The organism is Hydrogenimonas cancrithermarum (assembly GCF_030296055.1).
GTDB lineage: Bacteria > Campylobacterota > Campylobacteria > Campylobacterales > Hydrogenimonadaceae > Hydrogenimonas > Hydrogenimonas cancrithermarum.
Window position 1 is genome coordinate 1921990 of sequence record NZ_AP027370.1, and the last position, 56839, is coordinate 1978828.

The 56839-nt window shown below is 49.4% G+C and carries 58 protein-coding genes (2 of these 58 running past the window's edge); 35 read left to right on the forward strand and 23 right to left on the reverse strand.

Features of this window, described 5'->3' with window-relative positions; all coding sequences use genetic code 11:
* The 3 genes from QUD54_RS09915 to QUD54_RS09925 all read left to right on the forward strand — a co-directional run.
* Positions 1–597, forward strand: partial view of an NAD(P)-binding domain-containing protein gene (locus QUD54_RS09915; protein ID WP_286336574.1) — the 3' portion only. Its footprint begins 390 nt before the window's first position; the window shows 597 of its 987 coding nt (coding positions 391–987); the start codon falls outside the window, past its left edge; the stop codon is at positions 595–597.
* A 187-nt stretch (positions 598–784) separates the two neighbouring features.
* Positions 785–2977 (forward strand): putative bifunctional diguanylate cyclase/phosphodiesterase, encoded by a 2193-nt coding sequence (locus tag QUD54_RS09920; RefSeq protein WP_286336575.1) that lies wholly within the window; start codon positions 785–787, stop codon positions 2975–2977.
* On the forward strand, positions 2974–3528 hold the full coding sequence (locus QUD54_RS09925) for a chalcone isomerase family protein (protein ID WP_286336576.1): 555 nt from the start codon (positions 2974–2976) through the stop codon (positions 3526–3528). Before QUD54_RS09920 ends, QUD54_RS09925 begins: the two co-directional genes overlap by 4 nt.
* A gap of 2 nt (positions 3529–3530) precedes the next feature.
* Here QUD54_RS09925 and QUD54_RS09930 read toward each other — a convergent pair whose 3' ends face one another.
* The 8 genes from QUD54_RS09930 to QUD54_RS09965 all read right to left on the reverse strand — a co-directional run bounded on the left by QUD54_RS09930 (position 3531) and on the right by QUD54_RS09965 (position 11396).
* Entirely contained in the window at positions 3531–3884 is a 354-nt protein-coding gene (locus QUD54_RS09930; RefSeq protein WP_286336577.1) for a chaperone NapD, read from the reverse strand.
* Positions 3881–4837: a WD40 repeat domain-containing protein gene (locus tag QUD54_RS09935; RefSeq protein ID WP_286336578.1), complete on the reverse strand. Its 957-nt coding sequence runs from the start codon at positions 4835–4837 to the stop codon at positions 3881–3883. The genes QUD54_RS09930 and QUD54_RS09935 overlap by 4 nt, the downstream gene beginning before the upstream one ends.
* Positions 4838–4843: 6 nt before the next feature.
* Complete coding sequence (locus QUD54_RS09940) at positions 4844–5353, reverse strand: ferredoxin-type protein NapF (RefSeq protein ID WP_286336579.1); 510 nt, start codon at positions 5351–5353, stop codon at positions 4844–4846.
* A 1-nt stretch (position 5354) separates the two neighbouring features.
* Entirely contained in the window at positions 5355–5921 is a 567-nt protein-coding gene (locus QUD54_RS09945; protein WP_286336580.1) for a nitrate reductase cytochrome c-type subunit, read from the reverse strand.
* Positions 5918–6748, reverse strand: coding sequence for a quinol dehydrogenase ferredoxin subunit NapH (gene napH, locus QUD54_RS09950; protein WP_286336581.1), 831 nt, complete (start codon positions 6746–6748; stop codon positions 5918–5920). Before napH ends, QUD54_RS09945 begins: the two co-directional genes overlap by 4 nt.
* The gene (napG, locus tag QUD54_RS09955; RefSeq protein ID WP_406600564.1) at positions 6741–7583 is read right to left on the reverse strand and encodes a ferredoxin-type protein NapG; all 843 of its coding nucleotides are present in this window, start codon (positions 7581–7583) and stop codon (positions 6741–6743) included. Before napG ends, napH begins: the two co-directional genes overlap by 8 nt.
* A gap of 17 nt (positions 7584–7600) precedes the next feature.
* Complete coding sequence (gene napA, locus QUD54_RS09960; RefSeq protein WP_286336582.1) at positions 7601–10405, reverse strand: nitrate reductase catalytic subunit NapA; 2805 nt, start codon at positions 10403–10405, stop codon at positions 7601–7603.
* Between the two features lie 343 nt (positions 10406–10748).
* Complete coding sequence (locus QUD54_RS09965) at positions 10749–11396, reverse strand: Crp/Fnr family transcriptional regulator (RefSeq protein WP_286336583.1); 648 nt, start codon at positions 11394–11396, stop codon at positions 10749–10751.
* A gap of 327 nt (positions 11397–11723) precedes the next feature.
* On the opposite strand from QUD54_RS09965, the gene QUD54_RS09970 reads away from it, so the two are divergent.
* The 13 genes from QUD54_RS09970 to QUD54_RS10030 all read left to right on the forward strand — a co-directional run bounded on the left by QUD54_RS09970 (position 11724) and on the right by QUD54_RS10030 (position 22807).
* Complete coding sequence (locus tag QUD54_RS09970; RefSeq protein ID WP_286336584.1) at positions 11724–12122, forward strand: hypothetical protein; 399 nt, start codon at positions 11724–11726, stop codon at positions 12120–12122.
* A gap of 165 nt (positions 12123–12287) precedes the next feature.
* Positions 12288–12629, forward strand: a complete 342-nt coding sequence (locus tag QUD54_RS09975) for a hypothetical protein (protein ID WP_286336585.1) — start codon at positions 12288–12290, stop codon at positions 12627–12629.
* A 16-nt stretch (positions 12630–12645) separates the two neighbouring features.
* Positions 12646–13311, forward strand: a complete 666-nt coding sequence (locus QUD54_RS09980; RefSeq protein WP_286336586.1) for a c-type cytochrome — start codon at positions 12646–12648, stop codon at positions 13309–13311.
* Positions 13301–14755, forward strand: coding sequence for a cbb3-type cytochrome c oxidase subunit I (locus QUD54_RS09985; RefSeq protein ID WP_286336587.1), 1455 nt, complete (start codon positions 13301–13303; stop codon positions 14753–14755). Before QUD54_RS09980 ends, QUD54_RS09985 begins: the two co-directional genes overlap by 11 nt.
* Before the next feature lie 64 nt (positions 14756–14819).
* Positions 14820–14975 (forward strand): hypothetical protein, encoded by a 156-nt coding sequence (locus QUD54_RS09990; RefSeq protein ID WP_286336588.1) that lies wholly within the window; start codon positions 14820–14822, stop codon positions 14973–14975.
* Positions 14976–15024: 49 nt separating this feature from the next.
* Positions 15025–16734, forward strand: coding sequence for a nitrite reductase (locus tag QUD54_RS09995; protein WP_286336589.1), 1710 nt, complete (start codon positions 15025–15027; stop codon positions 16732–16734).
* Positions 16735–16802: 68 nt separating this feature from the next.
* Complete coding sequence (locus QUD54_RS10000; protein ID WP_286336590.1) at positions 16803–17912, forward strand: multiheme c-type cytochrome; 1110 nt, start codon at positions 16803–16805, stop codon at positions 17910–17912.
* A 7-nt stretch (positions 17913–17919) separates the two neighbouring features.
* Positions 17920–18231, forward strand: a complete 312-nt coding sequence (locus tag QUD54_RS10005) for a c-type cytochrome (RefSeq protein WP_286336591.1) — start codon at positions 17920–17922, stop codon at positions 18229–18231.
* Positions 18228–19382: a cytochrome D1 domain-containing protein gene (locus QUD54_RS10010; protein WP_286336592.1), complete on the forward strand. Its 1155-nt coding sequence runs from the start codon at positions 18228–18230 to the stop codon at positions 19380–19382. The genes QUD54_RS10005 and QUD54_RS10010 overlap by 4 nt, the downstream gene beginning before the upstream one ends.
* Complete coding sequence (locus tag QUD54_RS10015; RefSeq protein WP_286336593.1) at positions 19382–20506, forward strand: radical SAM/SPASM domain-containing protein; 1125 nt, start codon at positions 19382–19384, stop codon at positions 20504–20506. The genes QUD54_RS10010 and QUD54_RS10015 overlap by 1 nt, the downstream gene beginning before the upstream one ends.
* 3 nt (positions 20507–20509) lie before the next feature.
* A complete protein-coding gene (cobA, locus tag QUD54_RS10020; RefSeq protein WP_286336594.1) occupies positions 20510–21256 on the forward strand; it encodes a uroporphyrinogen-III C-methyltransferase in 747 nt (248 codons plus the stop codon).
* Between the two features lie 43 nt (positions 21257–21299).
* Entirely contained in the window at positions 21300–22424 is a 1125-nt protein-coding gene (locus tag QUD54_RS10025) for a cytochrome-c peroxidase (protein ID WP_286336595.1), read from the forward strand.
* A complete protein-coding gene (locus QUD54_RS10030) occupies positions 22421–22807 on the forward strand; it encodes a thioredoxin family protein (RefSeq protein WP_286336596.1) in 387 nt (128 codons plus the stop codon). Before QUD54_RS10025 ends, QUD54_RS10030 begins: the two co-directional genes overlap by 4 nt.
* Here QUD54_RS10030 and QUD54_RS10035 read toward each other — a convergent pair.
* The gene (locus QUD54_RS10035; RefSeq protein WP_286336597.1) at positions 22775–23149 is read right to left on the reverse strand and encodes a hypothetical protein; all 375 of its coding nucleotides are present in this window, start codon (positions 23147–23149) and stop codon (positions 22775–22777) included. The genes QUD54_RS10030 and QUD54_RS10035 overlap by 33 nt on opposite strands.
* 2 nt (positions 23150–23151) lie before the next feature.
* Positions 23152–23727, reverse strand: a complete 576-nt coding sequence (locus tag QUD54_RS10040; RefSeq protein ID WP_286336598.1) for a precorrin-2 dehydrogenase/sirohydrochlorin ferrochelatase family protein — start codon at positions 23725–23727, stop codon at positions 23152–23154.
* A gap of 125 nt (positions 23728–23852) precedes the next feature.
* Between QUD54_RS10040 and ahbA the strand changes: the two genes are divergently transcribed.
* Genes ahbA through QUD54_RS10055 form a run of 3 tightly spaced genes read left to right on the forward strand, consistent with a single transcriptional unit; the run spans position 23853 to position 26760 of the window.
* Positions 23853–24842, forward strand: a complete 990-nt coding sequence (gene ahbA / locus QUD54_RS10045; protein WP_286336599.1) for a siroheme decarboxylase subunit alpha — start codon at positions 23853–23855, stop codon at positions 24840–24842.
* Positions 24843–24844: 2 nt separating this feature from the next.
* Positions 24845–26071: a PAS domain-containing sensor histidine kinase gene (locus QUD54_RS10050; RefSeq protein WP_286338042.1), complete on the forward strand. Its 1227-nt coding sequence runs from the start codon at positions 24845–24847 to the stop codon at positions 26069–26071.
* On the forward strand, positions 26071–26760 hold the full coding sequence (locus QUD54_RS10055; RefSeq protein ID WP_286336600.1) for a response regulator transcription factor: 690 nt from the start codon (positions 26071–26073) through the stop codon (positions 26758–26760). Before QUD54_RS10050 ends, QUD54_RS10055 begins: the two co-directional genes overlap by 1 nt.
* 17 nt (positions 26761–26777) lie before the next feature.
* Here the strand turns inward: QUD54_RS10055 and QUD54_RS10060 are convergent, their stop codons facing one another.
* From QUD54_RS10060 to QUD54_RS10070, 3 genes are read right to left on the reverse strand one after another with little or no spacing between them, the layout of a single operon-like run.
* Positions 26778–27452 (reverse strand): anaerobic ribonucleoside-triphosphate reductase activating protein, encoded by a 675-nt coding sequence (locus QUD54_RS10060; RefSeq protein WP_286336601.1) that lies wholly within the window; start codon positions 27450–27452, stop codon positions 26778–26780.
* Entirely contained in the window at positions 27442–27594 is a 153-nt protein-coding gene (nrdD, locus tag QUD54_RS10065) for an anaerobic ribonucleoside-triphosphate reductase (RefSeq protein WP_286336602.1), read from the reverse strand. Before nrdD ends, QUD54_RS10060 begins: the two co-directional genes overlap by 11 nt.
* A 23-nt stretch (positions 27595–27617) precedes the next feature.
* Entirely contained in the window at positions 27618–29756 is a 2139-nt protein-coding gene (locus QUD54_RS10070; protein ID WP_286338043.1) for a ribonucleoside triphosphate reductase, read from the reverse strand.
* Between the two features lie 527 nt (positions 29757–30283).
* Here QUD54_RS10070 and QUD54_RS10075 point away from each other — a divergent pair.
* From QUD54_RS10075 to QUD54_RS10090, 4 genes are read left to right on the forward strand one after another with little or no spacing between them, the layout of a single operon-like run.
* Complete coding sequence (locus tag QUD54_RS10075; RefSeq protein ID WP_286336603.1) at positions 30284–30715, forward strand: hemerythrin domain-containing protein; 432 nt, start codon at positions 30284–30286, stop codon at positions 30713–30715.
* Complete coding sequence (locus tag QUD54_RS10080) at positions 30715–30981, forward strand: DUF2249 domain-containing protein (protein WP_286336604.1); 267 nt, start codon at positions 30715–30717, stop codon at positions 30979–30981. The genes QUD54_RS10075 and QUD54_RS10080 overlap by 1 nt, the downstream gene beginning before the upstream one ends.
* Positions 30974–32236, forward strand: coding sequence for a hypothetical protein (locus QUD54_RS10085; RefSeq protein WP_286336605.1), 1263 nt, complete (start codon positions 30974–30976; stop codon positions 32234–32236). Before QUD54_RS10080 ends, QUD54_RS10085 begins: the two co-directional genes overlap by 8 nt.
* Positions 32233–32835 carry an FmdE family protein gene (locus QUD54_RS10090; protein WP_286336606.1) on the forward strand — a complete coding sequence of 201 codons (603 nt, stop codon included), beginning with the start codon at positions 32233–32235 and terminating at the stop codon, positions 32833–32835. The genes QUD54_RS10085 and QUD54_RS10090 overlap by 4 nt, the downstream gene beginning before the upstream one ends.
* Here QUD54_RS10090 and QUD54_RS10095 read toward each other — a convergent pair.
* The 7 genes from QUD54_RS10095 to QUD54_RS10125 all read right to left on the reverse strand — a co-directional run bounded on the left by QUD54_RS10095 (position 32832) and on the right by QUD54_RS10125 (position 40452).
* On the reverse strand, positions 32832–35624 hold the full coding sequence (locus tag QUD54_RS10095; RefSeq protein WP_286336607.1) for an EAL domain-containing protein: 2793 nt from the start codon (positions 35622–35624) through the stop codon (positions 32832–32834). The two genes, QUD54_RS10090 and QUD54_RS10095, sit on opposite strands and share 4 nt — an antisense overlap.
* 94 nt (positions 35625–35718) lie before the next feature.
* Positions 35719–36225: a DUF1858 domain-containing protein gene (locus tag QUD54_RS10100; protein WP_286336608.1), complete on the reverse strand. Its 507-nt coding sequence runs from the start codon at positions 36223–36225 to the stop codon at positions 35719–35721.
* Positions 36191–36502 (reverse strand): hypothetical protein, encoded by a 312-nt coding sequence (locus tag QUD54_RS10105; RefSeq protein ID WP_286336609.1) that lies wholly within the window; start codon positions 36500–36502, stop codon positions 36191–36193. The genes QUD54_RS10100 and QUD54_RS10105 overlap by 35 nt, the downstream gene beginning before the upstream one ends.
* Positions 36492–36803 (reverse strand): metal-sulfur cluster assembly factor, encoded by a 312-nt coding sequence (locus tag QUD54_RS10110; protein ID WP_286336610.1) that lies wholly within the window; start codon positions 36801–36803, stop codon positions 36492–36494. The genes QUD54_RS10105 and QUD54_RS10110 overlap by 11 nt, the downstream gene beginning before the upstream one ends.
* A gap of 54 nt (positions 36804–36857) precedes the next feature.
* Entirely contained in the window at positions 36858–38096 is a 1239-nt protein-coding gene (locus QUD54_RS10115; protein WP_286336611.1) for a heme-copper oxidase family protein, read from the reverse strand.
* 23 nt (positions 38097–38119) lie between these two features.
* Positions 38120–38467: a hypothetical protein gene (locus tag QUD54_RS10120; RefSeq protein ID WP_286336612.1), complete on the reverse strand. Its 348-nt coding sequence runs from the start codon at positions 38465–38467 to the stop codon at positions 38120–38122.
* 86 nt (positions 38468–38553) lie between these two features.
* Positions 38554–40452, reverse strand: coding sequence for a ferredoxin--nitrite reductase (locus QUD54_RS10125; protein WP_286336613.1), 1899 nt, complete (start codon positions 40450–40452; stop codon positions 38554–38556).
* Between the two features lie 164 nt (positions 40453–40616).
* On the opposite strand from QUD54_RS10125, the gene QUD54_RS10130 reads away from it, so the two are divergent.
* The 11 genes from QUD54_RS10130 to QUD54_RS10180 all read left to right on the forward strand — a co-directional run bounded on the left by QUD54_RS10130 (position 40617) and on the right by QUD54_RS10180 (position 53067).
* Complete coding sequence (locus tag QUD54_RS10130; protein WP_286336614.1) at positions 40617–41894, forward strand: MFS transporter; 1278 nt, start codon at positions 40617–40619, stop codon at positions 41892–41894.
* 98 nt (positions 41895–41992) lie between these two features.
* Complete coding sequence (locus QUD54_RS10135; protein ID WP_286336615.1) at positions 41993–42730, forward strand: YebC/PmpR family DNA-binding transcriptional regulator; 738 nt, start codon at positions 41993–41995, stop codon at positions 42728–42730.
* Between the two features lie 35 nt (positions 42731–42765).
* Positions 42766–44400, forward strand: a complete 1635-nt coding sequence (locus tag QUD54_RS10140) for a bifunctional protein-serine/threonine kinase/phosphatase (RefSeq protein WP_286336616.1) — start codon at positions 42766–42768, stop codon at positions 44398–44400.
* Positions 44401–44586: 186 nt separating this feature from the next.
* Complete coding sequence (locus QUD54_RS10145; RefSeq protein ID WP_286336617.1) at positions 44587–45180, forward strand: cupredoxin domain-containing protein; 594 nt, start codon at positions 44587–44589, stop codon at positions 45178–45180.
* An 11-nt stretch (positions 45181–45191) separates the two neighbouring features.
* Positions 45192–46889: a cbb3-type cytochrome c oxidase subunit I gene (locus tag QUD54_RS10150; RefSeq protein WP_286336618.1), complete on the forward strand. Its 1698-nt coding sequence runs from the start codon at positions 45192–45194 to the stop codon at positions 46887–46889.
* Positions 46890–46947: 58 nt separating this feature from the next.
* Positions 46948–47553 (forward strand): hypothetical protein, encoded by a 606-nt coding sequence (locus tag QUD54_RS10155; protein WP_286336619.1) that lies wholly within the window; start codon positions 46948–46950, stop codon positions 47551–47553.
* The gene (locus tag QUD54_RS10160; protein ID WP_286336620.1) at positions 47546–48046 is read left to right on the forward strand and encodes a YcxB family protein; all 501 of its coding nucleotides are present in this window, start codon (positions 47546–47548) and stop codon (positions 48044–48046) included. The genes QUD54_RS10155 and QUD54_RS10160 overlap by 8 nt, the downstream gene beginning before the upstream one ends.
* Before the next feature lie 215 nt (positions 48047–48261).
* Entirely contained in the window at positions 48262–49857 is a 1596-nt protein-coding gene (locus QUD54_RS10165; protein WP_286336621.1) for a DmsC/YnfH family molybdoenzyme membrane anchor subunit, read from the forward strand.
* Positions 49858–49902: 45 nt separating this feature from the next.
* Positions 49903–52209, forward strand: a complete 2307-nt coding sequence (locus tag QUD54_RS10170; protein WP_286336622.1) for a molybdopterin oxidoreductase family protein — start codon at positions 49903–49905, stop codon at positions 52207–52209.
* Between the two features lie 247 nt (positions 52210–52456).
* Entirely contained in the window at positions 52457–52723 is a 267-nt protein-coding gene (locus QUD54_RS10175; RefSeq protein ID WP_286336623.1) for a hypothetical protein, read from the forward strand.
* Positions 52720–53067: a type II toxin-antitoxin system PemK/MazF family toxin gene (locus QUD54_RS10180; RefSeq protein ID WP_286336624.1), complete on the forward strand. Its 348-nt coding sequence runs from the start codon at positions 52720–52722 to the stop codon at positions 53065–53067. The genes QUD54_RS10175 and QUD54_RS10180 overlap by 4 nt, the downstream gene beginning before the upstream one ends.
* 103 nt (positions 53068–53170) lie before the next feature.
* Here QUD54_RS10180 and QUD54_RS10185 read toward each other — a convergent pair whose 3' ends face one another.
* From QUD54_RS10185 to QUD54_RS10195, 3 genes are all read right to left on the reverse strand, one after another.
* Positions 53171–53794 (reverse strand): uracil-DNA glycosylase family protein, encoded by a 624-nt coding sequence (locus QUD54_RS10185; RefSeq protein WP_286336625.1) that lies wholly within the window; start codon positions 53792–53794, stop codon positions 53171–53173.
* Entirely contained in the window at positions 53791–55185 is a 1395-nt protein-coding gene (locus QUD54_RS10190; protein ID WP_286336626.1) for a GNAT family N-acetyltransferase, read from the reverse strand. The genes QUD54_RS10185 and QUD54_RS10190 overlap by 4 nt, the downstream gene beginning before the upstream one ends.
* Before the next feature lie 263 nt (positions 55186–55448).
* Positions 55449–55793: a zinc ribbon domain-containing protein YjdM gene (locus QUD54_RS10195; protein ID WP_286336627.1), complete on the reverse strand. Its 345-nt coding sequence runs from the start codon at positions 55791–55793 to the stop codon at positions 55449–55451.
* A 251-nt stretch (positions 55794–56044) separates the two neighbouring features.
* Here QUD54_RS10195 and QUD54_RS10200 point away from each other — a divergent pair, with 251 nt between their 5' ends.
* Positions 56045–56839, forward strand: the 5' portion of a protein-coding gene (locus tag QUD54_RS10200) for a hypothetical protein (protein WP_286336628.1). It continues 402 nt past the right edge of the window; only the first 795 of its 1197 coding nucleotides appear in the window; its start codon is at positions 56045–56047; its stop codon lies beyond the right edge, outside the window.

Consider the following 56839-nt stretch of genomic DNA (forward strand, 5'->3'; position numbering starts at 1 on the left):
ATGGGAAAACCGAACAAGCCCGATTACAAAATTCCTCCTTCTATCAGAAAAAGGGTCAACTACACCCTCGATGAGTGCAGTGAAGGTGAAAAGGTTCTTGTGGTGGGGGGCGGCGATTCGGCGGTGGAGTATGCCGTGGACCTGGCGGAAAAGAACAGCGTGACGATCTGTTACCGTAGAGAGACGTTCAGAAGAGCGAACCCGACCAATCAGACCGCGATCGCCAATGCGATTGCACACGGCGAAGTACGTCCCTATCTAGGTGTCAATATTGAAGGGTTGGAAGAGGATAATGGCAAAGTCCGTGTACTTTTTTCCGAGCGTGAGGCCGAAACGTTCGACCGCATCGTCTATGCTATTGGCGGTACGACACCGAGCGCTTTTCTACAGGGGTCGGGCATCCGTATCGAAGAGGGAAAACCGGTCCATGACGAAAATTATATGACGGATGTGCCGGGCCTCTATGTCGCGGGTGACATAACACAGGAATCCGGCGGTTCGATTGCGTTGGGGCTTAACCATGGCTATGCCATAGCACAACACATTATGGAACACATGAAAGTGTGTGAAGGATGTAAACAATCTATTGTAAAATAGATTCGCACTATGCATTATTCGGTGGCGTATGGTGTGTAATGTCAGAAAATACAACAGGAGATAAATGAGAGATTTTTTCAGGTCCCTCCTTAAAAATATAAAGACGATTCCATCCGACTCGGATATACTTCATCAATTTCTTAGGGAACAGGTTTTGATCACGCTCTGTTCGAAGGTTCCTCTAACGATGAGTGCATCGATCGTGATCGCGACAAGTTTGCTGATGCTTCTTTGGTCTTTCGTCGATCATCTGCTGATAGGGATCTGGTATGCTCTTGTGCTTTTTCTTGCACTCGAACGGATATACAATGCTTTTAAAGGATGTAGATACGGTGATAAATCGCTGGAAGCGCGTTATCAGCGATTCCGGATCGAAGCGGTGATGATGGCGGGTCTTTGGTCGTTTGCCGCATTTGTATTCTATCCTGAAGGCCATTTCGAGTATGAACTGCTCCTGGCTCTGATCATCGCAGGAATGGCCGGTGGAGGGGCTATTACGCTCGGAATCGACCGAAGAATCGCCGATACCTACATCCTGATGGTATTGTCGCCATTGGCCTTGCGTTTCCTTATGTGTGCGGACAAAGCGCATTTCATTCTTTTCGTTATGACACTTGTATTCATGGTGATTTTTATGGTAAGCACTCGGCAGCTCAGTAAAATCCTCGAAAAGGGGATTCGTCAGCATGGGGAACTCGACGAGATTCAGGGGCGGCTCAACATGATTTTGGATCAGACGCCGACGGGTATCTTCTATTACGACAGGAATTTCAGGATAGTCGATTGCAATCAAGCATTTTCACAGTTGTTGAAAGTCGAAAAAGAGAAGATTGTCGGGTTGGACCTGAATACGCTCGAAGACAGAAATTCATTGAAAATCCTTCGACAGGTCATCGATGGAAAGAGAACGTTGCGATATGACGGCCCCTATAAAAGCATGATGAGCCATAGAGAGATTTGGGTCAGTGCGGTGGTCGCACCGCTGATCGATCCTTCGGAGAGAATTCTTGGAGCCATCGCGGTTATCGAGGACAAGACCAACGAACATAAAGCGCTCGAAAAAGCCGAGTTTCTCGCTTTTCACGATGCCCTTACCTCGCTTCCGAATCGTAAGCTGCTGGGAGACCGGTACACGCTGCAAGTAGCGCAGGCGGAGCGGAAAGGCTCTTTTTCCGCGCTTCTTTTTCTCGATCTTGACCGTTTCAAACATGTCAACGATACCTATGGCCACAAAATAGGCGACGAGCTTCTGAAGGAGACTGCTGCGAGATTGAAGGAGATTTTCAGAAGAGGCGATACGGTTTGCCGTCTCGGCGGCGACGAGTTCATCATCTTTTTGCCGATGATCTCTTCGGACTTGAACCGAAGCATCGACCATACCAGCCAGGTTGCGAAAAAGATTCATAAAGAGCTGGCACAGCCCTATGAAATCGATGGCCATCAGCTCTTTATCTCGACGAGTATCGGAGCTGTGATGATTGGTGGCAGTCGCGAAACACTCGACGAGGTGTTGCGTTGTGCGGATATCGCGATGTATCATGCAAAAAAAATGGGGCGAGGGGTGACGAGTTTTTATGAAGTAGAGATGGATGAAAAGATCAAGACAGCCATTAGAATGGAGCATGATCTGCGCCACGCTATCGACCGTAACGAGTTGAAGCTCTTTTTTCAGCCGATAGTCGATATTCGGACAGAGGAGATCTATGGAGCCGAAACGCTGTTGAGATGGCACCACTCCTCCGGAAAGATGATCTCTCCTGCCGATTTCATTCCGGTCGCGGAAGAGTCGAAACTGATCCACCAAATAGGGCGATGGGTGATAAAAGAGGCATGTCGTAAGATCGGAGAGTGGAGTGAAAAGGGGCGGCTCCCGATCCGTTATGTCAGCATCAATCTCAGCTCGAAGCAACTTGCCCACGGCAGTTTCTTCGATGAAACGATGGCGGCGATTCGCGATAGCGGTATCGATCCAAAGTGTATCAAATTCGAGATTACCGAAAGTGTGTTGATGGATGAAAGTGAACAGACCCAGAAGATAATCAGCCGTTTCAATCGCGAGGGGATCGGATTTTTGATCGATGATTTCGGAACGGGTTACTCATCGCTATCTTACCTCAAACGTTTCAAATTCGAATCGATCAAAATCGACAAGTCGTTTATTCACGATATTTTGAGCGATGAAGACGATGTTGCACTGGTCCGGGCGATTCTCGACATCGCCAAGCAGTTCGACTACCGGGTTATCGCAGAGGGTGTCGAGAGCGAAGCACAACGTAAAAAACTGGAGGAGATGGATCGAAATATGTTTTATCAGGGATATCTTTTCAGTAAACCGCTCGATGCGGACCGGTTTGCCAAAATGTTGAAAGGAGAAACATGATCAGGAGAGTAGTGATAGCGATAATGGTCCTCTCTTTCGGACTCTCTGCCGCTACAGCCGGCGATACGGTATTTGAAAACGAAATCGTTGCAGATGGAATACCTCTGAAACTCAACGGATCGGGTGTTAGAGAAAAGTTCTGGATCGATCTGTATGCCGTGGGGCTCTATCTTCCCAAAAAGGAGCGTGACGCACAGAAAATTTTGGAAGCGAAGGAGCCACAGCTGCTGCGGCTGGTTATCGTCTCCTCTTTTATATCGGACAAGACGATGAGAAAAGGGATCATGGAGGGATTCGAAAAAGCGACAGGAGGAGATCTTGCGCCACTGAAGTCCCGTATCGCAAAATTCGTCGAGTCGTTTGCCGACAGAATAGAGAAAGGGGATGTGTTCGAACTCTTTTATCGTCCCGGTTCCGGCCTCCTGATCGTAAAAAACGGAAAAGAGGTCGAAACGATCGAAGGAGACGACTTCAAAAGGGCACTTTTCGCGATATGGCTTGGGGATAAGCCGGCGCAAAAAAGGTTGAAAGAGAATCTGCTTGGAAAATAGCCTCAGATATCTTTTTTCTTCAGGTCACCGTGGTAGACGATATCCTCGGCACGGATGGAGTCGTCGTTGAGCATTTCCGGCACATTCGGCCCCATCTCCAGTTTCGAACGCTCCTCTTCCAGCTCCTCTTCACTGTAGGCCATCATCATATCGGCAGTGATGACGTGCGGTACGGCCTGAATCTGCTTGACTTTCGCGATCTCTTCGCTTACACCTTCACCTTCGACGGTAACGATGATCTTGCCGATCGATTTGTCGTGAAAATGGTAGTCGCAAAAATCAGCGGCTTTAAGCGCTTCGACAACTTCGTCGATATACTCTTGCCGAACCTGTACTACAATGCTTGATATGTTCATGGAATCCTCCAGATTAAGATGTGGTTGTCGTCGCTCGAACTGATGAGCGTTTTATTGTCGATGAAAATGATGTTGTTGAGTGTTGAGTGGGCACCTTTGAGCACAAGTTTGAGTGCTTTACTGCCATTGTCGTAGATTCCGATATCGTTATCTTCGTTATAACCGAATGCACTGAGTGAGGCATCAGGGTTCAATGCACCTGCATAGACAAGGAATGTTGTTGGGTAGATGATCATTCGATCGTTTTTGAGATCATAAAGAACCGCTTTCCTGTCCTGTCCGCAAGCGAGGATTCGGTTATTCTTGAAATCGACTTTGAAGACATTGTCCTTGTTTCCCCCTTCCAGAGTTTTGAGCACTTTACCACTTTTTACGTCAGTTACGTAGACAATCCCGGATTCGCAGCTGCTTGCCACCCGTGAATGGTCTTCGTTGAGTTGGAAATCGGAGAAGACAGAAAGGCTCAGTTTGTTGTGGTAAAGTACTTTTTGGGTGCTGATTTCAAAGAGCATCAGTTCATTGTCCATCGTCGCGATGAGAAGGTGGTCGTTGTCGACAAAACGGACTTCTCTCATGGGAATATGAGATTTTTCATCGATCAGTTTCATCAGTTTGTCATGATCGTAAAGATATAAAACGCGTGCTCCCTCTTCGGCCTGCACCTGAATGAGAAGTTTGGAGGCGTCGGCGTTGGCATCGACTCCGAATACTTTCGGTTTCATTAGATCGCCCATGAAATCGTGAATGGGATCGAATGATATTTTGTTTAGAAGTTTTCTCGTTTTCCAATTATAAATCTCTACGGTTCCTGCATCGGTAGCGACATAAAGATTCGCAGTGTTGATCGAAATGTCGATGACGTTACCTTCGACGTCAATCGAGTGAAGTGGTTTTACAATGGGTGCCGCAACGGAAAGAAGAATGGTCGTGAAAAAAAGCAGTAAATATTTCATCTCTTTTTACCTTTGGTTGACGGATGTGATTTCGATCGCTTCGGTCGGGCAAACAGATAGACACCAGCTGCAGGCTGTACATTTCTCCATATTGATTTCCGGCCTAAAAAGGCCAAGAAAGACGATGGCATCCTCAAGGCATGGGTCTTTGCAACTGCTGCACATCACCTGGTGCCAGGCGATACATTTTAGTACATCGATCTCGACTTTGGCATCGATATAGTTTACCGTTTTATCGCTTAAAACATTGGCTTCGCAAGCTGATAGACAGGCATCGCAGAAGGTACATCCCCGTTTTTGAAACGAAAGTTCCGGCGTACCGTCATCGCGTATATGAATGATATCTTCTTCGCACACTTTGGCACAGGGTTTTTCAATGCACTCGGGACAAAGTTTGAGAAAAAGATTGGCATCATTGTTATAAGGAGGTCGTACGATTGGTCGTTCACGCTCCTTTTTTCCTTTGATTGCCGAGGAGAGCGAGGCGAAAACGCCCCGTCTCTTTGGATCGGTCATCTTATTTAACACCTTCGTTGAGTGTATCTATGAGATTGGATCTTTTCTTCTCGTTCGGATTTCTATAATCGGGCTGGAAAGTATTTTTGACCAGCGGTTTGACATTGGCCTGGGGAACGTGACACTGTGAGCAGTTGAAACGCTGTTGTGCCAGATGGTCAAGTTTCTTTTGGGTTCTGAAATCCATGAAGTGTGTCGGTGGAATCGGTGTCGCGCCGACGCTCGATGCGACTTCTGGCATATGGCATCCCAAACATGCATTGTTGTTTCTCGTGATCGGAAGAAGACCATCCACGCTATGCGGAATGAGCGGTGGTGCATTCTCGTACGATCGCTCGAAGCGTTTTGCCGTACCGGGTGCCGCCGTAACATCCACTTTCTTGACCGGCGCGACACCTTTTTCGGTGTAGAGGTTCTCTTTGCGAAGACCAAGCTCCTCTTCCGTCACTATCGTATTGGAAGTGGCACTTTTTGTACTTTGGGCACTGCTCTCTTGCGATTTATCGGCACAAGCACTCATGCTCAATACCAATGCGGCCGAGAGCGCCATTAGAATCGTTTTTTTCATTGTTTTTCTCCTTTGGCTTTACGCGTTGTAAAATCTCTTATACTAAATCCAAGTGCGTCATCGTCACATACTTCAATGCAGCGTGCGCAGTTGACACATTCGCCCATGTTCACGGTTGTACTCTCTTTCCCAATCATGAAAAGGACCTCGGTTTCGGGGCATACATCTTTACATTTCATACAGAGCGTACAGTTGGGCTGGTTGTGGCGAACACGGATTAGACTGAAGCGGCCGATCAGGGAGTAGAAACCTCCAAGTGGGCAGATATGACCGCACCAGCCGTTTTTGACACCGAAAAGATCGAAAAGAAAGATCGCAAGCAAAACGCCGCCGCCCATCCCCATACCGAAGATGATACCCCGGTTGAAGATCGTGATTGGGCTGACTAGCTCGAATGCCGCCAGGCCGGTCAGTGCCGAGATGATAAGTGATAGGCCTAGAACCCAGTAGCGGGCATTTCTGCTGACCCACACCTTTCTTTCGGTTTTGTCCAGCAGCAGCACACGACGCATCCAGTTGGCAAGGTCGGTGACCATATTGACCGGACAGACCCAGCTGCAAAAGGCACGGCCTCCGATAATGCCGTAAAAGAGCGTGATGATGGCAGCGCCGATAAAGACGTTGATGCCCATCATCGCACCAGCTGAAAGCATCTGCAGTACCGCAAATGGATCGGCCAACGGAATTTTGTCGAAGAGCAGCGATGCACTAAGTGTTCCCTTGAGGACGTTCCAGCCATAGGCGTTGCCGGCGAAATAAAGAAAGAGCAGCCCGATTTGTGTGATTCGGCGCAATATTAGATATCGCATTTTAAAGAGCTTATTCATTAAAGAGCTCCTCATCCATATTCAGGTAATCCTGCGGTTTCTTTTCACTGCGTTCGGTTTTGGTCTTGAGCTCCTGAAGATTGCGTTGTTTGATACGCTCCTGATCTTTTTCACTCCACCCTTTGACGTAGTAGTCACCCGGTTTTCCCATCGCGACTTCGCGCGGCAGGACAAAGATGGCCGGCTTTTCTGTCACACAGGCGTGTTCGCACAATCCGCACCCGGTGCAGTGATCGGCATGGACGATGGGAACCAGCTTGGCATGTTTTCCGGTCCGTTCATTTCGGATAAACTCGATTGTGATCGCCTCGCCGAGAATCGGACAGGCCCGGTAGCATGCATCACACTGAATACCCCAATAAGCGATACACGATTCATGGTCGACGAGGGCAAGGCCCATTTTCGACTTGTTGATATCGAGTACTTTTTTTCCGTCTACGACGCTCGAGACCGAATCCTCATCCAGTGCACCTGTCGGACAGACGGGTACGCATGGAATATCCGTACACATATAGCACGGAATATCCCTCGGGATGAAATAGGGTGTTCCCATCGGTTTTCTATCACCTGGTTTCGCCATGATCAGTGTGTCATAAGGACATGCTTCTGCACACTGACCGCACTTGATGCATGTACGGAGAAAGTCGTCTTCAGCCAAAGCACCCGGTGGGCGTAGTGTCAAAGGCGCCGATTTGGCTTCCTCGACATAGCCTGTCCAGACGATGCCTCCAAGTGCGGAAAGGCCGATACTTTGAGCCATGATACTCAAAAAGCGCCGTCGCTCCGTCACTTTTGGTTTTTTGGTCGATTTGACTTTCTCTTGACGTTCGTTCACTTTATATCCTGTCTCTTTTATGCTTTATAGATCTTGACCGCACATTTTTTGTAGTCAGTCTGTTTGGACATAGGACATGTATGGTCGAGACAAACTTTGTTGATGAAGACACGTTCGTCGAACCAAGGTACGAAAACCAGTCCTCTCGGTGGTCTGTTACGTCCACGTGTCTCGATATGTGCTTTGACTTTTCCGCGTCGGCTTTCAACCCACACCATATCGCCGTCTTTCAGCCCTTTTGCTTTGGCGTCGAGTGGGTTCATATAGCAGAGTGCTTCTGGCATTGCACGGAAGAGCTCCGGTACACGCATCGTCATCGTACCACTGTGCCAGTGCTCAATCACACGGCCTGTACAAAGCCATGTATCGTACTCTTTATCCGGCTGTTCGGTCGGATCCATATATGGTCTGAAAAAGATCTTCGCTTTGTTGTGAAGGTCGACTTTCCCCATCGATGGATCGATTTTTTTGAGACTTCCTCGCTTGAGAACTTTGAGTGCAGGCCCATAGAATGCAAACTCTTCACCCGGTTTTGCGTGTTTGCGTGCATACGGATCGTACTTGACATTGAAGCGCCATGGTGTATCTTTTCCGTCGACGACAGGCCATCGGAGTCCACGTACCCGATGATAGGTATCGAAGTCTGCGAGATCGTGACCATGACCAAGACCAAATTTTCGATACTCTTCCCACAACGCTTTCTGGATAAAGAATCCATAACCTTTCCACGGTTTGCCGTCGCTTCCGAGGACGTTTCGGTTGTCACCGAAGACTTCACTGTTATCGAATCCTTCTCCGATCGGGTCATCCGCCTTGAAGCTTCTGTAATAATCGTTTGCGAAAAGGATTTCGAACATGGTTGTATCTTCGTTGTATCCCATCGCTTTCGCTTTTTCGATGACGTTTGGAAGTTTTTTGCCGCCTTTGATCGTCGCTTCACCCCATAGATCTTTGACGGTGAAGCGCTTGGAAAGCTCGACCCACTGCCATGTATCACTCATCGCGTCGCCGACAGGAACGACCTGCTGACGCCAGTGTTGCGTACGTCGCTCGGCGTTTCCGTATGCACCCCATTTTTCGTAGATCATGGCAGATGGTAGGACGAGGTCGGATACTTTTGCCGAGATACCTGGATAACCGTCGGATGTAACGATGAAACAGTCCATCTTTCGTGCCGCTTTGATCCAGTGGTTGGCGTTTGCGGAGTCCTGATAGGGGTTGCATACGTTGACCCATGCGAATTTGATTTTTCCGTCTTCGATCTGACGGTGAATATTCATGATATGCTGATAACCGACTGGGTTGATCGTACCTTCGGGCAGCTTCCATATTTTTTCGGTTATTTTTCGGTGTTTCGGGCTTTTGACAACCAAATCAGCTGGAAGGCGGTGGGTAAATGTACCGACTTCACGTGCCGTTCCGCATGCAGAAGGCTGTCCTGTGAGCGAGAATGCGCCCATGCCAGGTTTCGCCTGTTTGCCCAGAAGGAAGTGGACCATATAGGACTGTTCGTTGACCCACGATCCACGATAGTGCTGGTTCATGCCCATTGTCCAGAAGCTGACCATTTTACGGCTCTTATCGATGTAGAGATCACGAAGTGCCTCAAGTTTTCCTTTGAAAACTTCGATACTTTCGTCCGGATCACCTTTTGCGACGCTTGCAACATAATCCAATGTATATGGCTCAAGGCCTTTTTTGAACTCTTCGAAGCTGATCTCCCAGTGTCCGAGCGCATGGCCGCGATGGACCATTTTCATATTGTCGCCCGCTTTGTAGCCCAGAGGGGCGAGTCCGCCGGCTTCTCTTTCGGTTACTGTATGATTCGCTTCTTCTTTGATTGTTTCGAGCTCTTTGTCGCTGTATCCCAGTTTTTTCGCTTCGTCCGGCATTCTCATTCCATAACCGGTTTCGACGAATCCTGTCGCGAAAATCGTGTGTTTCTTGACAAAATCCCAGTCGATCACTTCCGGATGATTGTAGACGATCTCTCGTGCGAGATAGTTCCACATTGCGAGATCGGAGCCCGGTCGGAAGATGATCTCCATGTCGGCAAGGTCGGAACATCGATGTCGATAAGTGGAAATGTTGACGACTTTGACACGTTCGGGGTCAGAGAGTTTTCGATCGGTAACGCGTGCCCATAGAATCGGGTGCATCTCCGCCATGTTCGCGCCCCATGTTACGATCGTATCGGTGATTTCAATGTCGTCGTAGCAGCCGGCCGGTTCGTCGATACCGAATGTCTGGATAAATCCGACAACGGCAGAAGCCATACAATGGCGCGCGTTGGGATCGATGGCGTTGGAGCGGAAGCCCGCTTTCATCATTTTTGCGGCGGCATAACCCTCCTGAATCGTATATTGTCCCGATCCGAAGACCGCGACCGCTTCAGGACCACCTTCCTTCAGCGCTTTTCTAATGGCGCGCTCCATTTCATCGAATGCGCGCTTCCAGCTGACAGGGCGGAATTTTCCCTGTTTGCTGAAATTGCCTTTTTCATCCATTCGCAGAAGTGGCGTCGTAAGACGGTCGGCACCGTACATAATTTTCGCGTTGAAGTATCCTTTGATACAGTTCAGACCGCGATTGACAGGTGCTGCCGGGTCGCCTTTGACTGCAACGATCTTTCCTTCTTTGGTTGCGACCATGATACCGCATCCGGTACCACAGAATCGACAGACCGCCTTGTCCCATCGCCAGCCACTTTCGGCTGCACTGGCTTTGGCCTCTACTTCGGTAGGAACTGACATCCCAACAGCGCTTGCAGCCGTAGCGGCCGCCGCACTCTTGAGGAAGTCACGTCGTGACATAGATGACATATTTACCTCCTAATAAATTTGCACGTTTCTGGAATCACCAAGCGCCCAGATTCAAAGAATTATTTTAATTATTCCTTGAATCCAGGCACTAAGACTCCAACACAAATTTATTTTACATGAGTCCGACTGAATTCTTCTTGATTTATGTCAAAAATATTTATGAATGAGACAAAAAAACTAAATAATGAAAAAAAGATTAATATTATTTATTAACTTATCTATTATGAGTAAGATTGATTGCTTTTATAATCGAAGCTGAATTGTATGAAAAATCAGAATACTAAAGTCGAACACGTAGTTACGCTGGAAGAGAGTGTTTTTCGTTTGTTTTGAAAGAGGAGTGTTATAAATAGAAAGTTTCGAGACCCTCCTTGTCAAGAATAATAATCTCATCTTTCTGTTTTTCGATGAGGCCAAGTGTTGAGAGTTTTTTCAAAATTCGTGAAAGCGTCTCCGGTGTCATGTTCAAATCGGCGGCGATCATGCTTTTTTTGAGTTTTGAAATTTCATCACCATGCTCGCAGATAAATTTCGCTACTCTGGCCGTTGAATTCATCACCATATTGGTTGCAATGACGTTTTCTAGATATTTGATCTTTTTCGAAAGCGATTTGATAAATGCAAATGAAACCTCGGAATCTTTGAGAAACTCCTGCTCGAATGCTTCATAGTTTATGACTAGGGCTTTCCCATCGGTTTCGAATTCGGCGGATGCGGGGTAGCACATATGTTCAAGGTTGACAATTTCTGCAATCATGTCGATCGGGAAAAAGTGATGAAGGATCACTTTGTTTCCCTTTTGATCTGTTTTGTATACCTGTAATATACCATCAATGAGGATGATCAGAGATTTTGCTTTGTCTCCTTCGAAAAAAACGATCGATCCCTTTTTGTATTCCACAACATTGGAGATCTCTTCGAGACGTGCAAACTGCTTGTCGTCCAAATGACGAAAAAGATAGAATTTTTTTAATTGGCTCAGTATATTCATATCATGCATATCTTAAAAAAAGTCCGATGATGATCGAAAGCAATACCACGATCGAAAGCATCACAGGTGTATAGATTTTTTTCGGAATTGGATAGTGTCTATCGATCCATTCGGTAATTTTCATTGCAGGAAAAATCATGAAAAAGAGCATCACGATACTAAAGACTAAGGTGAGGACTATGTTCAAGATGTTTCCTTGCAAACTTTAATAATGCTGAGAAGTATAGAGTGAATTACCTAAGAAATAGTTTAGGGCAGTGTTGATGTAGGTCAAAATATTTCCAGCTAATCTATGTTACCATTGATTCCAAAAAACTGGGATTTTGAATGCAGAAATTTTTCTATCTCGAAGGCGGTTATCTGATTCTCGCTGCGGTCGTCCTGCTTGTGACACTCTTTGTGACAACGCGTCCATTTATGGGGAAAAATGCAAAGAAAAAGGGGTTGATGGCTGTTTCGGCCATTCTTGCAGTGATGATCGGCGGACACTACTGGGTAACGATGGATAGGATGGAGAAAGTGAAGCAGGCCTTTGAAAATGGGGATGAAATTATCTGTGAAAGCCGGCTGATTCGCAAAGGTGCCCAATCTATCATTCTTAAAAAAACTTTGGGATGGCGTATTGAAGGGGATTACTTTGTTTCAGACGCTTACAGTCGCCCTTTTTTTATGGCACGTTGCATCATATATAAAAAAGCTCAAAACAACATTTTGAAAAAGCCCTGAAATATGGGCTTTGAGCCCAACTATCTTAAAACCAACTAAAACAAAAAATTCATCTTCTAAATTACAAAAAAATCGCTTCTTCTTGATGTATGTCAATCCCAAATCCGATAAAAATTGTCATAATTGACGTATGCCTTGTTTGGGGTATATAACGAAAGGAGTGTCATGGAACCTGTGATCTATATGCCGCAGATTGCGTCGGATCAGTTTTTGGGAATATTTGTTGTGGCAACACTCGTACTGGTATTCGGGGTGGGTTTTGCTGCAGCGATTACACTCTCGAAAATGGGATTTATCTCCAGGAGATGGCAGCTTGTCGGCTATATATTCTGGATATTGCAGGCTTACAGTTTGTACGATCTCGCTGTTCGGATTCAAAGCAGTCCATTTACGACGAAAGTATTGTTGGTAGCGATGGTGGCGTATCTCTTTGCGCCGCATCTGTACTTCTACCTGATCGACGAGTCGGAAAAACGCTATGAATCCGCCAATGACGGACAACTATAAAAACAAAGGAGGAGTGATGAGCAAGAAGAGTGCTTCTGTCTGGACGAGTATACCGTTTTGGCGTCGTTCGGCAGCATGGGTAACCGGTACGGCAACCGTACTTTTGATCTGGCTAACGTTCGATACGATGGGGCAGATCGCAATGGGTAGCGATGCCGATCTTGAAAAAGGGATCAAACATAGGATTCCCGCTGCATCGGTCATCAACTATCATATCGATTATGTGATGGATGAAAAGCGTGGGCACGAGGTTCCGGTTATCGGAGAAAAAGAGCCGTTTTTCGGCAAAGAGTGGAGCAATCAGGAAGCGGCGGACCTGCTGCATCTTGGTAAACTCGCTTCACAGGCAAAAAACTGTATGAACTGCCATACGCTTCTGGGCAACGGTGCCTATTACGCACCGGATCTGACCAAAGCGTGGCTTGATACAAAATGGAATGATGGCACAATGACCGGTATTACCGGCAAAGAGACGAAAGAGGAAGCGATGGCGGAATTTTTGATGCATCCTTCCCGATATCCTACGCATGCGCGTATGATGCCAAACCTGGGAATTACGAAAAAAGAAGCGGTTGCGTTGGTTGCATTCTTGAAACATATGAGTTCTATCGATACCAACGGTTTCCCCCGTAACTTCTCCCAGTCTGCGAAACGTTTAGAAGGAGGTACACATGCTCACTAGTGCACATTTGAAGTATGAATCGCAAAAACTTGCGATGAACTATTTTCGCGTAGCGATCGTCCTGTTCGGCGCACAGTTGCTGATGGGTCTCATTGCCGCGATTCAATTTCTATATCCTGGGTTCTTGTTCGAACTTTTTGACTTCAGTGTCGCCCGGATGGTGCATATCAACGCACTTGTCGTCTGGATGCTTTTCGCCATGATCGGATCGGTCTACTACATGATCCCTGACGAAACGGGCGAAGAGGCTGTTGCGATCGGCCTTGGAAAGTTGGCATTCTGGGTTTTGACCGCCGCCGTTACGGTTGTCGTTCTGGTCTACATCTTTATACAGGTCGGGTCTGCAAGCGAAACGACAATCTGGTTCATCAATGAAGGACGCGAATATCTTGAAGCCCCACGCTGGGCAGACATCGGTATTGTCGTCGTCGTTCTTATCTTTTACTGGAACGTTTTCGCGACCTACATGAAAGGGCGCAGAACCGGTATTATGACCGTTATGGTTGCGAACCTTTTTGCCTTGGCGGGCCTCTATCTGTGCGGTATGTTCTTTACCGACAACATCTCCATGGACCAGTACTGGTGGTGGTGGGTCATTCACCTTTGGGTTGAAGCGACATGGGAAGTTTTCGTCGGTACACTTGCCGCATACGCCCTTATCAAGATTCTCGGTGCGAAACGAGAGATTGTCGAAATGTGGTTATGGATTGAAGTTCTGATGCTTTTTGGTTCAGGTATCCTTGGCCTCGGACACCACTACTTCTGGATCGGTACACCTGAGTACTGGTGGGAAATCGGTGCACTCTTCAGTGCCCTGGAACCGGTTCCGCTGGTTGCGATGTTCGTTCATGTCCTTTATGATTGGGGCAAAGAACAGGGGCATTGCGAAGCGAAAGGCAACGCGCATGCTATCAACAATACGCCTGCCATGGCATGGATTGCGGCCAACGCGTTCGGAAACTTCCTTGGTGCAGGTATCTGGGGATTTTTCCACACATTGCCACAGGTCAATATCTATACACACGGTACGCAGTTTACGGCGGCACACGGCCACCTGGCGTTCTTCGGCGCTTATGCGACGATTCTTATCGGAATGATGTATCTCGCTGTGCAGGGTGCATACGGTGTCAAAACTATGAAGATGACATTCAAGACAAAAATGTCGCTTTTCCTCATCATTTTCGGTGTACTCGGTATGACGGTCGCATTGACGATCGCCGGATATGAGCAGGTTCTCGTCGAACGTGCGGATCTTGGTGGCGGATGGGATGCATTCTTCATCGCACAGGAACTGCCTTGGTACGTACAGGCTCAGGCGTGGCGCTTGGTGATGGGCCTCGTCACCTTTGCGGGATTCGTTTATCTCGCATGGGACCTTTTGACTATCGGAAAAGTCACAGCTACTGAGGAAGCAGCTGAAGGCATGGCCGCTCAAGCGGCATAAAAGTGAGGAAGAGGTTGCTCTTCCTTACGATTTATATTTAATATAAGAATGAAAGGAGTAAACTATGTGGGAAGCATGTACAGATCTGGCATGCGGCAATTTGTTTGCATGGCTGAATCAAGGTCCGTTAACGCTTACGATCTTTTTGCATACGGTCATCGTCATCCCGATGTTCTTCATCTATTTTCAGGAGAAGAAACGTCTGGAACAAGGTGAGTAGCCTTCGGGCTGCTTTTGTGGGGAGGGCTTATCCAAATAAAGGAGAGAATATGAAGCTTGGGAAAATGCTAAGTATGGCTGCAGCTGTCTCAATGGTTGCCGGATCGCTCTATGCCGGTACATCGAAGATGGATTTCGCAAAAGTGTACGAAAAAGAGTGCCAGGGATGTCATGGACCGATTCACCAAGGTGGCGTCGGCTCCGACCTTCGGCCAAAAGCGCTTAAAAAGAAGAATGCGCAGATGCTCGCCGAAACCATTTTGAACGGACGACCGGGTACGGCGATGCCTGAATGGAAGCATCTGTTCAGCAAAGACGATGCCGCTGGCATGGTCGATTGGTTGATGAACTGGAAGAATACGGTGGAACTTCGCCTCAGTCTCGATGAGGTGAAAAAAACCTGGAAGAAGCTTGCGGATCGAAAACAGCTTCTGAAAAAATATCCGCATGCGACGGATGTCAAGAGTGTCATGAATATTGTCTTCGCGACCGAGCGTGACGCATCGCTCGTCGATTTCATCGACGGTACGAACGGAAAAGTCCTCTCACGCCACAAAGCCGGCTTCGCGGTTCATGTTACGGTGACCAACAAGCGGATGCCGCGTTATGCATACTCCATCAGCCGCTCAGGCCGATTGACGATGTTCGATCTGGCAGCGCCGGGCCAGCCCGCCCTTGCAAGTGTCCAGGTAGGACAGGAGTCACGCGGTCTGGCAGTCTCTCCAGACGGTAAATATGTGATGGCGGGCAACTACAACCCCGGTGGAGCAGTCCTCTGTGACGCATTGACGCTCGAGCCGCTCAAAGTTTATCAGACGGCTGGCGTCATCGATCCGGACGGTAACATCGTCGCGAGTCGTGTCGCATCGATCGCCGATACACCGTATGGCCCTTATTTCGCATTCGCATTGAAAGATGGCGGCCATGTTTACATCGTCGATTACAGCAAACCCGACTTTCCGATTGTCGGTGATGTTCCGAACATCGGTAAAATTCTTCACGATGCATTCCTGAACGAAGGAAAAGAGATCGGCCGATACTACATGATTGCATCTCAGGGAAGCGATGTCATCGGTATCGTCGATTTCAAAACCAAAAAACTGGCAGCGAAGGTCTATACCGGTCCGGGAACGAAACCGCACCCGGGACAGGGAAGTTCGTGGTATAACAAAGACTACGGCCAACTCAATGCAACTGTCAGTATGAATGTTGGTAATGTCGTTATCTGGGATATGAACTGGGATGTCGTCGCCAACGTTCCGACAGCGGGCGGTGGACTCTTTGTCGGTACGAGCAAAGACACTCCCTATCTGTGGGCAGACTGTGTGCTCGGATCACCCGAAAACTACAACAAAGTGTATCTGATCAACAAAGAGACACTCGAAACCGACCGAATCATCGAAGTCGGCAAGAAAAAGGGTAGACTGATCGATGCGCATACAGGAAAAATTCTCCAGACCTGGGATGCGACACAGTACCAGACGGTCAAAGGGAAAGAGGTCGATTCCAAGCTTTCAAACGAAAAACTTCTTACCTATACGGCCAAGAAAGGCAAGAAGGTCAAAAAACCCGTACAGCCTCGTCTGCTTCATGCAGAGCCTGCAAACCATGGCAAATGGACATTCATTTCCGAGTGGACAACCGGACGTATCGGTATCTATGATGCCAAAACAGGTAAGTTCATCAAGTATATCTACAACTTGACGACACCTACCTTTACTTACTCTGTCGAACATCGTCAGCATATTCCTGGCGCATAAGACAGACCACACTCTCTCCCTTTTTGGGAGAGAGACTCTACACCATATCCCTGCATAAAGGGTCTATCATGAAAAATGTATCTATTTTGATTCTTCTTGCTGTTACACTTTTCTCTGCAGAGTATCTAACGAACAAATCGTGCAACGAGTGTCATCCCGATATTTATGACGAGTATCAGTCATCCTATCACTCGAAAACTTACTTCAATGATGAATTGCATAGAAAAGTGGCGCAGAAAGTACCGGTCTATGATTGTGGCCGCTGCCACATGCCCGCGGCGAAGAATCTTTCGGATATGGAGGCGGGAAAGACAACACCGAATCCTATTCACAAAGAGCAGAAGGATGCTATCTCCTGTTTTTATTGCCATCAGATAGCCTATGTCAAGAAGTCGCACAAATTTAACATCAATACGCTTGCGCGTCAGGCGGCGGGCTACAAACCGACACTCTACGGCTCTCTCGACAATCCTGATGATAGTGACAAGCATGGAATGGTCAAAAGTCCTATCTATGACAAATATGCCTGCATGGGATGTCATTCGCATAAGCGCAACGCGCAAGGGGTACTTATATTCAAAGCGATGGATGAAAACCAGGACAGTAAAGGGTGTATCAAATGTCATATGCCCTATATCGAGGGTCCTGTCGAAAAGATGAACAAACGTTCCAGAACAGAGCATAGAAGCCACTTTTTTGCTGGAATACACGATGCGGAGATGCGAACGAAGAGTGTGGATATCACGATCAGACCAGAAGGCAACACCATTCATGTGGTCATTGAAAACAAGATGGAACATCCGCTCATTGTGCAGGCTGCTCGGATGAAATATCTGAAGCTCAAAGTGATACGTGACGGAAAAGTGATTTGGGAAAATTTCAAAACAGATCCGATGGAGGACAAGCAGGCAACGTTCGTAACGGAGTTCGCCGATGAGCATGGAAAGCGCGTCGCGATTCCATATTTTGCGAAAAAACGTGGATTTGTGAACAATTTGGGTGCAAAAGAGAAAAAAGAGTTCGTTTATAAGGTTCCTTCACTGCACAAAAATGATAGAATTGTGGCCGAAATGTATGTCATACTGGCAAAACCGAGTTGTGCAGCCGTTTTGGACCTCGAGGACAAAACGCTGACAGAGCCGATATTGATGAAAAAAGTCGAAACGATTGTAAAATGAGGATGCTGTGAAAAAGATAATGGTTACCGTTGTTTTGACTGCACTTGCAGTGATGGCTGACAACGGAGATGGAGAAAAACTTTTCAAAACGTACTGCTGGGGATGTCATCACCAGACGGCCGAAGCGTTCGGCCCGTCGTTCAAAACGATTGCCTCGAAACGCGACAAGGGCCAGATCATTGCAATGATCGCCGATCCTGAGGGAACTTTCAAGTCGCTTGGATACAAGCGAAATTCGATGCCATCGTTCGGTGATTTGAAACCGGAAGAGATGCAGGCGTTAGCCGATTATATTATGAAATTCAAGGATGCCAAATGAACCTGTTGAAAAAATCTATTCTCGTTGCGGGCCTGTTCGCACTTTCGGCACTTTCGGCGGATCTGCCGAAAGACCCTGCGCTTATCTTACCGAAATCGAAAGACAAACTTTTTGTCGTCGAGCGTGAAAATTCAGCCCTTGCCGTCATCGAGAACAATATGTTTACCAACGAAATCAAGGATATGCACAACTTCAACCATGCCGTCGTGAAGTTTCGCGACAATGACGGGTATGTGATAACCCGTGACGGGTATGTGGTCAAGTTCGATCCGATCCGGGAGAAGAAACTCAAAGAGTACAAAACCAGTGAGAGCGCCATTGGATTTATCGTCGGCGACAACTATGTCGCAGTGGCAAACTACGACAACAAAACCGTTGAAATTCTCGACCGTGATCTGAACCATCTGCAGACGATCGAAACCGGAAGCAGAAACGTCGGCATCAAAGAGTATGGCGACTATCTTGTCTTCGCCTGTATGGACAGTGATGAACTCTGGGTCATGAAGGATGAGATGCCCACCGGTAAAACGCCGAAATTCAGACTCTACAAAAAGATCGAGCACGCCGGTGAAGTCCCGTTCGACGCGATGATCGACAAAAACCTCTATGTCGTCGGCTTCTTCAACTCCAAAAATGTCGGCGTATTGGACCTGGACACGATGAATTACCGGAAAGTGCCGCTGAAAATGGGCAAAAAGGAGCGCATACTCAAGGTGCCGCATTTCGGTTTTTGGAGTATCAGCGGCGACTACTTCTTCATTCCGGCCGTCGGAAACAGAAAAGTCTTTGTCTTCGATCACGGTTTCAATTTCGTCAAAGCGATCGAAGTGGAAGGCAATCCCGTCTTTACGGCACTGAGCCCGAATAAAAAGTGGCTTGCCGTCACTTTCAGCGGAAAGAAATTTCCGGTGGTACAGATCGTCGATGCGAAAAGGCTCGAAGTGGTTCGCCGTCTCGAGTTTCCGGGTATGATTCTGCATGTACGCTGGTCGCCGAATCATCCCTATCTCTACTTTTCGGTCAATGATAAAAATATGGTCCAAGCCTACAAGACAACCGATCCCGATCCGAAAAAGTGGTGGCTGAACCTCGAGTGGCAGATCCCAAAACCTTCCGGCATCTTCGTCTTCGAGAAAAAAGAGAGCCACTGATGTTTCGTCTCTCCAATCTCATCAAATCGGTGACAAGCGGCAAAAAAGAGCGGGTCCTGGATGGCAGCATCGTTATCTGGAACTTTACCAACCGCTGCAACCTCGCATGTCACCACTGCTACAGCTACGCCGATCCCAATTCGGAAGATTTTCTGAGTACCGAATTCATTTTGGGCTCCATCCCGGAGTTGAAAAAAGCCGGCATCAAATTTGTCATTTTCAGCGGGGGTGAACCACTGATTCGCCGTGACATTTTCCAGATCGCCGAAGCGATGCGGGAAGCGGGTATCGTTACCTACCTTTCGACCAACGGCCTTTACGTGAGTGAAAAGAATGTCGACAGAATTATCGAAACGTTCAACTATATCGGTATCAGTATCGACGGGATCGAAGAGGTTCACGACAAGTTCCGTGGCCTCGAAGGCGCGTACCGCAAGAGTCTCGATGCGATTGCGTTGATTCAAAAACACGGCGGCAACGCCGGTATCCGCTTTACGATCACGAACGAGACGAAAGAGAGTTTCTACCCTATCTTCGAACTCGCCGAAAATATCGGTGTCGACAAGATTTACATCTCCCATCTGGTCTACAGCGGCCGCGGGCTGGACAATCTCAAGATCGACATCTCCAAGGCCGAGCGCCGTGAGTTCGTCGAGTTTATCATCGACAAAGCCTTCGAGTATATCGAGGAGGGAAAAGATATCGACATCGTCACAGGCAATATGGAGATGGATGCGATTGTGTTTCTGGAAAAGTTTGGCGAAAAGTATCCGGATCTCAAAGAGGAGATGGCACGGCGCCTTGGAAACTGGGGCGGAAACAGTGCCGGACGAAAGCTCGGCAACATCGACTGGATGGGGCGTGTCAAACCCGATCCGTTCTTTCCTTTCTATATCGGCAATATGACCGAGCGGCCTTTCAGCGAGATATGGCTGGATGAGAGCAACGAGATGCTGACGAAACTGCGTGAGCATCCGAGAAAACTGGAAGGGTATTGCAAGGATTGCGGTGTCATCGATATCTGCAACGGCGGATCGCGAAGCCGTGCCTACGCGATTCACGGGGATTTGTGGGCGGAGGACCCGTCCTGTTATTTAAATGAAGATGAAAGAAGAGGATTGTAACTTATGGGCAAAGTCTATCTGACCGGCGCCGGACCGGGCGATATCGATCTTTTGACGGTGAAGGCGCTGCGTGTAGTGCGTGAGGCCGATGTGATTATCTACGACCGTCTCGCAAACCCCGATATTCTGAAAGAGGCGAAGGATGGCTGTGAATTTGTCTATGTCGGCAAGGCGGACGGCCGTCATACGCTGCCGCAGGATCAGATCAACGAAGTGATCTACCAAAACGCACTCAAATACGACAATGTCGTCCGGCTCAAGGGAGGCGACCCGCTGGTTTTCGGACGAGGGGGCGAGGAGGCGAAATACCTCAAAGAACGCGGCATCGCTTTCGAATTCATTCCAGGCGTCACTTCGGCCATATCCGTGCCGGCGTATGCGGGCATTCCCGTAACACACCGGGGGGTCGCCGTTTCGTTCAAAGTCGTCACGGGTCACGAAGCGCCCAATAAAGAGCATTCGCAAGTCGACTGGGAGTCGATGAAAGCGGATGAGACGATCGTTTTTTTGATGGGGCTGCACAACCTTGGAAACATCGCCAAAAACCTCATACGTATCGGCCGTTCCGAAGATACGCCGTGTGCCGTGATCAGCAAAGGAACGACGCCCGAGCAGAAGAGTGTCACAGGTACGCTGGCCGACATTCATGCGAAAGTCAAAGCCGCAGGTATCAAAACACCGGCACTTATCGTTGTCGGGAAAGTGGTGGAACTCAAAAAAGATCTGGAGTGGATCAACGAAAAGGATTGATAAAAGTCAATGATTTTTTCGTCAGATGGAGATATCATGAAACATGAGAACCCATCTGATCATTCTGCTAATCACAACGCTCGTTTTCACCCTCTACTTCAATATCGGATTTTTGATTCCCAAGCCTAGCGAAACATTCGATCTGCCGGTTGATGAATCGCTTCGCAAAGAGGCTTTGCATCGGGGGCTTTCGCCGGTGCCGTCATCCTGGGATAGAGCGCTTCAGGTTGTGGACGACTCCGACAACCCTCTATCGTCAAAAAAGATCGCATTGGGGCATCGCCTCTTTTTCGACCCGGTTCTATCTAAAGACCGGACGCTCAGTTGTGCCAGCTGTCACATTCTTGAAGCCGGCGGCGACGACAATCGGCCGACGGCGATCGGTTACCACAACCAGCCCAATCCGAAACATCTCAATTCGCCAACGGTTTTGAATGCGGCATTGGCGAAACGGCAGTTTTGGGATGGCAGGAGTCCGAGTGTGGAAGATCAGGCCAAAGGGCCGATCCAGGCACCGTTCGAGATGGCGATGTCACCTAAGAAGGTGGTCGAGCGATTGAAAAGGCGGGACGATTATGTCGAAGCCTTTGCAAATGTGTTTCCAAAAAAGGGGATAACGTTCGACACGGTAACCAAAGCGATCGGTGCTTTCGAGCGGACACTGCTGACACGCGGGGCGTTTGACCTCTTTTTGGAGGGGGATGACGATGCCATCTCGGATGAGGCGAAAGCGGGTCTCTATCTTTTTATGCGTATCGGATGCAAGGGGTGTCATACGGGAATGAGCGTAGGTGGACAGAGCCTTCAGCACTTTCCGCTCAGGCGCTACAATTCGATTCTCGCACCAGAATCACGCTTCGTCAACGGTGCACGTTATTTTGCCGGTTTCAGCTGGCAGAAACCTCGCGGTGACGCAGCCTTCCCTTTTTCGGATATCGGTGAATTTCACGGCAGGAACGGCCAATTTGTTTTTCGTGTGCCGATACTGCGTAATGTGACACGTACCGCCCCCTATTTTCATAACGGATCGATTGAAACGATCGAAGAGGCGGTTCGGATCATGGCCAGACACCAGCTTGGTTTGACGTTGACAAACGATCAGATCGATCAGATCGTAGCCTTTCTCAAAACGTTAGAAGGCAAACCGGTCGATTATGTGGTTCGATGATGCAAAGAACCTTGGCGACGTTGCTGCTGACGATACAACTTTTCGCTGATACGATTCAATGGATGGGATCGTTCGACAAGGCGTTGGTTCTTGCCCAGCAAAGCGGAAAACCGATGCTGGTTGTGCTTGTTACGCGTGAGTGTGGGGCATGCAGAGAACTTTTCGCTACAACATTCCGCGACAAAGATGTCGTCGATCTCGTCAACGAAAAAACCATTGCGGTCATCGTGACCGAAGAGAATGAAGATTATCCGATCGAATTGCTCTATACACTGGTGTATCCGACGCTCTTTCTACTTTCTCCACAAGAGGTTTTTTTGAAAGAACCGCTCAGAGGAACAGTCGATGCCTCACTGTTGAAAGAAAAATTTCTGAATGAATGAGCGTTGGTTGGGAGTGAGTTCCATCGAATCGACCGGGGTACCGCTGTCGTCGAGAATGACGAGTCTGTTGCCCTCTATCTTCAGGTGTGTTTTTCCCCATTTTTTGAGGTAGTCGTCGTAGGCGAGGAAGACTTTCGCATTGTCGAGTTTCAGCTTTTCACCACTTCTTTTGTCGATGAGATCGAGCCCTCCGATGGTTTTGGTTATTTCGTAGGGGAAGTAGGGTGCGAGTTTTTCAATGACCTGTGCATCTTTTTTTTCCGGCATATTGACGATCAGTGCGGAGATACTCAAAAATGCGAAAACGAACATCAGAAAGTAGACGATTTTTTTGTTGAACATGGTTATTGGCCTTTTTTAAAGAGGTTGTCGATGTAGATTCTGGCTTTTTCATCGAGAAGTTTCATCCGCTCTTTTCCTTTCGGAAGGGAGGCGCGCAGCTGCTTCATCTCTTCCAGGAAGTCTGCGACAGAGTCGGGAATGACCGTTTCGATGGCCCGGCGCAGGTATTTTGCGACGGAGGGAGAGATGCCCGATGTGGAGAAGGCGACGGTTAGCGCCCCCTTTTTGGTATAGGAGGGGAAGATGAAGTCGCAGTAGTCGACCGAGTCGACACTGTTACAGAGTGTGTGGCGCATCTGGCATGCATCGTATATCTCTTTTTGCAACGAAAGATCGTCGACGGCGACGATGACGACGAAATATCCTTCGATATCTTCAGGCCGATAGGGGCGTTGGTGGAGCGTCAATCCGTTCGTCTCGGCCATGGTTCGGACGGTATCGGATATTTCGGGAGCGATAACGGTGATCTCTTTCGTGAAATCGAGCAGTTTTTCGAGTTTTTCACCGGCGATATTGCCGCCGCCAACCAGAAGAATCTTTTTGCCATCGAGTTTGATAAAAGCCGGAAAATACGCCATGAAGTGCCTCGGTTCAAGATAGCGTAATCTTATCATACTCCACTTGAAATTGCCTTTGATGCGCATCAAGGAAAGTGTAAAGATGAAATCTCTATAATGGGTAAAAAAAATCGGGGATCATCAGGATGGAAAAAGAGTTTTTAACAGTGATACAGAAGAGCTTTCCGATCTCCAAGCGTCCATTTGCGGATTTGGCACGTGAGCTTGGAAGCAACGAGGAAGAGATTTTAAAGCTTTACAAGAGGTTGAAGGAAGAGAAGGTGATCCGGCAGACTTCCGCGATTTTCGATACGAAGTCGCTGGGATACAAATCGTCGCTTGTCGCATTCAAGGTAGACGAGATCGAAAAAGCGGCCGGGATCATCAACGCGCATCCGGGTGTGAGCCACAACTATGAGCGCAACAACCCCTACAATCTCTGGTTTACGATCGCCGTGGCACCGGATTCGAAACTCGGTTTGGAGAGAACGGTGAAGCTTCTGGCCGAAAAGGCGGATGCGGAGGAGTTCATCGTTCTGCCGACGAAAAAGATGTTCAAAATCTCCGTGCAGCTTGATGTCAAAGGCGACCGAGCGAAAAAAGAGACCGTCAAACGTGCGAAAAAAGAGCCGATGACGCTCGAGCCGATCCATTTCGAAATGATCAAAGGGCTTCAAAAAGATATCGAACCTGTCGCCGAACCTTTCGCGCCGATCGTCGATACTCTTGGGATCGACTACGAAACGCTCGCCACGGAGGCGGAGCGGATGAAAAAGGCGGGGTTGATGCGCCGGTTCGCCGCGATTCTCTACCACAGAAAAGCCGGGTTTACCGCCAATGCGATGGTGGTCTGGAAAGTTCCCGAAGAGCGTGCGGAAGAGATCGGCGAGACGGTTGCGGCCTACAGTGCGGTCAGCCATTGCTATCTTCGTCCCGTCTACCCCAACTGGCCCTATCCACTCTTTTCGATGGTGCATGGCAAGTCCAAAGAGGAGGTCGAAGCGATCGTCGGAGAGATGGCGAACGAGATCGGTGTCGAAGAGTATGATTATCTCTACTCCACACGCGAGTTCAAAAAGGTGCGGATCAACTACTTTTCGCCGGCGTTTGAACAATGGGAGGAGCGGTACGCTTGAGCATGTTCAAGCAGTACAAAGAGGCGATCGAGAGTTCCAATATCGTCTCGAAAACCGATATCAACGGCATCATCACCTTCGTCAACGACGAATTCTGCAAAATTTCCGGCTACAGTCGCGATGAATTGATCGGCCAGAACCATAACATCGTCCGTCATCCGGATGTGCCGAAGGAGAAGTTCAAACGGCTTTGGGATACGATTCTTGCCAAAAAAACCTATCGAGCGACTGTCAAGAACCGTGCGAAAGACGGCAGTACCTTCTATGTCAACACGACGATCATTCCGATACTCGACGAGAACGATCTCATCGAAGAGTTTATCGCGATCCGGTACGATGTGACGAAAGAGGTGGAGCTGAAGATGGCACTGGAGAAGAAAGAGCGCGAATTGGAGATGCTCAACCAGACGCTCGAAGAGCGGGTTAGGCTGCAGACGAGAAAACTCTACGAACTCAACAAACACCTCGAAGAGCGGGTGCGTGAAGAGGTACAGAAGAACGAAGAGAAGCAGAAGATGCTCTTTTTGCAGTCACGCATGGCGAGTCTGGGACAGATGATGGCCAACATCGCACATCAGTGGCGACAGCCGCTGACGGAACTGGCACTGGCGCTCTTCAATCTCAAAAAAGCTGCTCACAGGCAGGAAGTGGATCAGGTCGACGCGATCTACAGTGATGCCAAATCGATGATCCAGAATATGTCGCAGACGATCGAAGATTTCATCAACTTTTTCAAACCCGACAAGCCCAAAGCGCCCTTTGCACCTGCCGAAAGTCTGGAGGAGGCACTGCAAATTCTGGGGAAAACGCTTGAGAAGGAGTATATATCGATCGAAAAATCGGTGGACACGTCACTCAGGGTGGTCGGTGTGAGTAACGAACTGTCGCAGGTACTCATCAATCTGCTGCAGAATGCGAAAGATGCATTCAAGCAGCAGGCGTATGAGGAGAAATCGATCCGAATCGCCATGAAACGATCGGATGATAGTGTGCTCATCGAGGTCGAGGACAGTGCAGGAGGGATCGAAAATGGCGTGATCGATCGTATTTTCGAACCCTACTTCACGACAAAACATGCGGCAAAGGGTACGGGATTGGGTCTGTTTATGTCGAAGATGATCATCGAAAAGAGTTTCGGCGGGACTATCGAGGTGGGAAACGGTGAGAAAGGCGCCCGCTTTACGATTAAACTTCCACTGGAACATCCAAGCGAGAGAGAGGTCGAGTGATGCCGTGCAGTTCGAAACTGGCTCGTCTGAAGGTACTGCTTGTCGAGGATGAGAAGCGTCTGGCACAGCTGCTGAAAGAGGCGATCGGCGACTACTTCAAAAGTTTCGAGGTTGTACATGACGGTATCGAAGGGCTTGAGCGGTGTAGAAAAATGAAACCCGATGTCGTTATTACCGATATAACGATGCCGAAAATGACGGGTCTGGAGCTTGCATCGACAATCAAAAAGGAGAGTCCGGAGATCCCCATCGTCATTCTCAGTGCCTACAGCGACAAAGAGAAGCTGCTGGGTGCGATCGATGTGGGCGTCGTGAAATATTTCATCAAGCCGTTCGATCCGGAAGAGCTTCTGGACTATATGTGTACACTTTCGGAGAGGATCAAAAAAGAGAGCCTCGTGAAGTTGAAAGCACCATTCGCCTATGATCTGCAGAGCGAGCAGTTGTTCAAAAAAGGGGTGCTTGTCCATCTGAGCAAACGCGAAAGCCGCTTTATCGCACAGCTTCTGCACAGTCCGAACCACTATCTTTCCAACGAAGCGATCAAGACGGTTCTTTGGGAAGGAGAGAGTGTCAGTGATGAACGTCTGCGCACTTTTATACGACGTGTCCGGAAAAAAAGCGACAAGGCGTTGATCGAAAACGTTTCCGGACAGGGGTATGTTTTAAAGATGATGGATGATGGATGATGCGTTAGAAACTGTTCTTAACGCCAGATGATTGGCAGTGTGTCGTCGAGTTTGGAGACGTCGAACGCTTGAGAGGGTTCATCGATATCTCCGATGTTGTTGGATGTTTTGATGAATTTCTGGAGGTAGTAGGGGCGCTCGTAGCCTCTGCTTTTGAGCTCTTCGATCATCATGTTGATATCTTCTGGTTGGAGAAGATCGGCATGGACGGTTGTCCTGACTTCGAAATCGAATCTCTTTTCGATCAGGTAGTCGAGGGTATCGGCGAATCTGTCGAAGCGGCTCGAACCTGTGATGTAGCCGAATTTTCCATTTCTCGCTTTGAAATCGAGTGCTATATAGTCGACGAGACCCTCTTCCACAAGCTCTTTGACACGGACGGGATTGAGCCCATTGGTGTCGAGTTTGATCATGTATCCCATCGCTTTGATCTCTCGACAGAGCGGTGCGAGATCGTTGAGTGTCGGCTCTCCGCCACTCAGCACGACGCCGTCGAGCAGTCCCGTCCGCTTCTTTAAAAAAGCGACAAGGTCCTCCAACGTATATTCACCCGATTTCGAAAAGACGATATCGCTGTTGTAGCAGTAGATGCAACGCATGTTGCATCCGCAAAACCATGCGATCGCCGCCAGTTTGCCCGGGTAGTCGAGATGGGTGAACGGCGTGATGTCGTAGATCGGTTTATCGCTCAACGAACTGCTTCCTCTGGCGGTGTTCGCCTTTCTTGCCGATGTTGAAGCTCTCTACAGGCCGATGATAGCCCATCACTCTGGTATACACAGTGCATTTGGTCCGTTTCGATTCGAGTTTTTTGAGTGTTTCATTTCGATCCATGATTGTCCTCCTTGGTTTTTTGGTCAAGATGCTTTTTCATCATTGTTTTTATTCTTATCTTCCATTTCATCATAGGTCAACAGCAGCTCCTCGTCACACTTTGGACAGTATTCGTGTTCGCCAGGAATGTAGCCGTGTTTCGGACAGACCGAAAAGAGCGGTGTAATGGTGATGTAGGGGAGCCTGAAGTTTGTAATCACCTTTTTGACGAGGTTTCGGCACGTCTCGGCCGAGCTGATGCGCTCTCTCATGTAGAGGTGCAGCACCGTCCCGCCGGTATATTTGCACTGCAGCGTATCTTGCAGCTCGAGCGCTTCGAACGGATCTTCGGTCCAATCGACCGGGATCTGCGAGGAGTTGGTGTAGTAGATGTTCTCTCCTTCGCCGGCTTGGATGATGCCCGGGTACCGTTTTCTGTCCTCTTTGGCGAAGCGGTAGGTCGTTCCCTCGGCCGGTGTCGCTTCGAGATTGTAGAGGTTGCCGCTCTCCTCCTGGTAGGCTTTGAGTTTCTCGCGCATGAAGTCGAGGATTTCGATGGCGAACTGTTGGCCGCTCTCGGTGGCGATATGGTCGGTATCGCCGGTGAAGTTTCGGATCATCTCGTTCATGCCGTTGACGCCGATCGTGGAGAAGTGGTTGTTGAAACCGGGCAGGTAGCGCTTCGTGTAGGGGAAAAGCCCCCGGTCGTAGAGCTCCTGAATGAATTTTCTTTTCTTCTCCAGTGTCGAGGCGGCCATATCCATCAACTCCTCCAGACGGGCAAGAAGCGCACTTTTATCACCTTTATGGACAAAACCGAGGCGTGCCATGTTGATCGTCACGACCCCGATGCTGCCGGTCATCTCGGCACTTCCGAAGAGCCCGCCGCCGCGTTTGAGGAGTTCGCGAAGATCGAGTTGTAGCCGGCAACACATGCTGCGGACATGCCCCGGCTTGTACGCCTCTTCATTGGGAACGAGGTTGCCGTTTTCATCCCGGACATACTGGCTTCCGATGAAATTCTGGAAGTAGGAGGAGCCGATCTTGGCCGTATTCTCGAAAAGGATATCGGTGTTTTCGCCGTACCAGTCGAAATCTTCGGTGATGTTGACGGTCGGGATCGGAAAGGTGAAGGGCTGGCCCGTACTGTCGCCTTCGGTCATCACCTCGTAGTAGGCGCGGTTGATGAGATTCATCTCTTTCTGGAAATGTTTGTAGCGCAGTTCTTCCAGTTTCGATACAGAGGGATCTCTTTGTTTCACGATGCGGATCAGCTCGTTGTCTTCGAGCCCTGTGAAGAGATGGCGCTGGGCACGTGTCGGCATCTGCTCTTTCAGATCTTCGGGCACGGTCCAGTCAATCGTGATATTGGTAAAAGGGGATTGACCCCAGCGTGCCGGAACGTTGAGGTTGTAGACAAAGCTTCGGATCGCCTTTTTGATCTCTACGTAGTCGAGTTTGTCTTTGAATACATAAGGAGCCAGGTATGTGTCGAACGAGCTGAAGGCTTGTGCACCGGCCCATTCGCTCTGCAGGATACCAAGGAAATTGGCCATCTGTCCGAGTGCTTCTCTGAAGTGGTTGGGCGGGCGGCTCTCGACACGTCCCCTGACGCCGTTGAATCCTTCGTCCAACAAAACACGCAGGCTCCATCCCGCACAGTAGCCGCTGAGACAGTCGAGGTCGTGGATATGGTAGTCTCCGTTTCGGTGGGCATATCCTTCGGCTTTGGAGTAGACCTTGTCGAGCCAGTAGTTGGCGATCACTTTCCCGGCTGTGTTGTTGATGAGTCCGGCGTGTGAGTAACCGGTGTTGGAGTTGGCGTTGATGCGCCAGTCGCTTTTGCCGATATACTCTTCGATCGTTTCGGTGGAGTTGACAAAGGTCGTGTCTTCGGTCAGGCCGTAGATATGTTCGCGCTGCATTTTGTGCGTGTGGCGGTAGATCATGAATGCGCGCATCACTTCGAAGTAGCGTGCTTTGAAGAGTTCCTGCTCGATCATATCCTGAATGTCTTCGACGGCGGCGATCCGTTTGCTTTCAAGCCGTTCGAGAACATTGAAAAAGATCGTATTGTCGTACTGTGTGTTTTGGCTTTTGAAAGCCGCTTTGATGGCGTCTTCGATTTTGTATGGAGCGAAAGGTTCTTTGGAGCCGTCACGTTTGAGTATCTCTTTGAGTATCATGTTTTCTTCTTTATCTGATTTGCCTGAAAATATCTCCTCTCTTCACGAACGGGTTCGTGAAGAAATTCCTCTCACTGAAGCTTTGTCTCTCGGAAAGAGATGAAACGCTCACGATTTTCATCTGCTCTTGTGTTTTCGATGAAAGTCATGAACGTTTTGTTAGACATAAACTGAAGAGCAGGGCCCGAAGCCCGGGGAGAGAAGGCTCCGGATCCTGCTCTTCGATGCAAGCTGTTGGAGTAGGTACCGAATCATTTTTCGGTCACTGAAATGATAGAACGATTCGACTTGCCAAGCCATAAAAAAACTTCTCACGAAAATGTCACTAAATCCCATTGTTTGGGTATTCAGTGACGTTTTTGTGACATCGGTTGACATGTGTCAACATTTTAAAAAGAGTTTTTTTGTAAAATTATTTTACGCCAAATGAAAGGATCGTCAATGGATTGGATTCTTGTCTCTTTTCTCGCACTCACTGCGGCGCTGATGGGTAAAATATTTTTGATGTTCAAATAGGAGTCTCGATGGAAATTTCAAACTATATGCGTGATGAGCACCGTATGTGTGACGAAGCGTTCGCCAAAGCGGAGCAGGCGGCGAGCAGTGGTGATTTTACAGAAGCTTTCAGACATTTCGAGGAGTTCATGGTCGATACCCTCAAACATTTTGACAAAGAAGAGGAGATTCTCTTCCCGACTTTCGAAGAGGTCACCGGAAGCTCCGAGGGACCGACACAGGTCATGCGCTATGAGCACAACCAGGTCAGAGGGCTTCTCGAACAGCTCAAAGATGCGATCGACAAAGAGGACAGGGAGCGTTTCTTCTCCGTCGCGGATACACTGATGATTCTGCTTCAGCAGCACAATATGAAAGAGGAACAGATGCTCTATGCGATGTGCGACCGTGTACTCGCTTCACAGGCGCACGAAGTTGTCGAAAAGATGAAAACACACTGATGCATCCCATGCTTGAACTGGATGTCCGCGGCCTCAACCACCCCGAACCCCTGGAACGATCGGTCGAGATGTTTAAACGGATGGGACCGAAGGATCTTTTCCGGCTCGTTATCCATCGGATGCCACAGCCTCTGCTGATGATTGCGCAGAGGCATGGTATTCGGTATCGGGTTTGCCAGGTTTCCGAGGCGGAGTGGCATATTTGGTTTACCCGGGATGAAAATCTCGATCTGACAGCATGCTGCAGCGGAGAGAAAGATGTTTAATCAGGGGCTTTCGCTCGATCAGGCGCCGCCCTTCGGTGTCATTCTACGCTTCTTTCTCACGGTGCCTTTCTTCGGGATTCTCACGGCACTGGCACTTTTGAGTGCCGACCCGACGACACTCGGAGTCTGGGATGCTCCCGAAACGGTGGCCGTCGTCCATCTGTTGTTGGTTGGCGTCGTTGGAATGGCAATGGTCGGAGCACTTTTTCAGATGCTTCCCGTCATTGCGGGTGCCTCTATAAAAGCGCCGATGTATCATGCCCGGTGGATTCACGCTTTTATGGGACTTGGGACTTTGATGCTCGCCGGCGGTTTCTTTTTCGGAGAACCTTTCCTCCTGCATCCAGCCCTGGCATTGCTTCTTGGATCGCTCGGTTTTGTCGTTTTTCTGATGTTCTCCAAGCTGCTGCGTGTCGAAAACAAGACACCTTCCGTCGTCGGGATGATCGCTGCGATCACTGGCCTTGGGTTTGGAGTCTTCTTTGCGGCGCTCGTGACGCTTACCTTCATGGGGATCGATATCGGGCTGCTGCCCGGCGACTTGCGGACGATCCATATGCACTTCATGCTCTTTGGATGGATCGCCACGCTCATCATGGCTGTGGCATTTCAGGTGATCGAAATGTTCTACGTCACACCTCCGTATCCCAAAGCGGTACGCAAATGGTTTCCCATGGCGATGCTCGCGGTTCTGGTTCTGCAGGTACCTTTCTATCTGGTGTCCGGAGGTGTCGTCATCGCACTGGATGCCGTTGCCGGGCTTTTGCTATTTGTGTTTGCGCTGGTGACGCTGAAGCGTCTGACGCAGCGAAAACGTCCCGTCGCCGATGCCACGGTATGGCTCTGGCGTACGGGGCTCGCTTCGCTTTTGTTGGCCGTCGTGCTGGCTTTTATCGGTGTGGCGACGAAACAACTTCCGCTTTTCGATGCGGCGGCGCTGCTGTTTGGGTACTTCGTCATCAGCATCATCTTTGCGATGAGCTACAAGATAATCCCGTTTCTGGTATGGTTCCATCTCAATGCGAAGGGGGTGATGGAGTGTCCGACGATGGGCGATATCATCCCTGCAAAAAGATCCAGGTGGCATCTTTGGATACACTGGGCACTGGCGGCGACGTTTTTACCGGCGTTCTTCATGCCGTTGTTGTGGAAGGTAACGGCACTGATTTTCCTTGCCGAGTCCATCCTCTTCGGTGCCAATCTCATCGCTGCCGCCAAAATCTACAACAATCTGAAAGACAAAGGAATTTTATGAACTACCCCGCTTTTTTCGACGAGGTCGAACCGATCGATACGATTGACCCGCTTGCAGATATTCTGGGTGCTGTGGAAAACGGACGAATCACCTATAACTACATCGACATGGTCAAACTGGCAGGCCACTCCTGTCCCACCGTTGCAGGTGCCTGGCTTCTTAGCAGGATCGGCCTCGAAAAACTTTATGGTGAAGATCTGCCCGTTCGCGGGAATGTCAAAGTGGAGCTTCGCGGTGCGCTGGACGAGGGTGTCGAAGGTGTCATCGGCAGCTGTATCGGCCTCATTACGGGTGCGGCGAACGAAGGAGGATTCAAAGGGCTTGGCGGCAGGATGGGGCGCAACAACCGGCTTTTTTACGGTGTGGAGATGGAGGGCGAAGTTCGCCTGACGCGTCTGGACAATGGTGTAAGCGTGGAAATGAGCTACAACCCTTCCATCGTACCCGGCAATCCCGAACAGCAGGTTTTGATGCAGAAAATCATGCAGGGAGTTGCCACGCCGGACGAGAAGAAGCGTTTTGGCGAGCTTTGGCAGGAGAGGGTGGAAAAAATTCTGCTACAAGAGGAGTTGTGGCCGAAAATGGTTACGCTCTATTAACCGATGCTGTGCGGTTCATCGAGGTAGTATCCTTGGCAATAATCGACTCCCAGGGATACGACCATATCGTAAACCGCTTTTGAGTGGACAAATTCTGCAATGGTTTCGATGTCGAGTTTCTTGGCGAATTCGACAATCGCTTCCACGACGATACGGCTGTTTTTATCAGAATCGATATTTTTGATCAGCGATCCGTCGATCTTGATGTAGTCGACATCGAGTTCGAGCATGTAGGCGAAGTTGGAGTAACCAGTTCCGAAATCGTCGATGGCGATGCGGCATCCCAATGATTTCGCCGCCTTGATGAAACGATGCATCGTGTCGAAATTTTCAATACCTTCCGATTCGAGGATTTCAAAAATCACCCGACCGGCCACCTCGAAGTGTTCAAGTGCATCGAAAATAAAGTTGTACGTCGTAGTGTCGGCAATGTCGTCGATCGAGAGATTGATCGAGAATTCATCCTCTCTTTGTGAAAAAAATGCGAAACTTTTCTCGATCATGATGCGCGTCAAATTTGGGTAAAGTTTCGAAGTTTTGGCGATTTCAAGGAAAGCGCCGGGGGATGTCACGCTGCCGTTTGGTTCGATCATCCGGATAAGGCATTCGTATTTGTCGTGTGTGTTGCCGCCATTTCGTTCGATCTTTTGTACATATGGGACGATACGCTCTTCGGTAATGGCCTTTTTCAGTTTTTCGGTATAGGTGATATTGTGTTCGATCCTGGATTTGATCGATGCGATATTCTTGATTACCAGGTAATCCCTTTTCTCCTCTTTCGCTCTTTTTAGCGCCATATCCGAAAATGCTACCATCTCTTCGGGCTTCAGTTTCTCTGTACCCTCTACACGCTTCCAGTCCACCATTCCGATCGTCACTTCGATATTTATGGCAAATCCGTTGATTTCGTATGATGATTGGGTCAGCAATGCATGAAGCTCATGTGCAAACTGTGAGGTTTTCAGCTCCTGCGAGCGCTCTTCGTTTCCGAGAATCACAAATTCGTCGGCATAGGTATGAAATAGGGCAAATTCGTCAGGAAGCAGATGTTCCCTGAGACGTTCGGTCACTTTCAGCAGCAGTGCATCGCCCATTTCATATCCATAAAAGTCATTGATCTGTGCAAAATGGTCGATATCGACAAGCACGATGACGGGTGAAGATAGGGACCGGAGCATTTTGAGCAGCTTCATGCGGTTGGGAAGACCGGTCAACGTATCGGTATAGATACGGTGAATCGCCATCTCTTTCTGCTCCATGATCTCCGTAATATCATGGGATGCGCAGACAAATTCGCAGATTTTCCCCTTTTCATCAAGTATCGGTACGATGGTCGATTCTACATAGCATACGGTGCCGCTCTTTTTCTTGTTTTTAAAGATACCGTGCCAGATTTTTTTGTCCAAAATCCGTTCCCACACCTGTTTGTAGATTTCGCTTGACGTTTCGGGGTCTTTAATGATGTCATAGGTATGCCCTATGGCTTCTTGTGGTGAAAATCCGTAGAGTTCGACGAAATGGCTGTTGACATGGGTGATCGTCCCTTTCGCATCTGTCCGGGAGACGATCGAACTCGCATCGAGTGCTCTTCGATAGCTTTTTAAAAAGGCGATCTTTTCCCTGATTTCGTTTAGCATTCGCCGGAACGTTTTCGCCACTGTCGAGAGCTCGTCCTTCGTCTCCCAGCGGCCGATTTCGATGTCGAAATTTCCCTGCTTGATCGCTTCGGCTACGGCGAGAAGTTTACCAAGTGCCCTCATGAACGAGCTATAAAAGGATGTGGCGAAATAGATCGGTATAATCAATGCCAGGGCGAAGATGGCTATGCTTGCCGTCATGGTACGATGGACCTGCGCCAACTGTGCATCGTAGTTCCAGTCGAGCTGTTGCGTCATCGCATCATCCATTTTCGATCCCTCCTCAATCACTTCGGTCGCTTGGAGAAAGTAGTTTTTTGGATCGATTTCGACACGACCGGATGAATGGATGATCGTTTTATCGAAGAGTGCTTCGAATGTTTCGATCTTCTTTTCGAGGGACGCAAGATATTTTTTCACCAGTTCGCATGCCTGGTCTCCGTCGGAACATAGGCTGTAGAGGTTGTGATGGATTCGTTTTCGTTCGTTCTCAAGCCCGTTTTTCAGTGCGGATGCGTAGATGCGACCCTCTTCTCCGATCTCTTCATACGATGCAGCACTTATACCCAACCCTCTTTGCAGGGCAATGATTTCATTCAGTCTGGGTAGATGGGTCTGAATGATTTTGACAAGATGGTGGTTGGATTGTTTGTATGTTTGTTTAAGTGTGCGAATACCGCCGGTTCTCTCTTTTTCGTAGAGGAGGGTGCCGATCAGCTGGCTGTAGCGTTGGAAGATTTCCTGGGGTGTTCGCTCGTTCCACTCTTTTGTGATCGTGCGGTATTGTTCCTGCAGTTTCGTAAAAACGGCTCTTTTTTCTTTTTCTTCCGAAAGGAGCGGTTTGAAATCTTTTTCGATCAGGTTTGTCATGATATTCGCTTTTGTTTCGAACGATTGGTCGCCGGATAGAAAAAAAGCGTTGGCATAGCCACGTTGAAGTGAGATATCGTGGAAAAGAGCGTTGATATTTCGATTTTCTTGCAACATCTGTTTGAGATGGAGAAGAGCGTTTTCCCGATCGTTCAGATATCGGTAGGAGATGATGATGAGAATCAGATAGGGGAGAAAGAAAAATATAACCGCCAGCCCAAGTTTTTTGGGATAGCTGAGCATATTCATGATATAGATGCCTGGAACAAGAAGGCGACGCATAAAGTATTTCCTTGATGGAATAATCAATTATCTACTATCATAGAATACTCTTCCCTCACTTTGAGATTAATTAATATTGTTTATAAAGAAATTTTTATTTTTTTATATAGGTTAAAAATGTTTTTCCGTTTGTCTCCCGTGCATAGACTTCGTATCCCTGTTCTTTGAAGGTGTCGATGAGGGGGGATGGGAGAAAGTCGCTTTCTATCAAAAGTATTTCACCGCTTCCAAGATTTTTCAGTTCTCTGCTCACTTCCGCAAGCGGATTTTTCTCTTCATCGAGGAGTTTGTTGGCGTCGACGACGATTTTTGGTTCTTTTTGAATCCATGCAGGTGCTTCCTCTTCCTTGCTCTCTTCGATATCCGTTTCGTTCAGCGGAGGCTGGCCAACCTCTTTGCGCAGTCTGTTGACAAGATCGAGCGTTTCGTAACCGCCGATTTTCGCGACCTGTGTGAGTGTCGCTATTTTCGCGACGGTACGGCGTAGAATGGGGTTTTTCAGTTTTTTGTATTTGGGATTGAGTTGCATCAGGAACGCTTCGAGTTGCGGGTAGGCGTTCAGTAGATCATTGATTTTCGTTTTCGGTGTGATTTCTACCATTTTGTTTTCTCTTTTCCGTTTTACACGATGTGTTTTCACAATAACTCTTTTTGAGTATGAACCAGACGTAAAAATCTTTCAACACCAGAACCAGCGACCAGATCCATAAGATATCGAGAACGATATTGTGCGGATAGTCCAAGCCGTAGTACATGGCCGGAAGTCCCAGAAGGATCGGCCATTTGGCGTAGTAGAAGAAAAGGATTCCGGCGCCGTAGAGGTGGCGCAGTTCGTGCATCCACTCCTCTTTCGTCTCTTTGTTCACTTTACAGGGCACCCAACGCTTTTTTGACGTTGTCGTCCGCCATCGAGATATTCCAAGCCGGCTCCCAGACCACTTCGACTTCGACTTCGCCGACGCCGGGAATCTCTTTGACGGCATCTTTGACCCACTGTGTCAGCATCTGATGCAGCGGGCAGCCGCGGGTGGAGAGAGTCATGACTACTTTGACATTGTTGTCATCGTCGATAATGGCATCGTAGATGAGTCCCATTTCGACAAGGTTGAAACCCACTTCCGGATCGATGACCTTTCGAATCGCATCGAAAACCTGCTCTTTTGTAATTTTTTCACTCATAATTTTCTCCGTTGTTCTATTGTTTATAAGGAAGCGGAGCTTCCGTGCTGTCGGCTATTTTTTACCGAAATTCATCATCCAGACGACACTCTGGACAAGAAAGATCGCGCCGATGGCGATAAATGTCGCGCCGGCCTTGAACATCGTATCGCTGCTAAAAAGCAGTCCAAATCCTGCAATCGTCACGCCTGCGGCGGAAAACCAGAATTCGTACTCCGCCTCTTTTTTCGGATACATCTCTGCGAGCATCGGGACACGCTCTTTTCCGACGAGCGGACTGTAGCGTTCGAACCAGACCAGAAACGGAATGATTTTGTAGAGGTGTCCATTGATCAGGAATGTAAAGAATCCCATCACCAGAAACCAGACGGCAGCAAGGCCGACGTTTTCGGGGCCACCCATGACCGCGACAAAACCGAGCGGCAGCGAGAGTGCGAGCGAGCCATAACCGAAGAGCATAGATTTGAACCAGATGTCGTACTCTTTTCTGGCGCGTGTTTTGTAGATGAGCCAGATCTGGTAGAGATAGAGCCCCATCGCTCCAATCATCGTCAACATTGCCAAGAAGCGGAAATCTTTGGAGTCAAAAAGTGTCGCGATCAGATAGAAGAGGACGCCGCCCACCATGATTTTGAAACTGAGGTTGATCGGCTTTTCGTCGAAGCCGTGTGAAAGTCCGAACATTGGCAGCAGTATCAGGCTCATCCCCATAATCGTAAGCGTTACGTAGCCGCCCAGGACCAGAACGATATGTGCATTCAGCCATTTACTGATGTCGACACCGACACCTGCCCCGATACCGAGTGCCATCGCGAATCCGACCAGAATTCCCAAAAGAAGGAATCCGTTGGTGACGGCGACGGTTTTGACCGTAAGTGAAACGTGCTCGACCTTACGGAGTGTCATGATCGTATCGGCGAGAAAGATGAGCATCGAAATGAGGACCATCATCCCTCCGTAGGGCAGCATTCCCGGTGCAAGCCAGAATCCAAGCACCATCAGAATGGTACCAATCCCAAGAAGTGGCCAGATGACATAGTAGAAATCGACGCTGAAATGGCCCACTTCGAGTACGACCGGAACGAGCTGGGCCATCGCCCCGAAGATGATCATCATAACGAAACCGAGCAAAAAGAGATGTGCCCAACCGACGACACTGATGTCGAAGTGGCTCGCATCGGCCCCGAACATCGGCAAAAGAAATGAAGCGATCAGATAGAAGATAGAGCCGATCACGAAAAATGGTGCGATCAGCGAGAAGGGAGGAGCAAACTCCCTCGAGACGTTAAACATGCCTTCCCCCTATATTTTTTATGTCAGCCGTGGCAGGCCGCGTCGTTGAGATTGGCGTTTTCGCTGGCACCTTCTCGGTAGCTGAAAATGAGTTTGACTCGGCCATCTTCGAGCGTTTCATCCTGGATGTCGAAGTTTTGGCCGATCTTGTCGAGAAGGCCCATCGGTTTTTTGTGGTTGATCATGACAAGTTTCTTGTCCGGACCGTCGATTAGTTTGAGTCCGCTCATTGCGTTGACCATCGGTTCCGGCGGCCCGCAACGGGATGTATCGAATTGGTAGTAGGTAATGCCGTCCTTCGTATATTTGTAAAAATCTACGGTGGCACCCGGAACCTCGATTTTTTCTGCATCTGGCGGTAAAATTTCCATTTTCTCCCCTTTCTTCGTCAGTTTTGTGAATTATATACTAAAAGGTTTGAATGCCACTTGATTTACATCAATGATTCCGACAAATTTTATCTTGTTTGCATCTCGTTGATGATTTCGGTGAAAACTTCGAACCTTTTTTGAGAAGGTGCGATCATCTTCATCACGATCTCTCCAAGTCGTGGATCGATGGTATCGTTGATTTTGGAGGGGTGTTTTGCCGGACTCGTTTCGATAGGATTGAAAAGGTGTGTTCCCTGGTACGCTTTCGTTCCCGTGATTTTTTTGTAGATATCGAGTCCGAGAAGGAAGATTTCGTTATGCTCGATATTGGGCTGCCATTTGGGATCGAATGCAAGCGGTTCGAAGCCGTTCGGTCCGCATACCTCCACATTCCAGCGCAGGATGAATTCGATCGCACCTTTCGAGTAGCGTCTGAAAAGCCGGCTTTCGAAACGTTCGAACGATTCACGCGGTTTGCGCAGATCGCGGTAGGCTTTCACGAGTTCGGCAACGTAATGTTTCGCACGGCTGAGCGGCACCGTCTTCATGATCGTGTAAGCCTCCTCCTGGGTGATGGAGGACTTGCCGCCGATCTGGATGTGCACACCGTAGACATTCTGTCCGTTCTCTTTGGCTTTACAGCCGATGAAGCCGATGTCGCCCAGTTCGTGCACGCCGCACCCTTTGACACATGCCGACCAGTGCATGCGGATCGCCGCATCGGCCGGAAGCGGGACCGTTTCGCCCAAAAATTCAGCCATTTCGATTGCATCGGCTTTGTTGGGGATGACACCGAACGGGCAGAGATCGATTCCCGCACAGGCGACCATCTGATTGAAGTAGGGGGTCGAGATGCAGTGGTAGCGGTCGTAAGGCTTTCGGGTCAACGCTCCGGGAATCTTCTCTTCCGGTACACCCAGAATGTAGAGATTCTGTGTCGTCGAGACGTTGAGCTTTCCGTTGCCGAGCTCCGCGGCCAGTTCGCCTGCCTCGATCATCGCCGTGCCGCTGAAGATGCCGGACGGTACGACCATATGGAGTGCGAAGCCGCCCTCTTTGAGCCGGATGCGGCCGTCACGCTCTTCGGTGCGCGGCTGTTTCACGAGGGTTTCGCCAGCCGTGTCGAAATCGTGCCCCGCCATCTCTTTGACCGTATCGACCACGAGTTTCATGCCAGCCTCTTTGATCAGAAAGTGGAGGCGGTTTTTGTTGCGGCTGTCACGGAAGCCGTAGTGCCGATACATTTTGATGAGTGTTTCGTAGAAAGGGATCACCTCCTCGTAACGGACGAAAACATCCGCCGACTCGGCGATGGCACCCACTTTTCCACCGAGATAGACGTTGAAACCGTATTCGCCCTCTTTGACGGCCAGTGCAAAGCAGCAGTCGTGGGCGAAGAGGTTGCAGCGATTGGTCATCGATCCGCTGATGGATGTGTTGAATTTCCTCGGCAGCGCGGCGATCCAATCCTCTTTTTTGAGCCACAGATCCTGCATCTGCCCGATCAACGGCATGACATCGAGGATATTGTCGTGCGAGAGCGCGTTCAACGGGTCGGCGACGATATTGCGGAAGTTGTCGACACCTGTCTGCCAGCTTGTGATGCCGACACTTTCGAGCTCTTCTATAATATAAGGAATGTTTTCGATCTCCAGATGGCGCAGCTGTACCTGGGCCCGTGTCGTCAAATCCATATAGTCGTTGCCGTAGGCTTTCGCCATGCGCCCCAGTACACCCGCCTGCTCGCTCGTCAGGCGTCCGGCCGGAATGCGGATACGCATCATGAATCTGCCCGGCGTGGCCGGCCGGTCGAAGATACCGAAACATTTGAGAAAAAACTCCATATCTTCTTTAAGAATGGTGTCGTACCCTTTCTCGGCATAGGTTTGCAGCGCTTCCCACGCCTCTTTGTAGCTGCGGGTAGCTTTGAGTTTTTCGATTTTGTTTATTTTGGTATGTCTGGCTTGGATCTCTGCGAGTGTCATACACTTTCCTGAATTAAGATGTCCGGAAAGTGTAACAAATTATTTTCAGAAGCATTGCCTGTTTTTTAATCAAGCAATAATCGACTCTGAGTTGATTAAAAAATAATCAATAAGAAGTTATAAAACACATTACAATTCCGGCATTAAACTTTTAAGGAGTTTCAATGAAGTTGGGCGAACTTAAAACGGCGGGGCATCTGCCCACACTGCTCGCGGCTTTCCTCTATTTCGATTTCAGTTTCATGGTCTGGACGATGCTTGGGCCGCTGGCGACGGAGATTTCGGAATCGCTGGCGATGCACGGCTTCGCGTTGACCCCTGGGCAGAAAGCGACACTGCTGGCCATTCCGATTCTCTCGGGTGCCATTCTTCGTATCGTTTTGGGATTCGGTGTCGACAAGTTTGGGCCGAAAAAGACGGCATTGATGGCACAGGCCATTGTCATCGTGTCGCTGTTTTACGCCTATCTTCGCGGTGAGAGCATCACCTACAACGAACTGCTGATGGTCGCCTTCGGCCTCGGTTTTGCGGGTGCGTCGTTTGCGGTGGCGCTCCCTCAGGCGGGGCAGTGGTATCCGCCAAGACTTCAAGGCCTGGTACTGGGGCTTGCCGGCGCCGGCAACATCGGTGTCGTCGTCGATTTCCTTTTCGCGCCGAAAATCGCGGAGCTTTGGGGATGGCAGACGGTCTTTCTGGTCGGCGGCGTTCTTTCGACCTTCATCTTTCTCGTCTACACCTTCATGGCCAAAGATGCGCCACCGTCGATCTATAAGCCGAATCCCAAGAAGCTGGGCGATTATCTGAAGCTTCTCAAAGACAAAGATACATGGTGGTTCAGCCTCTTTTACGCCGTCAGCTTCGGGGGTTTCGTAGGATTCGCGAACTACATGAAAGTCTATTTGATGAACACCTACCAGGTCGACATGAGCGCTTTCGGCCACGAGTTTCTGGGTGAAGAGAACGTGAAAGTCGTCGCGGGTTATTTCGGTGCACTCTGTATATTCGCCGGGGCGGTACTGCGGCCGGTGGGCGGCGGTATCGCCGACAAGCTGGGAGGCGTCAAGTCACTCTACATCTTCTTCGGTGCGGTCGCTACACTGGCGGTTGTCAACGCGACGCTGGTGCACAACTTCTACCTTGCCATTCTGGTACTTTTTCTCATCATGGCCAACCTCGGGATGGCCAACGGTGCGGTCTTCCAGCTCGTACCGCAGCGGTTTGGCAAAGATATGGGTATCATGACCGGTGTCGTCGGCTGTGCCGGCGGTCTTGGCGGAACGGCACTCATCAAGACGCTTGGATGGTCCAAAGGCGCCTTCGACAGTTACGCCGCGGGTTTCTTCATCTTTGCCGGTGTCGTACTCGTCGCCATTCTCGGTATCAGCCTGGTCAAAACCCGCTGGCGCACCACCTGGGGATTGAGTGCAGGCGGCCGTATTTAATCGATTTTGGACGATGAATGATCGATTTCGAACCGATGCATGTTGTCCAATCGCTGCAATTCATAATATAATGCGATAAAAAATTCAAGGACAGAAACATGGGACGCGCGTTTGAATACCGCAAAGCGGCAAAACTGAAACGATGGGGAGCGATGTCACGCATCTTCCCAAAACTGGGCCGTGTCATCACGATGGCGGCCAAAGAGGGGGGACCCGATCCGGAGATGAACCCGAAACTGCGCACGGCGATCCTGAACGCCAAAGCGCAGAATATGCCCAAAGACAATATCGAAGCGGCGATCAAGCGGGCTTCTGGCAAAGATGCGGCGGATATCAAAGAGATCGCCTACGAAGCCAAAGGCCCCCATGGGACGCTGATGTATATCGAAACGGCGACCGACAACGGGACGCGTACGGTGGCCAATATCCGTGCCATTCTGGTACGCAATGGTGGGGAGTTGCTGACCAGTGGATCGCTCGATTTCATGTTTACCCGCAAGGCGGTCTTCGAATTCGACAAACGTGACGACATCGACCTCGAAGAGCTCGAGCTTGAGCTGATCGACTATGGCCTCGAAGAGCTCGAAGAGGACAGAATTCCGCAGGAGAACGGCGAGGACAGAGAGATCATCCGTGTCTACGGCGAATTCACGTCGTTCGGTGAACTGGGCAAAGCGCTCGAGGAGCACGGCATCGAGATCACCAAAGCTTCCTTGCAGCGTATTCCGAACGTTCCGCTGGAGCTGAGCGACGAGCAGATGGACGAAGTGAGCGAACTGATCGACAAACTCGAAGACGACGAGGATGTGCAGGCGGTCTACACCAACCTCGCGTAATCGATATTATCGATATTAATGAAAAGGAGTGTGCCATGGCGGACGAATTATTCAAAGTAAGTTCGTTCGGATTGGCCAAAGGCAAAGAGCTCGTCAGCGAAGATTTCTCCGCCGTCAGGGTCATTGACGACCTCTGTGTGGGCATCGTCTGCGACGGGGTCGGCAGTGCGGAAGCGGGGGGCAGGGCCGCCCGCCGCGTCGTCAACTACCTGATGAACAACTTCAAGAGACGCCCGCGAAGTTGGAGTATCGAAAAATCGCTGCACCGTTTTATCGCCGGCATCAACGCCATTCTCTACCGTGAAGGGATCGAGGAGTACGAGCGGCCCGAGTACGTCACGACCCTCTCCATCGTCGTCATCGATGGCAATCGCCTCTACGGGGCCAACGTCGGTGACTCTCCCATTTTCCTCTATCGAAACAGCCATCTGCAGGAGATCTCGTTCGCCCACGTCAGCGACGAGCCGGGAATGGCGCATGTCATCACCCAGGCGATCGGCCTTTCGGAGACGGTGGACCCTTACCTGTTCGAAAACAATCTCGAAACCGGAGACATTCTTCTGCTCGCGAGCGATGGGCTCGAAAAGGTGCTTACGCCTCTTGAGATCGAGGCGAAGCTCAAATTCGGCGCCGCGTCGATCGTCAAGAACGCCAGCCGAAAGGTCGGCGACGACCTTCCCGACGACACCACGGCCGTCGTCATCGAAATCGTTGGCGAAAGCAGGCGCCAAAGCCTGAAAAATATCGACCTCCCCATTCCCGTACGGCTGGAAAAAGAGCAGGAGATCGACGGTTACCGGCTTGTTGGGCCGCTCATTCGGAACGAACGCACCTGGCTGGCGGAAAAAAAGGGGGTGAGGTACGTTCTGAAATTTCCGCCCGTAGAAGCGGCCGAGGACGAACAGCAGCTCGACCTCTTCGTCCGTGAAGCGTGGAACGCTTCACGCCTCAAGGCCGGATTTTTCCCGAAAGCGGTCATTTCGAGAAACCGCACCGTCCGCTATTACGTTATGGAGTATCTGGAGGGCCCAAGCCTCAAAGAGCTGACCGAAAAAAAGCCGTTGCCGGTCGAAGATGCCATCCAGCTCGGAAAGTTTCTGCTCCATGCGTGCCAGTTCCTGCTCAAGTTTGATCTGGTCCACGGCGATATCAAGCCTGAAAACATCGTCGTGCTCGAACGCCACGGCAAGCGGGTTTTCAAATTGGTCGATTTCGGCTCGATCGTCGAGATCTTCTCGATCGCTTCTCGTGCCGGGACACCGAGCTACCTCGCACCCGAACGTTTCGCCGGCGAACCGATAAACGAGCAGACCGAAATTTTCGCGATCGGCGTGACGCTCTACGAGGCGTTGAGCGGAAAGTTCCCGTACGGCGAGATCGAACCGTTTCAGAACCCGGTCTTCAAAACACCCAAGCCGGTGCGCATCTACAACAAGACGGTACCTGCATGGTTCGAAGCGGTCGTGATGCGAGCCATCGAACGTGACAAAATACGCCGCTACGAAGTCTACAGCGAGATGGAGTATGAACTGACCCATCCCGAGAAGGTGAAACCGTACTATCCAGAAAACATATCGCTTTTCGAACGGGAGCCGGTGAAGATCTATCGGGCCCTTTTCGTGGTGAGTACACTCCTCAACCTACTGCTGGCCACCTTGCTCTTGAGATAACTCATAGTTATACTTTTCATATCCTGCTGAACATTTTTTGGACAAGCCTGCTTTTCAGATGTATAAAAATTAACCATAAACGATGATAAAAATTCAACTTTCATTTGTCAACACTTGATCTATGTCAAGAAAACCCTTCACGCTCTTCAATTAAACTTCGTGCGAATACAAGATAAGGAGCGACGGATGTTTCAGACATCGATCGAACTGTTGAAGTTCCACTGGATGGCCTACACGATCTATGCATTGTTGATCATTTCGGTCATTGCATGGTTCGGCTACAATCTGGGCCGTAAAGAGAAGGCCAGGTCATGGGTACGTATCCCTTTTTATGGATACATCGCCTTTCTGGTCGCCGGCGGGGTGGGGCACCACATCTTCACCTACAACGCCATCCCCTGGGTGGCGGAGGATATCATGCGCCACGACATCAAGGCCGACAGAGAGTACGACATCTCCATCGAACGGCACAAATGGAAGCTCCCAGAAGAGCAGATGGTGGCAAACATGGGTGAGAAGGTCCGCTTCAACGTCCGGAGCAGAGACCTCACCTACGGTTTCGGCCTCTTTCGCAAAGATGGCACGATGGTGATGCAAATGCAGGTGGTTCCCAAGCACGATAACGACATTCTCTGGACTTTTCACGAGTGCGGGACGTTCGACCTCACATCCACCGAGTATGCAGGCCCACGCCAGTACGAAAAACATACGGGCGAAGACCTGATGCTGGTCAAAGATGCCCTCGTTGTCCACTGCAACGACAAATTCGCGAGCAAGTAAGGAGACCATTGATGCAAACAGTAGAGAAAAAACCGTTTTTCGACCAGTTGATGAACGGCACCAACTTCGATGCCGACAGTCTCAGCGCCCTGCAGAAGGTGACGCTGCGGGCGGTGGTGATGAGTTTCATCTTTTTCGGCCTGGTGGCCCTGGAGGGGATGATCATGCGGATGGTGCAGACCGGCCCCGCCAATCCGCTTCCGGAGATGTTCAGCCATCCCGACCACTACTTTTCGATCATGACAGTGCACCCCATTGTGGGGATATTCGGCTCGACCTATCAATTGGTTTTCGCCGCCTTCATGTTTTTGGTGCCCTACCTGACCAAAAAGCCGCTCTACAGCGTGAAACTTGCCAATTTCGTCTGGCTCTGCATCACGATCGGTACGGCGTTGGCGTGGATCGCCGGGTTTATCTGGCAGTACGCACCCCTCTACACCCTCTACTGGCCGCTGCCTGCGGATACCGAACAGTTCAGTATCGTCGGCGGTTTCGTATTCGTCGTCGGGGTGGCGTTGATCATGGTGGGGACGCTGGGGTTCATCTACAACATCTACGCCACGATCTTCGCCCGTGTCGGCGTGCATAAGAACAAGACGACCAAAGAGCTGCTCATCTCCGGTTTCGGGATCGATGGGTTGATGAACCTGATTCACAAGCTTACCGGCAAACCTCCCTACTCCAAAGAGCCGGCACTCAGCCTCCCGGTGGTTGCCATCTTCCGCGGCACTGTGGACACCTTCCTCGACGCTATCGTCATTCTGGGTGCGGGGATTTTGGTTCTTGTCTATCTCATCGCCGACGCGGGCGGGCTGAGCTGGGATGTCCACGCGGTCGACTCGCTTCTTTACAAAAACTACTTCTGGTGGGGGCTCGATCTGGTGGCCGACGGCCTGGTCCTGATCTACGTGGCCGGGTCCTGGTACCTGCTGGCGACGATCATCACCGGCCAGAAGCTCTTTATGGAGAACGTCGCCCGGGCTGCACTGCTTTTGGAGCTTTTCGTCAGCTGGATGGTTTGGAGCCACCATCTGCTGGCCGACCAGCCCCAGCCCGAGATGATGAAACTGGTTTCGGGCGAGATGGTGACGGCTTTCGAGCTGCTGACCCAGGGGCTGGCGCTCTTTATCACGCTGGTGACGCTCTGGAAAGCGCGCCCGCTTAAAATGACGCCGGAATTGGCCTATCTGCTGGGCGGTCTGGTGGGATTCGGCCTGGCGGTTCCCGCAGGTATCATCCAGGCCGATATGGGCCTCAACCGTGTGCTGCACAATACCCAGTGGATCAGTTTCGCCCACTTTCACATCGCGTTGATCGTAGGGCTCTACATGACGCTTTACAGCGCACTGTACGTGCTCTGGCCACTGGTCACCAACAACACGAAGCTCTTCAGCAAGAAGCTGACCTGGGCCCACTTCTGGCTCTATCTGATCGGCGGGGTCGGCATGGGTGCCTTCGCCGGCATGGCGGGGCTTGACGGTATGCTGCGCCGCCATCTCTATGTGGACGGCGAGTTTGGCGGCCTGATGATCCTGGCGGCCATCTTCGGCTCGATGGTGCTTATCGCCTGGTTCCTTTTCCTCTACAACATCGTCATGAGCGTAGGGCTCAAGGGACTCATCGGCATCTTCAAACCGGCCAACAACGACATCGCGAGTTACGGTATCGAAGAGGAGCCCGAACCGGCTCCCGCCGCCGTCAAAGCTTAAAGAAAATTTGTCGGACGCCCCTCGGGGCGTCCCATCAACTTTTTGTGGGAGGAAACCTTTGACAAATCTCGACCGCGTCGCCCGAGAGATCAAGACGGTGGGTCTCTACGACCTCATTCTACAGGATGTGCAAAAGATTCTCGGGATCCAAAAGCCCACCGTCGAGCAGATTTTGGAGGTGTTGGGCAGCCATCCCCAGATTTTGTACGACTACAAACAGACCAATGTGGAGTACAATCTTTCAAACATCCATCTTCGGGACATCCCTCTCGATGGACTCGAAGGCGAATGCCTGCAAAAAGCGAAAAAGGTCAACGAAAACCTCTCTGTATTGCGGGCGATCGAGAAGTATACCCTCGACTTCGCCCACTCCTCGACACTGGTTATCATCTTCAGTGTGGAGTTTTTCGTCCTCTTTTCGGTGCAGTATTTCATCGTGCTTCTCAATCTCAAGGCCTACCAGTGGTATATTTATGGGCTATTCGCTCTCTCGATCGTGGCGGCGTGGTGGTACGCCAAGCGGGAACAGCGCAAGTATGGCAGGGAGAGTGCCCGCTTCGAGAAGCTCTACCACGAGACGCTCGAGATCCTGGAAGCGTTGGAGGAGAGCGGCTGTGTGAAAAAGGAGACGCTCTGGATCCACGAGAGTGACGAGCATGTCTGAGTCGTTGAAACTGCACTGGGACGAGGCGACTTTCCTGGAGGGTGCCAGGCTCGCCTATACTTATCAAATGCGCCATACTTGGCGACGGTATGCGGGGTGGGTCTTTATCGCACTGACGCAGTTCGGGGTGGTAGGCGCGGTCAGCCACGGCGCCCCCGGGTTACTGCTGGTCTCGACACTGCTGCTTCTCTACTGGTACGGGCTGCGCTGGCCTCTACGGAAAGCGGCGTTGAGACGATTTTTCGAAAAGTCGCCGTTTGCCGGAGAGACTCTGCATATCGTTGCGGAAGAAGAGGGTCTTTGTATCAACCAACGATGCGTACCGTGGCCCGAGTTCAAACGCGTATTGGCTGCGAAAGAGGGCTATTTGCTCGATATGGAAGATAGCTTTCTCTATATCCCGAAAAACCGCTTTGAAAACTCCGATACCCGTGAAGCCTTCTCCTCTCTTTTGAGAAACAGCGTGGAACAATTTCAAAAAGTGGAGCTTTAAATGATCTCATATCTCTATATCGCGATTATCATAATCTTTCTGGCAGCGCTGATCGTTATCGCAAAAGTGGCCGACAAAGAGGATATGGAAGCGTAGGGCCCATTTTGCCGCGTAATGGCAGTGATTAAATTTTAGTCATATAGAAGCGATCGAAAGTGCTACAATCGAATCATTAATACCCTATGCTTTTCAGAGGTCTGAGGGATGGAGCGAATATGAGCGAAGCGAAAAGTGCGATCGACAGCTTTTTGGATCACAAAGCCGAAACGGGGATGCAGTGCGGCAACTACAGCATTGACATTCCCGAGTTGAAACCGGGCCAACAGTACCGTTTCCATTTCGACATGACGGCGTGTGTGGGATGCCACTGCTGCGAGGTGGCCTGCAACGAGCAGAACAACAACCCCGCCGATATCAAGTGGCGCCGCGTCGGGGAGATGGAGACGGGGCATTTCCCCGAGGTTCTGCAGCTCTTCAACTCGATGAGCTGCAACCACTGCATCGACCCTGAATGTCTGAAGGGGTGTCCCACCAACAGCTACATCAAACTCGACAACGGCATCGTTTTTCATGAAGACGAAACCTGCATCGGCTGTCAGTACTGTACCTGGAACTGTCCTTACGAAGTACCCGTTTTTCATAAAGAGCGTGGCATCGTCACCAAATGCCACATGTGTGTCGACAAACTGGAAGCCGGCCAGACCCCAGCATGTGTGCAGGCATGCCCAGCCGGTGCCATCGAGATCGAAGTGGTCGACACGGAGGAGTGGCTGAGAGAGGGAATGGCCAAAGAGGGAGTGGCGCCGCATCTGCCCGATATCTCCATCACCAAACCGACGACGCGCTATACGCTGCCCGACATTCCCGAAGGCGAGGAGATCCGCCCGGCGGACGAGCATCTTCTCAAACCGGCCCATCCTGAACTTCCGCTAGTTTTCATGACGGTCTTGACGCAGATGTCGGTGGGCGGATTCGTCGCACTCTTTCTGGGCGAGCTGATCCATCTGCTGGGCCTCGACCTTCCTGCACCGAATCTTTGGATGGTGATCGCCGTACTGCTTCCTGCCGCGGTGGGGCTGCCGCTTTCCGCACTGCATTTGGGGCGTCCGATTCTGGCGATTACGGCAATGAAAAACCTCAAAACATCCTGGCTCAGCCGCGAAGCGGCGGCACTGGGGGCCTATGCTGGAGGCGTGACGTTTTTGGTGGGAATCTATGCACTCGGAGCACCGGGGTGGCTGAAGTTGATCGTCGAGATTCCGATACTCGCGCTCGGCATCTACGGCATCTACGCCCAGTCGAAAATCTATCGTATCAAAGCGCGTCCGGCGTGGGATAGAAAGTCTACGACGTTTCGCTTTTTCGGAACGGGGTATCTCGGGTTCTTGCTTGTCGCGGTCGTTCTTGCGACGACGGGTGAGGCGCGCAGCGTGTTGGCACTGCTGGCACCTACGCTGATGCTGGGGCTCTACCAGATGCACTTGATCTACGAAGAGACCGTTTTTTACAAGTATCTGGAGAGGGAGCATCCGCTCTACTATCCGCTCAGCCGTACCAAACGGTTGCTGGAAGAGTATTTCGGTAATCTGAAGAAATTTCGCCTGGCGAGCCTGGCGCTCTTCGCGATCGGCCTGCCGATGGTATCGATCGTATTCGCTGCGGCCAATATGGGGATCGCCGCGGCCTTTATACTTGCAATTGCCTTTGTCGGGGCAACGGTGAGTGAATTGGCCGGCCGGTATCTCTTTTATCGAACGGTGGTGCCGCTCGGACTTGCTGGGAACTTTTTCGCGGGGAATCAGCGCCATTGATGCGACGCGTCAATGGAATGGAAGATGGAAAATGGAGAATGGAAAATGATTGAAAAATTGAAATCGATGTTGGGGTTGGATATCAAGGAAGAGAAATATGCCTTGATCGATGATCCCTTTTTCGGCAAAGTGGCAAAAGAGAAGGCGCCTGACGAATGGGTGCGTTCGACCTGTGGCTACTGCGGCGTGGGGTGTGGGCTCTACATCGGCGTCAAAGAGGGGGATCCGGTCTATGTCAAAGGGGACCCGGACCATCCGGTCAACCGCGGGACGCTTTGCCCGAAGGGGCTCAGCGAGCACGAGATGGTGCGCGCGCCCTCGCGGCTTCCTGGCGCGATGATAAAAAAGAACGGCAGATTTGAACAAGTGACTTGGGACGAAGCCTTCAGAGTGACCAGCGATGCGTTCAAAGAGATACAGGCCAAATATGGCAAGAGTGCGGTTGCCTGCATTTCGACAGGACAGCTTCTGACCGAAGAGTTCTATACGCTCGGAAAGTTCGTTCAGCTGGGGCTCGAGACCAACAACTACGACGGCAACACGACGCTCTGTATGGCGAGTGCCGTCATGGGTTACAAGCAGAGTTTCGGAAGTGACGGCCCTCCGGGCTGCTACGAGGATTTCAGCCATGCCGAGGTGATCATGCTGATCGGCGCCAACATTGCCGACAACCATCCGATTCTCAAGCTCCATATCGCCCGGAACAAGAAGGTGCGGGGCAAGAAACCGACGATCATCGTGGTCGACCCGCGCCACTCCAAGACGGCGAATATGGCCGACATCTACCTGCCGATCAAACCGCGTACCGACCTGGCGTTCATCAACGGTTTGTGCTACATCATCTGGGAGCAGGGGTGGATGGACGAGACGTTCATCAACGAGCGGACCGTCGGTTACAAGGAGTTTATAAAAGATATTCAGAAGTACCCGCCGCAGGAGGTGGCGCACATCACCGGCATCGACGTCAAGAGACTCTACGAAGTGGCGAGGTTCTACGCCGGGGCCGATGCGGCGATGAGTGCCTGGACGATGGGAGTCAACCAGTCGGCGATGGGAACCGATACCGTCAGTGCTATCGTCAACCTTGCCCTGATGACCGGCAACCTCGGCAAACCGGGCGGATCGCCGTTTAGTATCACAGGACAGTGCAATGCGATGGGAACGCGCGAGAGCGGCTTTACGAGCTCGATTCCGGGCTACCGCAACTTTGCGAGTGCCGAAGACCGCAGAGAGTATGCCGAAATCGTCGGCGTGCCCGAAGAGCTGGTACCCACAAGCCGCGGCTTTGCCTACCCGCAGATCATCGAAGCGATCGAAAGGGGGGAGATCAAGGCGCTGTGGGTCGTGGCGACCAATCCGTTGGTGAGTTACCCCGATCAGCCCAGGCTTCGAAAAGCGCTCGCGAAGCTCGAGATGCTGGTGGTGCAAGATAGCTTCATGAGCGACACCGCCGAGCTGGCCGACGTACTTTTCGGCGCTGCCACATGGAGTGAAAAAACCGGTACCTACACCAACTCCGAGCGCCGCTGCAACCTCGCCAAAAAGTCGGTGCCCAACTACAAGGATTCCAAAAGCGACTTCGAAATCGTCGTGGAGTTCAGTAAATATTTCGATGGCAAATACGAACGGCTCTTCAATGGCTGGAGCAAACCCGAAGACGCCTTCGAAGAGTGGAAAAAAGTGAGCAAAGGGCGGCTCTGTGACTACAGCGGCATGACTTACGAAAAGATCGAGAAACTGGGCGGGATCCAGTGGCCCTGCAACGACGAGCACCCCGAAGGGACGCCACGCCTTTATGACGAGGGAATGAAGACCAGCAATGCCGAGGGTAAGCCGAAGTTCGTCTTCGCCGACTGGTTTCCGATGGAGGAGAACATTTGCACCGCGTTCCCGCTCATTCTCAACACCGGCCGAACCGTCGAGCAGTTTCATACCCGTACCAAAACCGGTACCATCAAGATTCTCGAAGACTTGGCGCCTGAAGCCTGGGTGGAGCTGAGCCCCAAAGATGCCGAAAAGCTGCAGGTCAAAAGCGGCGACCGCATTTCGCTCAGCTCTCCCCGCGGACGGGTCGACGACGTTATCGTTCGCGTCACCGAGGTTGTCGGAGAGGGGACGGTTTTCGTACCCTTCCACTTCAACGAGCAGCTCGTCAATAGGCTGACGCAGTCGCTCTTCGACCCCAAGTCATTCGAACCCAACTACAAGCAGACAGCCATCCAACTGCACAGCGAAAAGGTGCCCGAGGGCATCAAACTGGCCGAAGAGGAGATCGCGGGGGCGTTGGGGTACGAGAAAATCGAGAGTGAAAAAGAGATGATGGTGGTATCGCAGAAAGGAGCTGGGATTTGACAAACGTAAATTTATGGCAGTTTGTGAGTTATTGTCTTGAAGGGGGAATTCTGTAACTTTCGCCATGGGGGAGTATTTGCAACTTCTTATATGATCGGATGAGATAAAATACAATATTTAGGCTTAGATCTCTTTTGCTTTGAAGTTATTGGTTATCACCTGACACCAAAGATGCCAAAGATACATATTCCCTTGACATAAAATACAAAGGGCGATAGAATATCCTATATTGATATAGGAAATCAACATGAAAACTATCTCCATTTCCGACATTGCAAAAAAGCCTTCGGTACTCGACAATCTCGACGACATCGCCAAAGTCGTCAACAAAAAGACCAATGAAGTCAAGGGTATCTTTATCTCTTCTAAAGATCTTCCCCTTTTTGAAAAGCTCTTGACAGAGATGGAGTATCGCAAGTGGTTATCGAACAATAAAGGACTTGCCCATTTCCCAAGTCAAGAGGATATTTTGGAAGAAGTGCGTGATGAAATGATCGAAAAGATACCCGAATGATCCAGCAAGGAGAAATTTACCTGGTCGATTTTGGCAAAAAGCACCATTCCGAACTGGGCAAGGTACGACCTGCCGTCGTGGTGCAGAACGACTTTTTCAACAGAGCTTTGCAAGAGAGTCTCTTTCATTCCGTCATCGTTATTCCGTTGACGACCGACGACATCCTGACCCAGTACAAAATCACCATACCCAAACGGGACAAACTTCAAAAACCGAGCTACATTATCACGACATGGGTGTGTAGTGTGGATATCGACCGATTTGATTTGGATACCGGCGTATTGACCCGGCTAAGTGGGGAAGAGATGGTGGCGTTGAAAGAACGATTCTGTGAGATGTTGTAAAAAATTTGAAAAATATGTGGCATCATATGCAAAATTCAATCCCTAACCTATAATTTCCATTGACAAAAGTGATGGGGAAGAAGGTTAGGAGTGCATCTGACACTTATATATCTAGATACTTTTTGTATTGTTCTTTTCTTTGTTGAGGAGAAACACGACGATTTGCACTGGGAGATGGCGAATATAATATAAATACTTTATATACATTATTATTTATCTTTAGATTTTTTTCTTTTTTTTCATCCAATATAACTGTTTTTACCTTATTGTGGCAAATTTCTCTTCCATATACTTCTTTTAAAAGTTGAGTCATTTGTGTTTTTACACAATCACTAGTGTACAAGAGGGTGTCAATTTTTGGGTATTCAGCTAATATTTCATTAATAATATTTAAATGATCAATATCAATCAAGTCTTTGTCTGATGCAGAATCAGGTTTTCTTCTATTTGTTTTCAGCACAATATCACATATGCCAATACTGTTTTTTTCTAAAAAGTTTTTTCTTTTTTCTATCTCTTGAATAGAGTTTTCCTTTTTGAAATCAACTCCAGCAATTTCGCCGATTATATCCCAAAAATTATTGTCTTCGCTTCCATAATAGAAATTTACATCGCTTTCTGATAATTCTTTTTTTGCAAACCTTGGAGGCGGTATAGTACCTATAATCAATTTGGTTGCATTCTCTGGAACGTACGGTTTGAATGGATGTCTCTCTTTTTCAGTCATTGCTTTTCCTTGTGTGTTTTTGTTTTAGTATCATACCTGAAAAAATCATTATAAGATTTTATTTTTTTCACTTTTTTAACCTTTTTTTTAAAGTACAAATCTCGTTTATATTTTCTTTCTTGCACTTCATGCTCCACAAATCCATATGCTTTGTACATTTTTATCGCTCTTGAGTGTTTTTTAATGTCATACGTGTAAATATATAAAGTTTTCTTGTTCATATCTTGTGCCAGTTCTATGGAAAATTCCAGGAGTTTTTCCCCAAAACTTTTTCCTCTGTATGGGTCATCGATGCAAAACCAGCCAAGCCAGCAATCTTCTTGATCGTCTTCAACCTCGGTGTAAATTCCGGTAAGTCCTATGATTTTGGCCGATATGTTTTCTCTGGCAACCCAATAATGCAGGGTTCGTATATCGTTTGTTTCAAGTATCTCTTTACTCTCTCCCGGAGAGAGACTCACCCTTAAAAGCCTCTTTTCATCTTCATCGATATCCGTAAAGACGCGATCTCTTAAGTCTTCCGCTTCCCGAAGTGTCAAAAATGAGAGGGGCTCGATATAAAAAGGCAAGATGGTTTTTTGTTCATAAGTAGAAACGTCAATCTTGTTGGGCAAAGTTGCCAAGAACCTGTTTATCTCTTTTTGCGATAAACGGTTTCTATGCAAAGCGACAAATTCCAAAGATTGTAGATTCATCTGTACGGGCAGTTTCTGAATGTTGTTATCATAAAGAACAAGCTCTTTAAGATTTGCAAGACGGTTTATCTCGTTTGAAAGGTATGCGAGTTTATTTTCCTGCACCCATAGCACTTCCAGATTTTGGAGGGAAAATATCTCCAAAGGCAGAGCGCTCAAATGATTGTTCGCAAGATAGAGTTTTTTGAGGTTTTTTAAAACCCTGATCTGTTTTGGTATAAAATTCAGCTGAAAACCACTTAAGTTCAATATTTCCAAATTCAATAACTCTTTTTCCGAATATGGAAGTGTATTTTCGCCAATATGACACGCTTTAGCCCAGGAGATAAGCTTTTGAGCATCGTATTTATCGCGAGACTTCAGATTTTTCCCCGGAATGTCAAATTCAAGATGGTCGAGCACATCCATGAGGGATTCTGGAATATTCTCTTTTTCTTTTTCATTATTGTTGAACGCATCGATGAAAAATTCCAACTTATGATGCAAAAAACTCAATGAAAGCATTGCATGATAGTTGTCTATATATTCATTGGCGATGACGAGTCCAAACTGATTTGAACGACACACTTCGCTTCCTATGAAGGTAAGTATATTCGACTTTTTTACCGAGTAACTCAAGTCTATAGTGAGGACATATTCATCAACTTCAAAATTGGCCAATATGGCATCATGAAGTTGATAGATGATCTCACCCAACTCCAATACCTGAATAGGTCTTAGCAGTTCCTGGAAAATTTTGGCAAGAGCGTAATGGATGAGGCTATAACGATGAAGCGAAGAGTGATACTGCAAAAAGTCTCCTTCAGGGATTTTTCGAAAGTTACACACATAGTTTTAAAATTTTCTTAACAATGCTTTGAAAAAGGAGATGTAAGAAGTGGGGCAGGGCTCGAGTTTTGTGTTTTATTGCCCGATTATTGGGAAACTCAAGCCCCGAAGAACGGATGTATGAAGGGGTTTTACGCTTTTTTGACGAACTCCTGTTTGAGCTTGATGGCGCCGATACCGGGGACTTTGCAGTCGATGTTGTGGCCGTCGTTGCTTTCGACGAGACGGATGTTCTTGATCTTGGTGCCGGCTTTGATGGGGCTCGAGGCGCCTTTGACTTTCAGGTCTTTGATGACGGTGACGGCGTCGCCATCTTTCAGTACATTGCCGTGGGCGTCTTTGACCACCAGGCCCTCCTCCTGGGCGGGTGCGGTTTCGGGGTTCCATTCATGGGCACATTCGGGGCAGACCAGCAGATCGCCGTCTTCGTAGGTATAGGGGCTGCCACACTGGGGGCAGGGGGGAAGCTGTTGCATGAAAAGGTCCTTTTTTTTGCGTAATTATACCATTAACGACGCCCATCGACGCTTCGCTCTTTTTCACAAAATTTTTTTGCCCGAAAAAAGTGATGGATCACTCTCTTGTATTACAAAAACAGATCGAAAAAATAACAAAAACAAAAAATAATAAAATTAATTTATTTTAAAGACCAAAAGCTTTAAAATGTAGTTTTTCAAATGAAAGTCAGAAGGAGTCTGTATTGAAACTATCTTTCAAAAGTTGGTCGATGGCTTGTGTTACGGCCATTCTTCTATCGGGTTGTGGTGCCGCCAGCAATGAGGCCGATGCGTTGAGTCCGGAACAGAAACAAGCATTGTTTCAGGCGTTGATGCAGAAGATGCAACAACCCTCTTCCAGCCCCGTTCAAAAAAGCGCATCGTTGCACCATGCAGTAGAAAATGCGACCAAAACCCTTGATGAAAAGGAACTTCTGGCCAAAATCGGAGAGTATCCCTCTGCCGCTACCGGTATTCGTCTGGAGAGGAAATCGGACGGTTTTTTGCTCAATGGTGAGAAGATGTATGTCGATTTCGAAGGCCCGATCGTTCGGCTCGGGTACGATTGGCGAAGTGGTGACGCTTTTTATATCGTCAAACTTTCCAACGATACGTATCGAATCAAATATCAAAAAATGTTGAGTGGCCGGGATCCTCTAACTGTGGGTTTGATTAGAAGGGACGGATTGAGCATGCGTGTCGAAACGGTCACGGGCAAGCGCTTCAACGGACGAAATATCATTCCCACGTCCAAAGGTTTCGTGGTGACGAGAGAAAAAACGGCTTTCGTGTATGAAGTGGGCAAGCGTCCCGTTACGTTTATAGCTCCTGAAGGCTGGCATATCGCCGCTTTTCAAAATGGCGATGTCGCGACCACGGGATTCATTCTGCTCGAACGGGACGGTGAAAGCGAAACGGGCAACCCTTTCAGCGATTTGATGAAATCGACGGTGGAGCTGGGCAATGCTCTGGGAGTTACCACCAAAAGCGATTATATGTTGGTCAACATGAAAAATCCTACCCAA

Bases quoted from the DNA above. Each gene is read 5' to 3' on its own strand.
- QUD54_RS09920 (WP_286336575.1), top strand. From the start codon at position 785: ATGAGTGCATCGATCGTGATCGCGACAAGTTTGCTGATGCTTCTTTGG.
- QUD54_RS09925 (WP_286336576.1), top strand. From the start codon at position 2,974: ATGATCAGGAGAGTAGTGATAGCGATAATGGTCCTCTCTTTCGGACTC.
- QUD54_RS09930 (WP_286336577.1), bottom strand. From the start codon at position 3,884: ATGAACATATCAAGCATTGTAGTACAGGTTCGGCAAGAGTATATCGAC.
- QUD54_RS09935 (WP_286336578.1), bottom strand. From the start codon at position 4,837: ATGAAATATTTACTGCTTTTTTTCACGACCATTCTTCTTTCCGTTGCG.
- QUD54_RS09940 (WP_286336579.1), bottom strand. From the start codon at position 5,353: ATGACCGATCCAAAGAGACGGGGCGTTTTCGCCTCGCTCTCCTCGGCA.
- QUD54_RS09945 (WP_286336580.1), bottom strand. From the start codon at position 5,921: ATGAAAAAAACGATTCTAATGGCGCTCTCGGCCGCATTGGTATTGAGC.
- napH (WP_286336581.1), bottom strand. From the start codon at position 6,748: ATGAATAAGCTCTTTAAAATGCGATATCTAATATTGCGCCGAATCACA.
- napA (WP_286336582.1), bottom strand. From the start codon at position 10,405: ATGTCATCTATGTCACGACGTGACTTCCTCAAGAGTGCGGCGGCCGCT.
- QUD54_RS09965 (WP_286336583.1), bottom strand. From the start codon at position 11,396: ATGAATATACTGAGCCAATTAAAAAAATTCTATCTTTTTCGTCATTTG.
- QUD54_RS09970 (WP_286336584.1), top strand. From the start codon at position 11,724: ATGCAGAAATTTTTCTATCTCGAAGGCGGTTATCTGATTCTCGCTGCG.
- QUD54_RS09975 (WP_286336585.1), top strand. From the start codon at position 12,288: ATGGAACCTGTGATCTATATGCCGCAGATTGCGTCGGATCAGTTTTTG.
- QUD54_RS09980 (WP_286336586.1), top strand. From the start codon at position 12,646: ATGAGCAAGAAGAGTGCTTCTGTCTGGACGAGTATACCGTTTTGGCGT.
- QUD54_RS09985 (WP_286336587.1), top strand. From the start codon at position 13,301: ATGCTCACTAGTGCACATTTGAAGTATGAATCGCAAAAACTTGCGATG.
- QUD54_RS09990 (WP_286336588.1), top strand. From the start codon at position 14,820: ATGTGGGAAGCATGTACAGATCTGGCATGCGGCAATTTGTTTGCATGG.
- QUD54_RS09995 (WP_286336589.1), top strand. From the start codon at position 15,025: ATGAAGCTTGGGAAAATGCTAAGTATGGCTGCAGCTGTCTCAATGGTT.
- QUD54_RS10000 (WP_286336590.1), top strand. From the start codon at position 16,803: ATGAAAAATGTATCTATTTTGATTCTTCTTGCTGTTACACTTTTCTCT.
- QUD54_RS10010 (WP_286336592.1), top strand. From the start codon at position 18,228: ATGAACCTGTTGAAAAAATCTATTCTCGTTGCGGGCCTGTTCGCACTT.
- QUD54_RS10015 (WP_286336593.1), top strand. From the start codon at position 19,382: ATGTTTCGTCTCTCCAATCTCATCAAATCGGTGACAAGCGGCAAAAAA.
- cobA (WP_286336594.1), top strand. From the start codon at position 20,510: ATGGGCAAAGTCTATCTGACCGGCGCCGGACCGGGCGATATCGATCTT.
- QUD54_RS10025 (WP_286336595.1), top strand. From the start codon at position 21,300: ATGAGAACCCATCTGATCATTCTGCTAATCACAACGCTCGTTTTCACC.
- QUD54_RS10030 (WP_286336596.1), top strand. From the start codon at position 22,421: ATGATGCAAAGAACCTTGGCGACGTTGCTGCTGACGATACAACTTTTC.
- QUD54_RS10035 (WP_286336597.1), bottom strand. From the start codon at position 23,149: ATGTTCAACAAAAAAATCGTCTACTTTCTGATGTTCGTTTTCGCATTT.
- QUD54_RS10040 (WP_286336598.1), bottom strand. From the start codon at position 23,727: ATGGCGTATTTTCCGGCTTTTATCAAACTCGATGGCAAAAAGATTCTT.
- ahbA (WP_286336599.1), top strand. From the start codon at position 23,853: ATGGAAAAAGAGTTTTTAACAGTGATACAGAAGAGCTTTCCGATCTCC.
- QUD54_RS10050 (WP_286338042.1), top strand. From the start codon at position 24,845: ATGTTCAAGCAGTACAAAGAGGCGATCGAGAGTTCCAATATCGTCTCG.
- QUD54_RS10055 (WP_286336600.1), top strand. From the start codon at position 26,071: ATGCCGTGCAGTTCGAAACTGGCTCGTCTGAAGGTACTGCTTGTCGAG.
- nrdD (WP_286336602.1), bottom strand. From the start codon at position 27,594: ATGGATCGAAATGAAACACTCAAAAAACTCGAATCGAAACGGACCAAA.
- QUD54_RS10075 (WP_286336603.1), top strand. From the start codon at position 30,284: ATGGAAATTTCAAACTATATGCGTGATGAGCACCGTATGTGTGACGAA.
- QUD54_RS10080 (WP_286336604.1), top strand. From the start codon at position 30,715: ATGCATCCCATGCTTGAACTGGATGTCCGCGGCCTCAACCACCCCGAA.
- QUD54_RS10085 (WP_286336605.1), top strand. From the start codon at position 30,974: ATGTTTAATCAGGGGCTTTCGCTCGATCAGGCGCCGCCCTTCGGTGTC.
- QUD54_RS10090 (WP_286336606.1), top strand. From the start codon at position 32,233: ATGAACTACCCCGCTTTTTTCGACGAGGTCGAACCGATCGATACGATT.
- QUD54_RS10095 (WP_286336607.1), bottom strand. From the start codon at position 35,624: ATGCGTCGCCTTCTTGTTCCAGGCATCTATATCATGAATATGCTCAGC.
- QUD54_RS10100 (WP_286336608.1), bottom strand. From the start codon at position 36,225: ATGGTAGAAATCACACCGAAAACGAAAATCAATGATCTACTGAACGCC.
- QUD54_RS10110 (WP_286336610.1), bottom strand. From the start codon at position 36,803: ATGAGTGAAAAAATTACAAAAGAGCAGGTTTTCGATGCGATTCGAAAG.
- QUD54_RS10115 (WP_286336611.1), bottom strand. From the start codon at position 38,096: ATGTTTAACGTCTCGAGGGAGTTTGCTCCTCCCTTCTCGCTGATCGCA.
- QUD54_RS10120 (WP_286336612.1), bottom strand. From the start codon at position 38,467: ATGGAAATTTTACCGCCAGATGCAGAAAAAATCGAGGTTCCGGGTGCC.
- QUD54_RS10125 (WP_286336613.1), bottom strand. From the start codon at position 40,452: ATGACACTCGCAGAGATCCAAGCCAGACATACCAAAATAAACAAAATC.
- QUD54_RS10130 (WP_286336614.1), top strand. From the start codon at position 40,617: ATGAAGTTGGGCGAACTTAAAACGGCGGGGCATCTGCCCACACTGCTC.
- QUD54_RS10135 (WP_286336615.1), top strand. From the start codon at position 41,993: ATGGGACGCGCGTTTGAATACCGCAAAGCGGCAAAACTGAAACGATGG.
- QUD54_RS10140 (WP_286336616.1), top strand. From the start codon at position 42,766: ATGGCGGACGAATTATTCAAAGTAAGTTCGTTCGGATTGGCCAAAGGC.
- QUD54_RS10145 (WP_286336617.1), top strand. From the start codon at position 44,587: ATGTTTCAGACATCGATCGAACTGTTGAAGTTCCACTGGATGGCCTAC.
- QUD54_RS10150 (WP_286336618.1), top strand. From the start codon at position 45,192: ATGCAAACAGTAGAGAAAAAACCGTTTTTCGACCAGTTGATGAACGGC.
- QUD54_RS10160 (WP_286336620.1), top strand. From the start codon at position 47,546: ATGTCTGAGTCGTTGAAACTGCACTGGGACGAGGCGACTTTCCTGGAG.
- QUD54_RS10165 (WP_286336621.1), top strand. From the start codon at position 48,262: ATGAGCGAAGCGAAAAGTGCGATCGACAGCTTTTTGGATCACAAAGCC.
- QUD54_RS10170 (WP_286336622.1), top strand. From the start codon at position 49,903: ATGATTGAAAAATTGAAATCGATGTTGGGGTTGGATATCAAGGAAGAG.
- QUD54_RS10175 (WP_286336623.1), top strand. From the start codon at position 52,457: ATGAAAACTATCTCCATTTCCGACATTGCAAAAAAGCCTTCGGTACTC.
- QUD54_RS10180 (WP_286336624.1), top strand. From the start codon at position 52,720: ATGATCCAGCAAGGAGAAATTTACCTGGTCGATTTTGGCAAAAAGCAC.
- QUD54_RS10185 (WP_286336625.1), bottom strand. From the start codon at position 53,794: ATGACTGAAAAAGAGAGACATCCATTCAAACCGTACGTTCCAGAGAAT.
- QUD54_RS10195 (WP_286336627.1), bottom strand. From the start codon at position 55,793: ATGCAACAGCTTCCCCCCTGCCCCCAGTGTGGCAGCCCCTATACCTAC.